Raw genomic sequence first — 57,163 nt, forward strand, 5'->3', positions numbered from 1 at the left:
CGGCACCGCGCCACTATCCGGCCGAGGCGGCGGCCGCACCGCGTCGGTATTCGACGACTGTGCCAACCGGGGATCGACCATGATCTGTCCCCCCAGCGACGACGTCAGCGCCGGATCGCGCACCGCGCCGTTGGTCAACTCGGCATCGAGGCTGTTGAGATCCTGCTGGTCAGTCGACGACCGTCCGCACGCGGCTAGCGCGAGCGGCAAAAGGATCAGGGCGGGGCGCAAGGGTAAAGTCATCACCGCCATCCTATGCGCGCCCGCTGATGAAGAAAGCGTTTTCCACACACCCTCGATCCTCCCCCGCCAAGGGGAGGTGGCTGGCGCTTGCCAGACGGAGGGGGAGGCACGCGCCAACGACTGTTTCGTATCCTCCCCCTCCGTCACCTTCGGTGCCACCTCCCCCTGGCGGGGGAGGATCGTAAGGGCCCGCCAAGTCTTGCCCGAACCGGCGCGACTCGCCATGTTCACCTTATGCTGAACATCGTCTCGATCCTCATCGGCCTTGTCACTTTGGTGCTTGGCCTCGTCGCGTTCATCCCGCTGCTCGGCTGGATGAACTGGCTCGTCATTCCGATCGGCATCGTCGGCGCAGCGGTCGGCGCGCTGTCGTCGAGCAACGGCGGTCGCAACCTCAACATCGTGCTGATCATCATCTTCGCGCTCCGCCTCAGCCTCGGCGGCGGGATCATCTGACGCAAGAAGGGCCCGGCGTTTCCACCGGGCCCTCCTGATTGCGAAGCGTACCAGCTGTTATGCGGCGAGCGTGTGCTCCAGCGTGATCTCGGCGTTGAGCACCTTCGACACCGGGCAGTTCGCCTTGGCATCAGCGGCGATTGCCTCGAACTCTTCCTTCGAGATGCCGTCGACCTTGGCGTTCAGCGTCAGTGCCGACTTGGTGATCTTGAACCCGTCGCCGTCCTTGTCGAGCGTCACCTTGGCGGACGTCTCGAGCGTGCCGGCCTCGTAGCCCTTGCCGGCGAGCGCGAAGCTCAGCGCCATCGTGAAGCACGATGCATGCGCGGCCGCGATTAGCTCCTCGGGGTTGGTGCCGGGCTCGTTCTCGAACCGCGTGTTGAAGCCGTACGGGCTGTCGGACAGCACGCCCGACTGGGTCGAGACATGGCCCTTGCCGCTCTTGCCGAGGCCTTCATACTTTGCCGAACCGCTGCGTGTGGTCATCGTTTTGATCCTTCATCGGACAAGAAAAAAGGCGCCGTGGTTTCCCACGACGCCCTTCCACAACGCGCAACTATCGAAATAGCGGCATTGATTTAGCCGATGAGTGTCAGCGGCAACGACGGTTGTTGTTGCTCGTGCCCTTGTCGATCGCGCGACCGGCGAGGCCACCGAGAACGGCGCCGCCCAGCGTGCCGACCGTGCGGTCGCCGCGCGTGTCGACCGTGCGGCCGAGCAGTGCGCCGCCGACGCCGCCGATGATCGTGCCGGTCGTGCCGTTGTTCTTCTTGCAATAGACGCGGCCGTCACGACCACGCCATTCGCGACGATCGCGCGCATCTGCGGCCGAAACCGGCACGAGGACGGTCGGCAGGACCATTGCGCTGAGGCCCATGGCCAGAACGAACTTACGCATCATGTAACTCCCTAGTGAATTGATCTGCTGGTATAACGAAGCCGCTATAGCGCCAGTTGCATGAACCAAAAACAACACCGCGTTCATGCTGGCGTTCATCTTCGCGGCCGGCATCGGGGCGTTGCTATCAACAGCCGGCGGGCATCATTCCGCGGTCCCGCTTTACGCTGGATGGCAGGCCGGTTACGCCGCCGCGATGTTGCCCGTGCCCTTGCCCGTCGAGATCCTCCCCGTCGCCGCGCCCTGGTTCGACTTGGCCGGGCTCGCGGTGTTCGCCGCGTCGGGTGCGCTCGCCGCGGCCAAGCGCGGCCAGACGTTCGTGACGCTGGTGTTCTTCGGGCTCATCACCGGTGTCGGCGGCGGCACGGTGCGCGACCTGCTGATCGGCGCACCAGTGTTCTGGGTGCATGACGCGCGCGCCGCGAGCGTGTGCCTGGGCGTGGCACTGCTGATCTGGGTGACGCCCGAGCGGTGGTGGAAGGACGAGGCGCTTGGCTGGTTCGACGCAGTCGGGCTCGCGGCGTACGCTGTGTACGGCGCGGCGAAGGCTTTGGGGTATGGCGTGCCACCCGTGCCCGCGGCGCTGATGGGGGTGATGACCGCGTGCGTCGGCGGTATCATCCGCGATGTGCTGGCGGGTGAGCCGTCGATCCTGATGCGGCCGGAGCTGTACGTGACCGCGGCGGCGCTGGCGGCGGCGAGTTATGTAGGGCTGGTGCTGCTGGGGGTGCCGCTTGCCTTGGCAGCGGTGATCGCCGCGAGTGCGGGGTTCACGCTGAGGGCGGCGGCAATCCGCTTTCATCTAGCGCTGCCTGCGTACGGTGGACGGCGCTAACTCATCAAGTTTGCCGCGCAATAACCTTGTGTCCCCGCGAAGGCGGGGACCCAGTCTGGGCTCCCGCCTTCGCGGGAGAACAAGGTAGAGCCGGCCAGCAGTTGGACTTGAACGGACAGCCCGATCTAGCTCGTTCTGATGCTGAGGCTGGTCTCCGTCGGTTGGCAAAGCACTACCCAATACCCCAAACCACCCCGGCGAAGGCCGGGGCCCAGTTGGGGGACATCGCTGATGTGCGTTGCGCTCCGTTACGCCAGCTTTCCCAACTGGGCCCCGGCCTCCGCCGGGGTGGTGGCCTCCGCCGCGGTGGCGTCGCTTTGACTACGGTCACGCCATCCAGAGGAAGCTCTACCCCCGCACAACCCCAACATCCGCAAACCGCTTCGGCTCCACCGGCGGCACCGCGGGCTCGTTCAACTCACACTGCCAATGCCCGACATCGATCCACTGCCCGTTCTTGTAGCCGACCTCGCGGTACACTCCCGCCCGGCGAAACCCGACCGCCTCATGCAGCTTGATCGACGAATCGTTCGGCAACGCAATCGCCCCGATCGCCTGCGTAAACCCCTGAGCCCGCAGCGTATCGATCAGCGCCTCGTACAACAGCCGCCCCGCACCCTGACGCTGCGCCGCATCCGCGACATACACCGTGGTTTCGCACGCGAACCGGTACGCCTCGCGCTTGTGGAACGCCGACGCATACGCATAAGCCAGCACGCCGCCCTCAGAGCCGATCGTCGCGACCAGCCACGGGTACAGCCCGTCCGACGCCGCCATCCGCGCGCGCATCTGCCGCGCATCGGGCGCTTCGGTCTCGAACGACACCGTCCCGACCAGCGCGTGCGGCGCATAGATCGCCGCGATCGACGCAGCGTCCTCGGGGACCGCCGCCCGGATGACGATCCCGCCTCCGTTGCCAGTTGCGGGGATCGCCATCAGAACCCGATCCGTGCCAGCAGCAGGTCGAGCAGCTTGGCATCGCCGATACCCGAAGTCGTCGGCCCCATCCCGCCGCACTCCAGGCAGCGTGCCTGAATCGAACCCGACGTCGCCAGCCGCTTCATGTCACCGACCGCCCGCGCAAGCATCTGGCGCCGGTCCGCCGCAACGTGCGCGAAGGCATCGCCGCCACCCGCATCATCGTCGCCATCATTGCCGAAATCCTGCGCGATCGTCGCGAGGAAGCCCGGCTTCTTCTCCAGATACTCGGCATGGATCTTCGCCGGATCGAGTTTGGCGCGCTTGGCGGCCTCGTCGATCGCGTCCTGCAACGTGCCGAACCGGTCGACCAGACCGATCTGGCGGGCAGTGCCGCCATCCCAGACGCGGCCCTGGCCGATCTCGTCGACCCGTGTCGGCGTCATCTTCCGCGATGCCGCCACGCGCGAGACGAACTGGCGATACCCGTTCTCGATCCCCGCCTGAGCGATCGCATCGAACATCGGCGTGGTGCCGCCGGTGATGTCGGGCTGGCCGGACAGCGGCGTGGTCTTCACGCCGTCGCTGGTCACGCCGATCTTGGCGAGCGCGTTCTCGAACGTCGGGATCACCCCGAAGATACCGATCGAGCCGGTGATCGTGCCGGGCTCGGCAAAGATCACGTCGGCCGGCGTCGACACCCAGTAACCGCCGCTCGCGGCCAGCCCGCCCATCGATACGACCACGGGCAGCTTCTGCCGCTTGGCTTCGAGGATCGCGAGCCGGATCTGCTCCGATGCCATCACCGACCCACCCGGCGAGTCGACGCGTACCACCAGGGCCTTCAGCGTCTTCTTGGCGAGTCCGTCGAGCACCGCCTTCTCGATCGTCTTGCCCGCCGCCTTGCCGGGGCCGCTCTCGCCGTCGACGATCTCGCCGGCGATGGTCAGCACGCCGATCGCGTCGCCCACGGTGGGGAGGGGGTTGGCCTTCACCCACGCGTCGTATTTGATCGCGGTGTAGTTGCCCGCCGGCTTGTTCGCGTCGCTGCCGGCGATCTCCGCCACGCGCCGCCCGAAGCTGGTCCGATCGCCGAGCTTGTCGACGATGCCCGCGCGCAGGTTTGCCTCGGCGATGTTGCCGTTCGATGCGAGAATGACCTTGTCCGGCGCGGTCATGAACTGCGCGAGCTGCGCCTTGGGGCGTGCTTTCGCGACGGCCTCACGCCACTGCGCGAACAGCGTGCCGTACAGCGCGGTACTCGCCGCCTTCGCGTCCTCGCTCTGGTCCGCCCTCGTGTAGGGCTCGACGAACGACTTGTAGCGGCCGACGCGGTAGACGTGTGCATTGACGCCGAGCTTGTCGATCAGGCCCTTGTAATAGAGCTGGTTGCCGCCCGGCCCCATGAAGATCGTGCCACCCAGCGGGTTCACCCAGATCTCGCTCGCGTTGGCCGCAAGGCGATAGCCGCCATCGGTGTACGCGGTCGCATAGGCGAGCACCGGTTTGCCGCTCGCACGCACCCGCGCCAGCGCATCGCCGACTTCGCCGAGTGCTGCGGGATACGCGCCGCCGAAGCTGTCGAGATCGAGCACGACCACCTTCACGCGCGCATCGGTCCGCGCGGTGTCGATCGAGCGCACCACGTCGCGCAGGCGGAACTGCCGCGTCCTGCTCTGCCCGGAAAGTGCTGCGAACGCGGCCTGTTCCTCGGGCTGCTCGACGATCGAGCCGTTCAGGTCGAGCACCAGCGCGCCGTCCTTGATCGCCGTGGTGCTCTGCCGCGCGTTGAGCGCCGCGAAGATCAGCCCGAAGAACAACAGCATCGCAATCAGGACGAGCGCGTCCTTGATCGCGACGAGGAGCTTCCACACGCCCCGCACGAGCCGCCATTTCCGCCGCGGCGGGCGGGCAGGATCGACATAGGAGGGGGCGTAGGACGGCGCAGCGGTATCGGTCATGGCAGGAGAGCTAGAGCAACGGGGCGCACAGGTAAATGCCCTGTATTACGGCGCCAACACAGGAGCGGTTCCAGTCCCTAGGTCTACCCCAACCACCACGCAGTCCCCCTCCCGCCTGCGGGAGGGGCTAGGGGAGGGAAGTCCCACAAGCACCCTCGCGAGAAACCCCTCCCCCGACCCCTCCCGCAAGCGGAAGGGGAGCAGAAAGACAGTTCCGCCTAAGTGTTCTCCTGCGAACGCAGGAGCCCAGGATACCAAGCGCCGCCCTCCGTCACCCTGGACTCCTGCGTACGCAGGAGAACGGCAGCGTGCTCAGCAGCACGACTATCGACCCTTCAGCCACGACGCCCGAAACTCACGCCCGCCCGAAAAAATTTCGCTCCCGGAACCTTTGACATGCCGCACCCCGAGGCACATATGCCGTCCGTTGGCACTCGATAACCTCGAGTGCCAGAAATCTGTCACAATCCAAAAGGACATGGACCCCATGAACTTTCGTCCGTTGCATGATCGCGTGCTGGTGAAGCGCCTCGAAGCCGAAGAGAAGACGGCTGGCGGCATCATCATCCCCGACACCGCCAAGGAAAAGCCGCAGGAAGGCGAAGTCGTCGCCATCGGTACCGGCACTCGCGCCGAGAACGGCACGATCACCCCGCTCGACGTCAAGACCGGCGACAAGATCCTGTTCGGCAAATGGTCGGGCACCGAGGTCAAGGTCGACGGCGAAGACCTGTTGATCATGAAGGAATCGGACATTCTCGGCATCGTCGGTTGACCCGACGGGCTCGGGATCGTCGGCGTCATGCTGACGTGAACGGGCCGAGAAAGGCTGGCCGCGAATTCCGCGCCAGCGTCTGCACTTCCTGTACTTCACTTTTTTGAAAGGGCAGCTGACATGGCTTCCAAGGACGTAAAATTCGGTCGTGACGCGCGTGAGCGCATCCTCCGCGGCGTCGACATTCTCGCCGACGCGGTCAAGGTGACCTTGGGCCCCAAGGGCCGCAACGTCGTCATCGACAAGAGCTTCGGCGCACCGCGCATCACCAAGGACGGCGTCACCGTCGCCAAGGAGATCGAGCTCAAGGACAAGTTCGAGAACATGGGTGCGCAGATGCTGCGCGAAGTGGCCTCGAAGACCAACGACATCGCCGGTGACGGCACCACCACCGCGACGGTTCTGGCGCAGGCGATCGTCCGCGAGGGCATGAAGTCGGTCGCAGCGGGCATGAACCCGATGGACCTGAAGCGCGGCATCGATCTCGCCGTCATCAAGGTCGTCGAGGACGTCAAGGCGCGTTCGAAGCCGGTTTCGGGTTCGAAGGAAGTGGCGCAGGTCGGCATCATCTCGGCCAACGGCGACCGTGAAGTCGGCGAGAAGATCGCCGAAGCCATGGAGAAGGTCGGCAAGGAAGGCGTGATCACCGTCGAGGAAGCGAAGGGTCTCGAATTCGAGCTCGACGTCGTCGAGGGCATGCAGTTCGACCGCGGCTATCTGTCGCCGTACTTCATCACCAACCCCGAGAAGATGACCGTCGAGCTTCAGGATCCCTACATCCTGATACACGAGAAGAAGCTGTCGAACCTGCAGGCGATGCTCCCGATCCTGGAAGCGGTCGTTCAGTCGGGTCGTCCGCTTCTGATCATCGCCGAGGACATCGAGGGTGAGGCTCTGGCCACGCTCGTCGTCAACAAGCTGCGCGGCGGCCTGAAGGTCGCAGCGGTCAAGGCACCGGGCTTCGGCGATCGTCGCAAGGCGATGCTTGAGGACATCGCGATCCTGACCAAGGGCGAGATGATCTCGGAAGACCTCGGCATCAAGCTCGAGACCGTCACGCTCGGCATGCTCGGCACCGCCAAGCGCGTCACGATCGACAAGGACAACACCGTCATCGTCGACGGTGCCGGCGATCACGACACGATCAAGGGCCGCACCGAAGCGATCCGCCAGCAGATCGAGAACACGACCAGCGACTACGACAAGGAGAAGCTCCAGGAGCGTCTCGCCAAGCTTGCTGGTGGCGTTGCCGTGATCAAGGTTGGTGGCTCGTCCGAGGTTGAGGTCAAGGAGCGCAAGGATCGCGTCGACGACGCGCTGCACGCAACCCGCGCAGCCGTCGAAGAAGGCATCGTCCCCGGCGGCGGTACGGCTCTGCTGTACGCAACCAAGGCGCTTGATGGCCTCGAGGGTGCGAACGACGACCAGACGCGCGGTATCGATATCGTCCGCAAGTCGCTGACGGCTCTGGTTCGCCAGATCGCGCAGAATGCGGGTCATGACGGTGCGGTGGTTTCGGGCAAGCTGCTCGACGGCAACGACACGTCGATCGGCTTCAACGCCGCGACCGACACGTACGAGAACCTGGTGGAAGCCGGCGTGATCGATCCGACCAAGGTCGTCCGCACCGCGCTGCAGAACGCAGCATCGGTCGCAGGCCTCCTGATCACGACCGAAGCGGCCGTGAGCGAAATGGCCGAAGACAAGCCCGCCATGCCCATGGGCGGCGGCGGCATGGGCGGCATGGGCGGCATGGACTTCTGATCCGCAGGGCGGCCGTAGCCAATCTGGCTACGGACTCGCCCAAGGACGGCCGGCGGGTCGACGGCGCAAGCCACCGATCCCGTCCGACGAAAGCAGCGGCTTCGCCGATGCTCGGTTCCAGCCAAACACCGACCAAAGCAAAGGGCCGGGGAGCAATCCCCGGCCCTTTGTTTGTCCGCCGACAAGTGGTAAAACACACCCATGCGGCACGATCCCCTCTACAAGAAGATCACGGTCGACGAGTTCCTCGCAATCGACTTCGGCACGGACCGCAAGTTCGAGCTGGTCGACGGCGTCATCCGCATGATGACCGGCGGCACCCCCGCGCATTCCCGCGTAGCCACTAACATCCTCGTATTCCTAGCCGGGAAGCTCCGCGGTACGGGATGCCGAGCGTACAACTCCGACATGGGTGTGCGGGTCAATGACACCGATCTGCGCTACCCCGACGTCAGCGTCTTTTGCGGGAATCCGGCAACTCGCGAACGCGAAGAACAGCGCGTATTCAACGATCCCCAAGTGATTTTTGAAGTTCTCTCCGGCTCGACCGCGAAGGTAGATCAAGGCGCAAAGCTCGCCGAATATCGCGAACTCGCATCGGTCGACACCATCGTCTTCGCCGACCCCGAAAACGAACTGACCCGCGTCGTCCAGCGCCTCGGACCAACGACCTGGCGCGACGACGTGTTCGCTCAGCCGCACGACGTGATCTTGCCGTCACTAAACCTGACGATCCCCCACACCGAAATCTTCGCGCGCGACTGAAGCCGCTACTTCGCTGCCGCAGCCCCCTCCGCGGCAATCTGGTCCAGCGCACGCCACACCACCGGCGCGATGTGGCTCAAGTCGAAGCTATGATACGCCTCGCCGTCGATCGGCACGACCAACGCCTTGCCACCAGCCGCCGCGCGCAACCGCTCCGCTGCGGCGAACGGCACGACCTCGTCCTTGCGGCCGTGCATCACCAGCACCGGCACCGTCACGCGACGAATAGCCGCAAAATTGTCGAACGCCGCTGCATACAGGCCACGCTCCAGGCCAGGCACGAACCGCTCGAAAGAGTCGAACGCGCCGAGTGTCACGACCCCGTCGAGGCATTTTCCAGCCGATGTATCCGCAGCCACGTGCAACGCCACTGCGGCGCCGAGTCCGTCACCAAACAGGAAGTGCTTGCCGTCTGGCACCAGCCGTTCCGCCAAATCCACGAACGCGCGGCCACCTTGGTACAGTCCGCGTTCGTCCGGAACACCCGGATTATCGCCATAGCCTCGATACGACGCGACGAGCACGCCGCGGCCGTCACGCGCGAAGGCCTGCGCTGCCTTCGCCGCGATGTCGCGATTGCCCGCACGTCTTGGGACATAGATCAGCACCGCGCCGCCCGGTGTTTCCGGCGGCCAGAACCAGCCCTGCAAATGAACTCCGTCAGCCGCGATTGCTTCGACCAGCCTCGGCGTCCGTCCGGTCCATGTCGGCGTCGTTGCGAGCGGGGCAGGCTGGTACAGCGAACGGCCAACCGGATTGACGCAACCGGCGAGCATCGTGGACAGTATCGCCGCCGCAATCAGTGGAAATCCGCCCCGCCTTAGGCGTTGCTTTTCCTCCACGCGAAGGCCCAGCCTGGCGTTTGCCGCAGCATCGATCATCGCACCCTCTCTATTTGCGCCGATACTAAGATCTGCTCGTCGATTGGGCTCCAGAAATTCTTTCCAATTCAGGGGTTTGTAATTCAGTTTCCTCCGCTCTCACGCGGAAGGTGCAACGGTCATGGGTTCGCGCTACCATCGCGCCATGACCGCAGGACGCATCGATCAGTTGACCGAAGCCCAACGCGCCTGTCTCCGGCTCGTACTGACCCATCACAACTCGAAGGAGATCGCGCTGATCGTCGGCGTATCGCCGTCCGCGATCGACAAGCGGATCGAGCGTGCGATCCAGATCTTGGGCGTCGGCACGCGGTTCGAGGCGGCCCGTCGGCTGCAGGACCACGAGCGCGGTGGGGCCGACGACGCCCTGCTCGTCCGCGACCGCCTTCCGTCCTACCCTGACGTCCGTGCCGAGCCAGCATCACCTTCCGAACCGACCGCCGCATACGAACGGCTACCATCCGAACCACTCGACGTTCCCCCCGGCCTCTCCAAGCCTGCAAGTAGTGATCAGAGCGAGCCGCGGGGGTTTGTTCGCCGCTTCCTCGGGTTATCCGGTGGCAGCGGATCGACGGGGGTGGCGCGCAACCGGTTTTCGATCGGCGACAGGATATTTCGACTGCTCGCACTCATGGGACTGATCGCCGTCACGTCGATGGCGGTCGTCAACATGGCGATGACGTTGACGACGCTGTTACGCTCGAACCGAGATCAGAGCGCTCCCGTACACGGCGCCGCAACGTCGGTGCCCAGGGGAGGAATTTCGATGTTGAGAGAACGCCGCCGCGCTGCCGACAGGGTAGCCAATGACTTTCTCGAAGCAGAGGCTGCGGTCGACAAGGCCGCGATGCTCACCGCTTCGTGCATGGCGACGCTGATGCAGCAACGCGTCGCTGCTAACCTGCCGCTCGGCACCGGCGCCGCGGCGTTGCAGATGGTTTCGCAGGCGTCGTTCGAGATGGTCGCCGTCCGGCAGCGCTTCATCGAAGCGCACCGTGCGTTGGTCGATGTCCGAACCGAGATCGGTCTCGGCCAGTTCTACGGCTACGGCGATACCGCGGAATGCCCGCCGAACGAGGGCGCACTGCGGCTTGCAACCGACTTCGACGCCCCGGTTCATCTGGCCGCGGTCGCCTGAACGACCGACTGACGGTCCTGCGGAGGTAAGAGTTGGATCGGGTCTGGGTTTTCTACGCGATACAGTTGACCGCATCCGGCTATGCGCTCTTCAGGGGCGGGGCGCCGGAGCGGTTGACGGGCCTGGCCCTGTTGCTGGCAGCGCTCTCCACCAGCGTCATTCAGCGCGACATTCCGGTATTGTTCGCCGGAATGGAGGTCGGTGTCATGGTCGTCGACCTGATCCTGCTCGTCGTGATGATCATGATCACGTTGCATGCCGATCGCTTCTGGCCAGCCTGGGTCACCGCGCTCCACGCATTGGGGACGGGGGCTCATCTGGCCAAGGCGGTCAGCCCCGATGTCATCCGGCTCGTCTATGCCGTCCTCTCTGCCGTCTGGAGCTATCCCATCGTTCTGCTTCTCGTGATCGGGACGGTCAGGCATTCGCGGCGGATCCAGGCGCAGGGCTGGGATCTCGACTGGAGCCGTCAGGACCGCACGATCCGATAAGCGAATTCGGAAGACGTTTATGACCTACGCACTTGCCATGGCGCCGATCAACATCGCCAAGCGCGCGACGCCGTTCGCCGTATCGGATACCGTTCTGGTCGATATGGCCCGGCGGCTGTACGAACTCCGCAAGGTCCGGGATGCGATGCTCGGCGACGCGCTGTTCTCGGAACCTGCCTGGGACATCCTGCTCGACCTGTTCATCTCGGAACACGAGCAGCGCCGGCTGAGCGTCTCGGCGGTCTGCATCGGCGCGCGGGCGCCATCGGCCACCGCGCTACGCTATCTGACGATGTTGCAGGATGCCGACCTGGTCGAACGCATTCGCGACGCGCGCGACGGCCGCCGATCGCACGTTCAGTTAACCGCGCTCGGTCGACTGCGCATGACGAACCTGCTGGGTCGCCTGATCGACGCGTAGCCGGGCAGGAAAACGCTCAGGGCAGGTCGCCTCAGAGAGACCGAACCTGCCCTTCGTCGGGCCCTAACGTGCCGCCGCCGGCTGGTGTGGCGTCACGATCTGTGCGGTGCGCCTAGTTGGTCGCGGTTGACTTTCTGTGTGATGCGCCCGGGCGGTCGCGGCTGACTTGACGTCGGGGCCTTCGCCTGGTGGCGCATCGGCCAGCGCGATCGAGCGAAATGATGATCCGGACGATGTTCGGCGCATACGGCTCGATCGCGACGAGGCTTCCGTTTTAGGTCGCGCGTTGCGAGCGGATCGGCCTTCGCCTGCATCATGAGTGCCGACGTCAGGCACGTGCCCGTCAACAAGAAGCGCGCGGCAGAAAGGAGGGGCGGCATAGGATCGCATCTTGCGTCAGCACCGGCTGCGCAGGCGCCGTGCTCATGCGCAACCATGCTCAGCTTGCAGTCGGAATGCGAGATATCGCGTGGTGGTATATCGGCTTGGAATGCGCGAACCGGACAGAGAGCAATGTGACCGGTTGGAAGGCGGCGATGTAGCTCGGGGGTAGGCTAGTTGCTGCCGATGGGGCATGGCGTCCCCGTCTAACGAGGTGAGCGAACATATGGACGACCGAGCGACGATGCCGCGGATTGCGGGGCCCGAGGATCATGTCGTCGTCGTCGGGGGCGGGTTCTCCGGCGCATTGTTTGCGGTCAACCTGATGCGGCATGAGGGGCCGCGCGTGACCTTGATCGAGCGGCGCGATCGGCAGCTTGCGCGGGGCGTCGCGTATAGTGCCGCGCATCCCGATCACTTGCTCAACGTCCGTGCGGGCAACATGAGTGCGCTGCCCGACGATCCCGATCACTTCGTCCGCTGGCTGGAGGCGCACGGCAAGGGCGACCGCAAGACCTTCGTGCCCCGCACGACCTATGGCGCGCATCTGCGCGAACTGCTCGATGCGGCGATCGCGGAATCGGATGGCCGGCTGGTGCATGTCGAGGGCGAGGTCTGCGCGATCGATCCGGTCGAACGCGACGGGGTGACGCTGACGATGGCGGATGGGCGCAAGATCGCGGCCGACACCGCGGTGCTCGCGCTCGGCAACCTGCCACCGCATACCCCGCCGGGGCTGAAGCCGGACATGCTGCCGACCGGTGTCTATTACGCGGACCCGTGGGCGGCCAATCTCGCCGAGGGACTGGGCGCGGACGACACCGTCGTGCTGGTCGGAACCGGGCTGACCGCGATCGACGCGGCGTTGCTGCTCGATGCGCAGGGGTTCGCCGGGCATATCCTGGCGACGTCGCGGCGCGGACTGTCGCCGCGGCGGCACGTCGATGGCGCGCCGGCGCACCGCGGCGTCTCGGACAAACCGCAGGGTGGGCTGACCGACCTCGTCCGCCATGTCCGCGCGCGAGCCGCCGAAGACGGCTGGCGCTGCGCAGTCGACGAGCTTCGCCCGGTCACGCAGATGCTGTGGGCCGCGGCGTCGCAGGAGGTGCGCGGGCGCTTCCTTCGCCATTTGCGGCCCTATTGGGACGTCCATCGCCACCGCCTGGCGCCTGCGGTTGCGGACCGTGTCGAGGCGCTCGTCGCGACCGGGCGGCTGAGCTTCGCAGCGGGAAAGATCGTATCTGCCGACGCCGACGGGACGCAGGCGAAGCTGACATGGCGGCCACGCGGCGAGACCGACCCGGTCGTCACGCGCGCCGCGCGGATCGTCAATTGCACCGGACCGCAGGGCGACCTGTTGCGGTCGGAAGAGCCGCTCGTGAAGCACCTGCTCGCGGCCGGTGCGATCCGCCCCGATCCGCTTCGGCTCGGCGTCGACGTCGATGCGCAGTCACGCACGATCCGTGCCGATGGGACGCCCGACGACCGGATCCACTGCATCGGGCCGATGACCCGCGGCGGATTGTGGGAAGTCGTCGCGGTACCCGATATCCGCGTCCAGAGCTGGGATCTCGCGCGCCGCCTGTCCAACGCGCAATGGGTTGGCGGCGAAGGTCTTTGACTGCGATCCGGCGCTTTTTCTCGGGTGATGCGGCGGGCGCCATCGTGCTGCTCGCGGCGGCGATAGCGGCGCTGATCGTCGCAAATTCGCCGTTCGCGCCAACCTACTTCGCGACACTGCACCACGCAGTCGGCGGGATGAGCGTCCATCACTGGATCGACGACGGCGCGATGGCGCTGTTCTTCCTGCTGATCGGGCTGGAGGTGAAGAGCGAGTTCGTCTCGGGGCATCTCTCGACCTGGGGCGAGCGGATCATGCCCGGTGCGGCGGCGCTCGCGGGCATGGCGGTGCCGGCGGGCCTCTATGTGCTCGTCAACATGGGTACGCCCGCCAATCTGCGTGGCTGGGCGATCCCGGCGGCAACCGACATCGCGTTCGCGCTCGGCATCCTGGCCCTGCTCGGGTCGCGCGTACCGACCTCGTTGAAGATACTGCTGACGGCGATCGCGGTGATCGACGACCTACTCGCGATTCTCGTCATCGCGGTGTTCTACACTGGTCATATCGCGCTGCTGCCGTTGCTTGCGGCGGGCTTGGGGCTGGGCGTGCTCGTCATCATGAACCTGTCGGGCGTGCGGTCGCTGGTGCCGTATCTGCTGATCGGCGTCGGCATCTGGTACGGTGTTCTGCTGTCGGGTGTGCATGCGACGCTCGCCGGTGTGGCGGTCGCGTTCACGATCCCGCTACGGACGGGAGACGGCCAGCCGCCGCTGAAACGTCTCGAACACGCACTCCAGCCCTGGTCGAGTTTCCTGATCGTGCCGGCGTTCGGGTTCGCCAACGCCGGCATCGCGTTCGGCGGGATGGTGGCGTCGGACGTGATCGCGCCGCTGCCGGTCGGGATCATGCTGGGACTGTTCCTCGGCAAACAGATCGGCATCTTCGCGACGATCCGCGGTCTCGTGACGTTCCGGCTAGCCGAGGCGCCCAGGAACGCGAGCTGGACGCAGGTGTACGGCATGGCGGTGCTGTGCGGGATCGGCTTCACGATGAGCCTGTTCATCGGTGGCCTCGCCTTCGCCGGCGCACCGCACGCGATGGACGCGGTGAAGGTCGGCGTGTTCGCGGGTTCGATCCTGTCGGGCGTCGCCGGCTGGCTGATCCTTCGCCGCACAGCACAGTGAGCCAGTGATGCTGATCGGCACTGAGCAGGCACTACCCCGGCGGAGGCCGGGGCCCAGTTGGGCAACGATGCTATCGACGGGTGCGCTTTGTTACAGCGACCTTTCCACCTGGGCCCCGGCCTCCGCCGGGGTGGTGCATCTTTGCCAGTACGGTAGCCGTCGATAATTCCGACAATACTACGCGAAACATATGCTCCGGCCGGCAATCGATCTCGAATTGCTACGTCACCGGAGCCTAATTGCCAGTCCTCGCGAACCGCCATCCTTCCGGCGGTACGCGCATGGGGACCGCAATGCACATTCTTCGTTTCGCCGCCGCCGCCGGACTTCTCGCCGGTATCGCCACGCCCGCGTTCGCACAGGACACCGCGCCGCCGTCTCCGGTAACCGTCTCCGGTTCGGTGACGCTCGCGACCGACTACCGCCTGCGCGGCGTGTCGCAGTCGGACAAGGACGGCGCGATCCAGGGCGGACTGACGATCGCGCACCAGAGCGGCGTGTATGTCGGCGCGTGGGGCTCGAACCTGTCGGGCTGGGGCAGTTTCGGCGGCTCGAACATGGAGCTCGACCTGATCGGCGGCTACAAGCACAAGCTCAGCCCCAGTGCGACGATCGATGTCGGGCTGACCTGGTACATGTATCCGGGCGGCGCATCGAAGACCGATTACGCCGAGCCCTATGTGAAGCTGAGCGGCACGACCGGTCCGGCGACGCTGACCGCGAGCGCCTTCTATGCGCCGAAGCAGCAGGCGCTCGGCAAATGGTATCGCACCGGCGCCGATGCCGCCGCGGGCGTCTACACCGACGCGGGCGACAAGAAGGACAATCTGTACCTTACCGGCGACGGCGCATTCGCGCTTCCCGGCACGCCGGTCACCGCCAAGGCGCATATCGGCCATAGCTGGGGCAATGACGGCCTCGGCCCCAACGCGACCAGCGCGGCGCCGACCGGCGACTATTGGGATTGGTCGCTCGGTGCGGACACTACGTATAAAAACCTGACGCTGAACGTGAGCTATGTCGACACCGACATCACGCGTCGCAGTGCCGCATATCTCCAGCCGAGCTTCAGCCACGGCCAGGACGGAACCGGATCGATCGCCGACGGCACGATCGTCGCCTCGCTCACCGCCGCCTTCTGAAGGATCGACCGATGCAGGATCTACTCTGGATAGCGTTCATGGTCGGACTGGTGGCGGCGACGCTCGCCTATGTCCGCCTGTGCGACAACGCCTGAGCCAATGAGGACACCATCATGACCCTCGACCTCTGGCTCGCCGCGATCGTCGCGCTCGGGCTGCTGTTTTACCTCGTGGCGGTGCTCATCCGTCCCGAACGCTTTTAGGAGCGCGTCGCCATGACATTCGAAGGATGGATTCTCATCCTGGGCTTCGTCGGCATCCTGCTGGCGTTGACCAAACCCGTCGGCATGTGGCTGTTCGCCTTGTACGAAGGCCGCCGCACGCCGATCCACGCGATCCTCGGCCCCGTCGAGACTGGCTTCTACAAGCTCAGCGGCATCGATCCGAAACAGGAGCAGGGCTGGCGCCGTTACGCGCTGCACATGATCATGTTCAACGCGATGCTGATGGCGCTGACCTACGCGGTGCTGCGTCTGCAGGGTGTCCTACCGGGCAATCCGCAGGGCTTGGCGGGGCTCAGCCCCCATCTCGCGTTCAACACCGCGATCAGCTTCACGACGAACACCAACTGGCAGAGCTACGGTGGCGAATCCACCGTGTCGAACTTCAGCCAGATGTTCGGCCTGACGATCCACAACTTCCTGTCGGCGGCTACCGGCATCGCGCTGGCGTTCGCGCTGTTCCGCGGGTTCGCGCGTAGGTCGAGTGCGACGATCGGCAATTTCTGGGCCGACATGACGCGCGTCACGCTGTACGTGCTCTTGCCGATCTGCGTCGTCGTGACGCTCTTCTACATCGCCAGCGGTGTCCCGCAGACGATGGCCGGCACGGTCGACATCACCACGCTCGAAGGGCTCAAGCAGACGCTGACGCTCGGGCCCGTGGCGAGCCAGGAAGCGATCAAGATGCTCGGCACCAATGGTGGCGGCTTCTTCAACGCGAACTCGGCGCATCCGTTCGAGAACCCGACCGCGCTCGTCAACCTCGTGCAGATGCTGTCGATCTTCCTGATCGGCTTCGGCCTGACCTGGACCTTCGGCAAGGCCGTCGGCAACACTAGGCAGGGCTGGGCGATCCTCTCGGCGATGCTCGTGCTGTTCCTCGCCGGCGTCACCGTCACCTATTGGCAGGAAGCCGCGGGTAACCCGATCCTCCACAACATCGGTGTCGCGGGCGGCAACATGGAAGGCAAGGAGGTCCGCTTCGGGATCGCCGCGTCGGCCCTGTTCTCGGTCATCACCACTGCAGCGTCGTGCGGTGCGGTCAACGGCATGCACGACAGCTTCACGGCGCTGGGCGGCATGATCCCGCTGCTCAACATCCAGCTCGGCGAAGTCGTAATCGGCGGCGTCGGTGCAGGCATCTACGGCTTCCTGCTGTTCGCCATACTCGCGGTGTTCGTCGCAGGCCTGATGGTCGGCCGCACGCCAGAATATGTCGGCAAGAAGATCGAGGCGCGCGAAGTGAAACTGGCGGTGCTGGCGATCGCCATACTGCCGCTCGTCATCCTCGGCTTCACAGCACTCAGCGCCGTGCTGCCGGACGGGCTTGCGGGGCCGCTCAACAAGGGTCCGCACGGGTTCAGCGAGATCCTCTACGCGTTCACCAGCGCGGTTGGGAACAACGGGTCGGCGTTCGCCGGGCTCACCGCCAACACGCCGTATTACAACGGCCTGCTGGGGGTCGCGATGTGGCTCGGGCGCTTCTTCATCATCGTGCCGATGCTCGCCATCGCCGGTGGTCTCGCGGCCAAGAAGTACACGCCGGAGAGTTCAGGCTCGTTCCCGACGACGGGCGCACTGTGGGTCGGCCTGCTGGTCGGGATCATCCTGATCGTCGGTGGCCTGACCTTCCTGCCGAGCCTCGCGCTCGGTCCCATCGCCGATCATCTCGCGATGATCAGCGGCAAAACCTTCTGACGGGACAAGCCAAAATGGCACGCACCCCTACCAAGTCGCTGTTCACGGCCGACTTGATCGTTCCCGCGATCGGCGACGCTTTCCGCAAGCTCGATCCGCGGCAGCTGATCCGCAACCCGGTGATGTTCGTCACCGCCGTCGTCGCCACGCTGCTGACGATCCTCGTCAATGTCGGCGGCGACGGGCTGTCGGTCGGCTTCAAGATCCAGCTGGTGATCTGGCTGTGGCTGACCGTGCTGTTCGGCACCTTCGCCGAAGCACTCGCCGAAGGCCGCGGCAAGGCGCAGGCCGCGTCGTTGCGCGCGACCAAGGCCGAACTGACCGCGCGCCGCATGAAGGGCGATCAGGTCGAGTCCGTCCCCGCCAGCATGCTCCGCGCGGGCGACATCGTCCTCGTCACGATAGGCGACCTGATCCCGGCCGACGGCGAAGTCGTCTGGGGCGTCGCCTCGGTCAACGAAGCCGCGATCACCGGCGAGAGCGCACCCGTGATCCGCGAAGCGGGCGGCGATCGCTCGGCGGTGACGGCGGGCACCCGCGTCATTTCCGACGAGATCAGGGTCAAGGTCACCGCCAATCCCGGCGAAGGCTTTCTCGACCGCATGATCGCACTCGTCGAGGGCGCCGAGCGGCAGAAGACACCGAACGAGATCGCGCTGACGCTGCTGCTCGTCGGCCTGACGATCATCTTCCTGATCGCGGTCGGCACGATCCCCGGTTTCGCGAGCTATGCGGGCGGCCGCGTGCCGGTCGCGATCCTCGCGGCGCTGCTGATCACGCTGATCCCGACCACGATCGCAGCCTTGCTGTCGGCGATCGGTATCGCGGGGATGGATCGTCTGGTGCGCTTCAACGTGCTGGCGAAGTCGGGTCGTGCGGTCGAGGCTGCGGGCGATATCGACGTGCTGCTGCTCGACAAGACCGGCACGATCACGATCGGCGATCGCCAGGCGAGCGAATTCCGCTCGGTCGGCGGCACGCGTGACGAGGATCTGGCTGAGGCGGCGTTGCTCGCCAGCCTCGCCGACGAAACGCCCGAGGGTCGCTCGATCGTCGTGCTGGCGCGCGAGAAGTTCGGCGTGACGACCAGCGAACTGCCGGGCGATGCGGAGGTCATCCCGTTCACCGCGCAGACGCGAATCTCGGGCGTGATCGTCGGCGGTTCGCTGATCCAGAAAGGCGCGGTCGACTCGATCTTGAAGGCCAATCCGGGGGCAGGGGCAACCGCCGCGGCCACCGAACTGCGCCGGATCACCGATGAGATCGCCCGTGCAGGCGGCACGCCGCTGGCGGTCGCTCGCGATGGGCGGTTGCTCGGTGCGATCTTCCTCAAGGACGTCGTGAAAGCCGGCATCCGCGAACGCTTCGGCGAGCTGCGCGCGATGGGCATCCGCACGGTGATGATCACCGGCGATAACCCGCTCACCGCCGCCGCGATCGCCGCCGAGGCGGGCGTCGACGACTTCCTCGCGCAGGCGACGCCCGAGGACAAGCTCGACCTGATCCGCAAGGAACAGCAGGGGGGCAGGCTGGTCGCGATGTGCGGCGACGGCACCAACGACGCGCCCGCGCTGGCGCAAGCCGACGTCGGCGTGGCAATGAACACCGGCACGCAGGCCGCGCGCGAGGCCGGCAACATGGTCGACCTCGACAGCGATCCGACCAAGCTGATCGAGATCGTCGGCCTCGGGAAGCAACTCCTGATGACCCGCGGTGCGCTGACGACCTTCTCGGTGGCGAACGACGTCGCGAAGTATTTCGCGATCATCCCGGCGATGTTCGTCGCGCTCTATCCGGGGCTTGGCGTGCTGAACGTGATGCGGCTGGGTTCGCCCGAAAGCGCGATCCTGTCGGCGATCATCTTCAACGCGATCATCATCCCGATGCTGGTGCCGCTCGCGCTCAAGGGCGTCGCGTACAAGCCGATGGCCGCGGGGCCGCTGCTCGCGCGCAACTTGGCGGTGTATGGTCTGGGGGGGCTGATCGCGCCGTTCGTGGGGATCAAGCTGATCGACCTTCTGGTCGGCGCCTTGGGGCTGGCATGATGGCCAAGCCTGACACGTCGTGCGTGCATGCACTCTTACACCAGCACCCAGCACCACCCCGGCGAAGGCCGGGGCCCAAGTGGGAAGGTCGCGGTAACGAAGCGCAACTCGAGTTGGCGACGTTTCCCAATTGGGCCCCGGCCTTCGCCGGGGTGGAGCTAGGGGGGAAGGTGCAAGGTGCGCCCTCAACCGCCCTCACCCCAAAGAATTGTTCAACCGCGAAGGCGGGTGCCCAGACTGGGTCCCCGCCTGCGCAGGGACACATGGAGACGACAGAATGACCTCCGATTTCACCTCCGCCCTCCGCCCGGCATTCGTCATGACGATCCTGTTCGCGCTGCTGCTCGGGATCGTCTACCCACTCGCCATGACCGGCATCGGACAAGCCATCTTCCCCAGCCAAGCGAACGGCAGCCTCGTCATGGCCAACGGCAAGGCGATCGGCTCGACCGTCGTCGGGCAGGCCTTCACCACCGATCGCTATTTCCAGACGCGCCCCTCCGCCGCCGGCAAGGGCTATGACGGCCTTGCATCGTCCGGCTCGAACTACGGCCCGACCAGCCAGGCGCTCGTCGATCGCACCAAGGCCGATGTCGCCAAGCGTCGCGCGGAAGGCGTGACCGGACCGCTCCCCGCCGATCTCGCCACCGCCTCTGGTTCGGGTCTCGATCCTGACCTGTCGCCGGCCTCGGCCTATGCGCAGATCAATCGCGTCGCGCGTACCCGCGGCCTGCCCACCGACAAGGTCCGCGCGCTGGTCACCGCCAACGTCGAGGGCCCGCTGCTCGGCATCCTTGGCGAACCGCGCGTCAACGTCTTCGCCCTCAACCGCGCCCTCGACGCAACGCGTTGAACGACGACACGCGGCCATCACCCGAGGCCCTTCTGCGACAGGCGTCGCAGGAGGGTCGCGGCCGTCTGAAGATCTTCCTCGGCGCCGCCCCCGGTGTCGGGAAAACCTACGAGATGCTCTCCGAAGGCGCGGAACGTCGCCGCGCAGGCGTCGATATCGTCATCGGCGTGGTCGAGACGCACGGCCGCGTCGAGACCGAAGCGCTCACGCGCGGCCACGAGATTGTCCCGCGCAAGGCGATCCCGTACGAAGGCCGCACGCTCGACGAGATGGACCTCGACGCCATCCTCGACCGCGCGCCGACGCTCGTCCTGGTCGACGAACTCGCCCACACCAACGCGCCCGGCAGCCGCCACCCGAAACGCTACCAGGACGTCGAGGAACTGCTCGCCGCGGGCATCGATGTCTATTCGACGATCAACATCCAGCACATAGAGAGCCTCAACGACGTCGTCGCGTCGTTCACGCGCGTCCGCGTCCGCGAGACCGTTCCCGACAGCATCGTCGAGGCGGCCGAGATCGAAGTCGTCGACATCCCGCCGGACGAACTGATCGAGCGGCTGAAGGCGGGCAAGGTCTACCTTCCCCACGAGGCGACGCGCGCGCTCGCGCACTTCTTCTCCAAGTCGAACCTGTCCGCCTTACGCGAACTCGCGCTCCGCCGCGCCGCGCAAGCCGTCGATGCGCAGATGCTCGAACACGTCCGCGCATTGGGCGTCGGCGGCACCTGGGCGGGCGGCGAGCGGATCGTCGTCGCGATCAGCGAGTTGCCCGGCGCGCTCGGGCTCGTCCGCGCCACCAAGCGGATCGCCGACGCGATGCACGCGCCGTGGACCGCAGTATATATCGAAACCCCCCGCGCGCAGACCTTCGGCGAGCCCGAGCACCGCCAGCTCGCCGCGGTTTTCAACCTGGCGACGCAACTCGGCGGCGACGTCGCGACCGTCCCCGCGACGTCGGTGGTCGACGGCCTCAAGACCTTCACGACCGAGGCGCGCGCGACGCAGCTCGTCGTCGGCAAGTCCACCCGTTCGCGCTGGTTCGAACTCCGCCACGGCTCGGTCGTCGACCAGATGGTCCGCGAGTCACCGGGAATCGCCGTCCACGTCTTGCCGATGGACCCGCCCACCGCGCCAGGGGGCACGCGCGTGCGGTCCGGCGGATGGGGCAGCAAGGCGGGCTACGCCTGGACGACGGCGATGGTCGCGGGTGTCACCGGCGTCGCCAGCGCGCTGTTCCACATTCTCAACCTCGGCAACGTCGCGCTGCTGTATCTGCTCCCGGTGATGGCCGCGGCGAGCCTGTTCGGCCTGCGTACCGGGTTGTTCGCCGGGATCGCCTCGTCGATCGCGTACAATTTCTTCTTCCTGCCGCCGACCGGCACGCTGACGATCAACAATCCCGAGAACGTGATCTCGATCCTCGTGCTGCTCGGCATCGCGTTCGTGACGAGCCAGCTCACGTCGCGCGTCCGTGCGCAGGCCGACATCGCCGCCGCCAGCGCACGCACCAACGCAGCACTCGCCGGATTCCTGCGTCAACTGACCTCGCTTAACGAGCCGGTCGCGCTCGCCCGCGCCATCTGCGAGGAGATCGGACGGCTGTTCGGCGTGCGGGCGGTGATCCTCGTCGCGGAGGACCCTGGCCTTGCGGTGCAGGCAGCGAACGGCGCGGATTACCGGCTCGAAACGATGGAGATGGCGGCCGCGCAATGGGCCTATGATACGGGCGCGCCGGCCGGTCGCGGGTCGAGTACGCTGGCGGCGTCGGAGTGGTTCTTCCAGCCGTTGCGCTCGGGCGAGCGGACGCTGGCGGTGCTCGGGCTCGCGCGTGAGGCTGGCGGCGATCCGGTGCGGTCGGACCAGTTGCCGTTGCTCATGAGCCTCGTCGATCAGGCCTCCCTCGTGCTCGAACGCGCGCGGCTGGAGGTCGAGATGCGCGATGTCGATGCGGTGCGCGAGCGCGATCGGTTGCGGCAGGCGTTGCTGTCGTCGGTCAGCCACGACCTGCGCACGCCGCTGACGTCGGTGATGGCGGCGGCGGCGGAACTGCACCGCGGCGTCACGCCCGAGCTGATCGACACGATCGAGACCGAGGCGGCGCGGCTCAATCGCTTCGTCGGCAACCTGCTCGACATGGCCCGCGTCGAGGCGGGGGCGCTTCGGTTGCGGCTCGAACCGACCGACCTTACCGACGCGGTGGCGGGCGCGGTGCACGACACGAAACGCGTGCTCGAAGGCCACGCGATCGAACTCGACGTTGCGCCGAACCTTCCTCTGGTCCGCGTTGACCCGCAACTATTGCATCATTGCCTGCTCAACCTGCTCGACAATGCCGGCCGCTATGCCGATCCGGGGACGCCGATCGTGGTACGCGCGGAACACCGCTTCGGGATGCTCCGGCTGTCGGTGATCGACCAGGGGCCGGGCTTGCCACCCGGCCGCGAGAAGGAGGTGTTCGAGACGTTCCGCCGCCTCGAAGGCTCCGACCGCGCGATCGGCGGCACCGGCCTCGGGCTTGCGATCGTCAAGGCATTCGCCGAAGCGATGGGGATGACCGTCGAAGCCAGCAACCGCGAAGACCTGACGGGCGCACGGTTCAGCCTGTGCTTCCCCGTGGCGCTGCTCGTCCGCGACACCGACGGAGCGAACATATGAGCACACAAAGGGTCCTGATAGTGGACGACGAACTGCATATCCGGCGGTTGTTGAAGAACACACTGGAACGGGCGGGATACGGTGTCGAGGAGGCGGTCGACGCGCGCGAGGCGCTGCGGATTGCGGGGAGGCGGCCGTTGACTGCGGTGCTGCTGGACCTGGGGTTGCCCGACCGCGACGGACTCGAACTGGTGCCGCTGCTGAAGAAGCTCGGCGATCCGATCATCCTCGTCGTCTCCGCGCGCGAGGCGACCGACCAGAAGGTGGCCGCGCTCGATCTCGGGGCCGAGGATTACGTGACGAAGCCGTTCGATACCGAAGAGCTGCTTGCGCGGTTGCGGGTCGCCTTGCGCGGTCGAGGGGAGGCGACGTCTCGGCCGACGGTCCTGCGCGCGCATGGGGTGGAGATCGATTTCGAACACCGTCTCGTCCGGCGCGGGAACGAGGAAGCGCATCTGACGCGGAAGGAGTTCGACGTGCTGTCGGCGCTCGCGGCGCATCCGGGGCGGGTCGTGACGCACCAGCGGATCCTGGAGGCGGCGTGGCCGACCGATCACGACCGGCGGATCGAGTATCTCCGTATCGTGGTGCGTAACCTCCGTCAGAAGCTGGAGGGGACCGGGGGCGTCGGCACGGTCATCGCGAACGAACTCGGGATCGGGTACCGACTCCTCGTTGACGCCTGAGTTGAGAAACTTGTTTGCCCGCGAAGGCGGGGATCGAGACTGGGCTCCCGCCTTCGCGGGAGAACAAGGAAGCAGTCGGTTCGCTGGTAAATGCACGCAGCCAACCGTCACTAGCGAAGGCCGGGGAATCCCCGCAGTAGGTCGCCCCTGCCGCGCGAGGTCCCGGCTTTCGCCGGGATGACGGGGTTGCGCACAATGTAAGCACTATGGCTCCCCCTCAAAACCAATCTCGAACGCATATGCCGCTGGCGATAGCTGAAGTGTCGCATGACCGACGCCCATCGCCTCCGCACCGATCTCAGTCTCCGGCCGAGTGGAATCCTGTTGCTCGCAATTGCCGTCATCGCGGTCCACACGCTCGCTCGCCTCCACCCGGAAACCGGCCCGTTTGTGTTCCTGCTCGGCATGACCGGCTTCGTTTGCGCGAGTGCCGGCGCGATGCTGTTGGTGGTCGGCGGCCACATCCACGACCCGGTCAGGATCAGCGCCCGCTGGCAACGCGCCGCGCGATAGGCGCGCCCGCCGCGGGACCTGTCGACGCGCGCGCCCGCCGTCACTATGCTACCGCATTGCAGCATGATGACGACAAGGGAGCGCTCTGCATGATCGGTCGACGCGAAGTAGTAACCGCGCTTGGTCTGTTGGGTGTCCTCCCACAGGCCGCCGCCGCGATGCGGGCAGCGCCCGGCAAGGCCGAGCCGTTCTCTTGGGACGTGCTCCAGCAGCGCGCCGCGACGCTCGCCACCAAGCCATACGCCGCCCCCGCCAAGGTCGCCGCCGCCGCCGCGATCGATTACGACAAGGTCGGCAGCATCCGCTTCCGCGCGGACAAGACGCTGGCGGGCGGTATCCGCCTGTTCCCGCTCGGCCGCTATGCGCCGATGCCGGTCGCGATAAACGTCGTCGAGGGCGGGCAAGCGCGCCGCATCGACTTCTCGCGCGACCTGTTCGAGGCCGAAGAGGGCCACGCCGCCGCGCTCGGCATCGCCGGGTTCCGCGCGATGGCACCGGGCGGGACCAGCGACTGGATGGCGTTCCAGGGCGCGTCCTATTTTCGGACCGCCGGCGCGCAGGACCAGTACGGCCTGTCCGCGCGCGGGCTCGCGATCAACACCGGGCTGCCGGGCCGCGAGGAATTCCCCGACTTCACCGAATTCTGGATCGAGCGAACCGGCGCGGACGCGTACACGATCTATGCGCTGATGGACGGCGCGAGCGTCACCGGCGCGTATCGCATCCAGTCGCGCCATGTTGCCGGCGCGGGCGTCGAGCAGCAGGTTTCGTCCGTGCTCAACGTCCGCCGCGACATCGAACGACTCGGCATCGCGCCGGCGACCAGCATGTTCTGGTACGGCGAAGGCAACCGCGCCGCGGCGGTCGACTGGCGTCCCGAGATCCACGATTCGGACGGTCTGGCGCTGCTCACCGGTGCCGGCGAACGCATCTGGCGTCCGCTCAACAACCCGCCGCACGATACGCTGGACAGTTTTGCGGACCAGGCGCCCAAGGGCTTCGGGCTGATCCAGCGCGACCGGAATTTCGATCACTATCAGGACGACGGCGCGTTCTACGATCGCCGGCCGAACCTGTGGGTCCAGCCGCAGGGCGACTGGGGCAAGGGCGCGGTAATGCTCTATGCGTTCCCGACCAACAGCGAGACGGTCGACAATGTCGTCTCGTTCTGGACCCCGGCCGCGCCTGCGAAGGCCGGGCAGCGGTTGCAGTTCGATTACTCGCTGTCGTGGAAATCGACCGATCCGACCGCCGTCGCCGCGACCGCGCACGTCGTCGATTGCTGGCAGGGCGTCGCCGGCCGACCGGGCGCCGAGCCGGTCAAGGGCGCGCGGAAACTCGTGATCGATTTCATCGGCGACGGTCTCGCTGGCCTCGATCGGCAGAGCGGGGTGACCGCCAAGATCGACGTCGTCCGCGGTAAGGTGCTCACCAACGCGGCCTACCCCGTCGTCGGCCAGAAGAACCGCTGGCGCGTCACCGCCGACGTGGCCCCCGATGCGCAAGGGCCCGCCGACGTCAGGCTGTTCCTCACGCGTGGCGGCCGCGCGCTCAGCGAAACCGTCCTGACCCCGATCTTCTGATGCCCGCGCTTCCCGCAATGATGCCGGGCGAAACGCCGATCGAGATGCCCCCGCAGCGTTTCGACGGCCCGCCGCCGCCCTGGTCCGCGCCCGAGCCCGGGCCGGGCATGGTCGTGTCCTCCGACGACATGCTCGCGCGTCGCATCCTCCTCGTGCTGATGACCGGGCTGCTGGCAACCGCGGCGTCATCGGCCGTGCAGGAATCGCTGCTCGCCGACGGATTGAGCTTCTGGGACGCGGCGTTGCTCGCGCTGTTCTTTCCGCTGTTCGCGTGGATCGCGTTCGGGTTCATGAACGCCGCGATCGGCTTCGTGCTGTTGATGACCGGCGGGCATCCGGGGTTCGTCCCGACGCCTCGTCAGTCCGAACCGCTTGAGGGCCGCACCGCGATCCTGATGCCGGTCCACAACGAGGACATCGACGCGGTGTTCGAGCGGATCGCCTGGATGGCGCGCGCGATCGCCGCCGGCGGTGTCGCCGACCGGTTCGATATCTTTATCCTGAGCGATTCTGGCGAAGCGGCGGAAGCGGCCGAGGTCGCGGCGTGGGAGCGTCTCGCGCCGGCTCTCGACTGTGCGCTCTATTACCGCCGCCGGACCGTGAACGTCGGCCGCAAGCCCGGCAACGTGGCGGAGTGGATCCGGCGGTTCGGCGGCGGCTATCGCTACATGCTGATGCTCGACGCGGACAGTTTGATGGGCGGCAACACGATCATCGGCATGGCGCAGGTCCTCGAACGGCGGCCCGCGGTGGCGCTCCTCCAGACCGTGCCGGCGGTGATCAACGGCGTGACGTTCTTCCAGCGCTGGATGCAGTTCGCCAGTCGGTTGTATGGTCCGATTTCCACCGCCGGGCTGGTCTGGTGGTCGGGCTCGGAGGCGACATTCTGGGGACATAATGCGCTGATCCGGATCGAGGCGTTCGCATCGAGTTGCGGGCTACCCGACCTGCCAGGGCGCGCGCCGTTCGGCGGCGTCATCATGAGCCACGACATGGTCGAGGCGGCGCTGCTCCGCAGGCGCGGCTGGCGCGTGCACATGCTGATGACCGAGGAGACGTTCGAGGAATATCCGCCGACGCTGATCGACGCGGCGGTGCGCGACCGGCGCTGGGCGCAGGGGAATATCCAGCATCTCAGCCTGCTGACGTCGTCGGGGTTCCACTGGGTCAGCCGGCTGCAATTGCTGATGGGCGCGTCGGCGTTCATCACCTCGCCGGTGTGGCTGCTGATGATCGCGACCAGCGTCGTGCAGGCGCTGATCGGCGAGCGCAACATCGTCGAGGCGCAGACCTCGCTGCAGGTGCTGTTCGTCACGCTGTTGCTGCTGTTCGGGCCGAAGCTGCTGAGCGTGATCTGGGCGATCTCGAACGCGGAGCGGCGCGCGGGGTTCGGCGGGCGGCGCGGGATCGTCAGGTCGGTGCTGATCGACGTACCGTTCTCGATGCTGTCAGCGCCGGTGATCGCGTTGACCCAGACGATGGATCTCGCCGGCATATTGATGGGGCGAAAGTCCGGCTGGGCGCCGCAGAACCGCGATGCGCACGAACTGTCGCTGGCGGACGTTATGCCGCGGTATCGCTGGCATGTCGGGGTGGGGGTGGCGTTGTTGCTCGTGACGCCGTTCGCGCCGGTCACCGCGGCGTGGCTCGCGCCGGTGACGCTCGGGTTGTTGCTCAGTCCGTTCCTGACGATGCTGACCGCGAGCGAAAAGGCGGGGCGGTGGGCCTTGTCGCACGGGATGTTCGTCGAGCCGGGCGAGCATGTTTCGGTGCTCTCGCGGCCTTCGTTACCCGCGCACACCAGCGAACTCCCGTCATCCTGACGAAAGTCAGGACCCAGGGTAACTGAGCGTCCTCCGTCTTGGATCTGGATCCTGACTTCGTCAGGATGACGGCGCGTTACGCCCTGTGCCCGCTCAGTTCGGCTCCCGCATCCACCGCGAACCGGCGGTTCCAGATCGTCGCCGACGCCGACACCGCGGTCACCACCAGGAACGCCAGCGTGAAGTCCGCCAGTGCCGGCCGCGTCGCACCCGTCCCGAGCATTCCGACATGCAGCGACGCTGCGCCGACGCAGATGCCGAGCGAGAGCATGAGCTGCTGGAACGTCGCGTAGAAGCTGGTCGCGCTGCTCATCCGTGACGAGGGAATCTCGTCATACGCGATCGTGTTGTACGCCGAGAACTGGAACGACATGAAGAACCCCGAGATCATCAGCACGCCGAAGATGGCCGGGATCGGCCAGTCCGGGCGAAACAGCCCGGCGACTGCGTAGCCCGAACTCGCGCAGAGGCCGCCGACGATCAGGCTGTTGCGGAACCCGAAGCGTCTGAGCACGCGCGGGGCCAGGCTCTTCATCATCAGCGAGCCGATCGCGCCGGCGATCGTGATCGCACCGCTCGCCGCGGCGGTCATTCCGAAGCCCAATTGGAGCATCATCGGCAGCAGGAACGGCTGCGCGCCTTGCGTGATGCGCGTCAGCGATCCGCCGATCACCGACAGCCGGAAGGTCGGGATCCGCATCAACGACAGGTCCAGGATCGGATCGCTGCGGTGCTTGGCATGGCGGATATAGAACCCGCCTGCGATCAGCCCGGCGACGATCAGCACGACCGCACGCGACAGTTCGCCGGTGCGGCTGGTCATCTCGAACCCGAACAACAGGCAGCCCAGCGACACGCCCGACAGGATGAAGCCAGGTATGTCGAAGCGCGCCGGCTTGTCCTCGCGGACCTCGCCGATGAAGCGCGTCACCAGGATCACGCCGAGCAGGCCGATCGGCACGTTGAGGTAAAAGATCCAGCGCCAGTCGAGATACGTCACGATCGCGCCGCCGACCGGTGGCCCCAGGATCGGGCCGATCAGCGCGGGCATGATCAGCCACGACATCGCCTGGACCATGTCCTCCTTGGCGACGCTGCGGAGCAGGACGAGGCGGCCGATCGGGATCATCATCGCGCCGCCGAGCCCTTGCAGGAAACGCGCGCCCATCATGAACGGCAGGCTGGTCGCCTGGCCGCACAGCATCGATCCGCCGACGAAAATGAGGATCGCCGCGCGGAAGATCGTGCGCGAGCCGAACCGGTCGGCGAGGCGCCCGCTCGCGGGAATGAAGATCGCGAGCGCCAGCAGGTACGAGGTCAGCGCCGAACTCATGCTGGTCGCGGGCACGCCGAAATCGCGCGCCATCGTCGGCAGCGCGGTCGCGAGCACGGTCGAGTCCATCTGCTCCATGAACAGCGCGCAGGCGATGATCAGCGCGGTAACGCGGTAGTTGCTCGGCGTATGCGGCAGCGCGTCCGGGTCCTTGGCGACGCGCGCGATAGTGTCGGCAGCGGGCATGATGCCGTCGCGAATTTCGCTGTTGATCGACGCCAGCCCACGGCGACGCAGCCTCATGCCTGCCACCCCCCGCCCAGCGCCTTGAAGACGTCGACCTGGCGATCGACCAGCAGCGCGTCGGATGCGGCGAGGTTGGCCTGCGCGGTGGTCAGCGCGGCCTGCGCGGTCAGCAGCGACAGGAAGTCGGTGCGGCCGAAGCGGTACAGCGTGCCGGCCTGATCCGCGGCGCGTGCGGCGCTCGCCTGCGCACGGCGTAATGACGCATTGCGATCGCCTTCGCGCGCATAGGCGGACAGTGCGGTCTCGGTCTGGCGGAGCGCTTCGAGCGTGGTCGAATCGAACTGCGCGAGCGCCTGGTCCGCGCTGGCGCCGGCCTGGGCAATCTGCGCGCGGATGACTGGGCGGTTGGGGAAGCTCCAGCTGATCAGCGGTCCAAGCCCGAGATGGAACGCATTGGTCGAGCCGAGCGACGACACCGGCCCGGTGAACCCGGCCGAGCCGCCTAGGCTGACCTGCGGATAGAGGTTGGCCGTAGCGACGCCGATCCGCGCGGTCGCGGCGGCAAGCGAGCGTTCGGCCTGGCGTATGTCGGGACGGCGCTGAATCAGCGCGCTGCCATCGCCGATCGGCAATGGCCGGTCTAGCGCGGGCGGCTTGGCACAAGTCTCGACGTCCCGCGGATAGTCCGCTGGCGCGCGGCCCATCAGCGTGGCGAGCCGGTACAGCGCGGCGGTGCGCGTCGCGACCTGCGACGGGATCAACGCCTCGCTCTGGTCGACCGCGGTCCGCGCGCGCGTCACGTCGAATGCGGTACCGCGGCCGCCGCGTTGCAGGCGTTGCGTGACGTTGAGCGTCTGGCGTTGCAGTGCGAGGATGCGGTTGTTCGCGGCGAGCACCATGTTGGCCGTGCAGGCGGTGGCATAGCTGCGCGCGGTTTCGGCGGCGACCGTCACGCGGACGTTGTCGCGCGCGGCGGCGACGGCCTCGGCATCGCCTTGGGCCGCCTCGATTGCGCGGCGGATGCGGCCCGACAGGTCGAGTGGGTAGGCGAGCGTGATGCCGAGGTTGTAGTCGAGCGTGCCGGGCAGGCTGCCGCCGGTCGTATAGGGGCGGTCGAGGGAGGTGCCGCCGCCGAGGACGGTCGACAGCGTGCGGCCAGCTGCGATTTCGGCGACGACTGCGTCGGCGCGGCGCAGGTTGGCGTCGGCGGCGCGGAGGTCGGTGTTGGCGGCGAGCGCTTCGGTGACGAACGAGTCGAGGCGGGCGTCGCCGTAGAGTTGCCACCAATGGTCGGGGAGGGGGGCGTTGGCGAACGCCTTCTCGTGGCCGCTGTCGAAAGTGCCTTGGGCGGAGGGGCGGTTGACGACTGCGGACTCGGGGAGGGCGTATTTCGGGCCGGCGGTGGTGCAGGCGGCGAGGGCTAGCGCGAATGCTGCCGCAACTGCTCCCCTCCCTGGAAGGGAGGGGTTGGGGGTGGGAAGGCCGGCTCGTGCCACAACGGTTCGGATTTGTGGAAGCCTACCCACCCCCGGCCCCTCCCTTTCAGGGAGGGGGGAAGAAGGGGCGTTTCTAAGCGACGTGAGATGGCGACCGAACATCATGCCGTCGTCCCCGGTGCGACGCGCGGCTGGACCGTTACCGTCGCGGTGCGGCCCACGATCAGCTGCGTTCCCTTCGGCACGCTGGTCAGCTTCACCCGCACCGGGATACGCTGCGCCAGCCGCACCCAGTTGAACGTCGGATTCACGTTCGGCAGCAGGTTCGTCGTGTTGGTCCGCTCGCTGTCGTTGATCCCCGCGGCGATGCTGTCGACGCGGCCGTGCAGCGCTTGTGGCTCGCCCATCAGGTGGACGATTACCGGATCGCCGAGATGGATGCTGCCGAGCTTGGTTTCCTCGAAATAGCCCTCGACGCGCAGCGAATCGGTGTCGACCAGCGCCATCGCCTGCGTTCCGGTTGCGATATAGTCGCCGGGGTGGAGATCGAGGTTGGTGACGATCCCGTGCACCGTCGCACGCACCGTCGTCCGCGCGAGGTTGAGCGCCGCGGTCGACCGCGCACTCTGCGCCTGTGCGAGAGCCGCCGACGCGGTGGCGACGCGCGCGACGTTCTGCTCGTGCGTTTCCTTGGCCACCAGGTCGCCAAGCGCCAGATCGCGCTGTGCTTCACGGCGAGCCTGCAATAGCGTCGCACGCGCGCTTGCGATCGACGCGTCGGACTGCGCCAGCGTCAGCTGAAAGCGGGGGCGATCGACCACGAACAGGATGTCGCCCGGCTTCACCGCCTGGTTGTCGTGCACCGCGACCTGCGTGACGAGACCCGCGACGTCGGGCGTCACGCGGACGATATCGGCGCGGATATGCCCGTCGCGCGTCCACGGATCGGTCTCGTACCGCTTCCACAGCCACAGCGCGACCAGCACCGCGAGCGCGACGATGATCAGCGTGACGGCCGAGCGACCCAGCGGGGCGAACAGCGACTTGAGGCGGGAAGAGGTCATGCGGAAGGTCCGGTCAGCAGGGCGAGCAGCCCGAGGATGAGGATGAACAGCGCGAGATCGACGAGCGGTCGATACGTCACCACGCGGTAGGCGCCGGCGAACGCGAGCAGCCGCGTGGCGATGCCGGTCAGGATGACGGCGGCGACGGCGAGCAGCAGGACGCTCGGCAGATAGACGCCGCCGATCGAGATTTCGCCGGTCATGCGGCTGCTCCATACGCTGGTGCCGACGGGAAAAGATTACGGCGTAGCGAGGTCAGCGCGAGCACGCCGGTACGGTGGCGATCGGGCGTGCTGGTCGCGAAACCTCTCATCGCGGCGTCGATTCCGGCGAGCAGGTCGGGTTCAGGTGGCGCGGGCTCATCCGGACGTAACGCACGGTAATGCGCGCCGATACCACGAAGGACCGGCGTGATCACCGCGGCCTCGTCGGGGGAGCCATCCATCCGCAACTGCTTGAGTTCGCCGACCGCGACGCCGACGCGCAGATCGGTCAAGGCGTCGAGCAGCGGCTTGCCCGGATCCTCGCCCTGCAACGCGAGGCGCGGGGCGAGCAGGCCGATGCGGTCGAGCATCCGGGCGATCCAGCCCGCCGCGTCGGGGCGGCTCATCGAGTCGCTGCGCGCCGCCAGTTCGCGCCAGCCTGCGCGGATCAGTCGCCGCGCGCTGGTATCCGCGCCGATGGTCTGGAACAGGCCGACGGTGACGACCGCGAACAGCGTGCCGATCAACTGCGCGATGCCGCCGTTGAGGAACGCGTCGAAGCTGCCGCCGAACCGGTCGTTCAGGCCGACCGTGTTCAGCGCTCCGAGCAAGCCGCCGAGCGTCATCAGCAAGGTCGCCGGTCGGGCGAGAAACATCCCTCCGATGAGCATAGGTGGTGCGAGCACGGCGGCGAGCGTCACGAAATCGGTCACGCGCGGCAGGATGGCGAAGGCGTAGATGGCGGATATGACCAGCCCGATGATCGTGCCGTAGAAGAACGCCAGGATCGATGGTGCGGGGTCGTCGCTGTTGCCGAACAGCGCGCAGCACACGCCCGCGATCAGCACCGCGCCCGCCCCGTCCGACCAGCCCGTACCGATCCAGAAGACGCAGCCGAGCAGGATGGTCGCGACGGTGCCCGCGGCGGCGCGGAGTGCGATACCCCGGTCGCGGTGGAGCGGTCGCTTGGCGATCCGGGCGAGCAGCCGTGCGACCGCAGGCGTGACCGGTGCGCGCGATGGCGAGCGCATCTGGTCGCGCAGGTCGCGCGCGTTACGGTGTGCGTCGACCAGTTCGCCGAGCCGCGCGAGCAGGCTGAGCCGCAACGCATCACGCCAGATGAGCGTATCGCCCACCACCGGTTCGAGGACGCGGGCGCGTTCGATCAGTGCGTCCGCTGTCGCGCCACGCTCCGTGACGGGCGGCGGATCGCGCAGCCATTCGCGGACGTCCTCGATCAGCGCGAGCGCTTCGGGGCGGGGCGCGTCGGCACCGCGCTTCAGTTCGACGATCCGGTCGTCGACCGCGCTCGCCAGGGGCAGCAGCATCGACAGTTCGGCCTGGAGTGTGCGCAGCGTCCGCGTACGCGGCAGCAGGCGCGCGGTGTCGAACGGCAGGTGGATGGACAATTGGTGAAGCTCGTTGATATCGAGCGCGAGGCGACGGCGATCGCGGTCGAGCGCGGCATCGGATGCCCCCGCCAGCGAATCCCGCGACCAGCGCTCGGCATCGGCCAGGATCGCGTCGATCCGCGCGAGCAGCGTCGCGGTCACGGTCTGCGGGAAGACGAAGCCGTGGATCAGGCTCCCGCACAGGATGCCGATCGTGATCTCCTGCACGCGCAACGCGGCGATCGTGAACACCGCACCCGGGGTCGTTACCGACGGAAAACCGATGATGCTGGCGGTGTAGCCCGCGAGCAGGAACAGATAGGCGCGCGGCGTCCGGTCGAGCAGCGAGATATACAGGCACAGCCCGAGCCACAGCGCCAGGCCGAGCGAGAGAAGCTCGGGCGCGTTGACCAGATTCGGTACCAGCACCACCGCGGCAGCCGCGCCCAGCACCGTACCGGCGACGCGGAACACCGCCTTCGACAGCACCGCACCCGCCAGCGGCTGCGCGACGATGTACGACGTCGTCACCGCCCAATAGGGACGCGTCAGCCCGATCCTGAGCGCGATGTAATAGGCCAGGAACGCCGCGATCAGGCACTTGACCGAGAAGAGCGCTTCCTTCCCGCCGAACCGGGTGAGGTTCATCGTGCCGGGCTCATCGCGCGTGATCCGCCGTAAACCGCGCGCCGAGCCGCTCCGCGACGTGCAACGCGGTGGCGAGATCGTCGTCGGACACGTCGTCGAGCATCCCCGCGCGCAGGCTGGCGAACTTCGCCTCGATCGTGGTGACGAGCGCGCGGCCGTGATCGGTCAGGCGAATCCGGCTGACGCGTGCGTCGGCAGGGTCGCGGCGACGCTCGACGAGGTTGGCGGCCGACATCTGGTCGATCGAGCGGACGAGCGACGCCTGCGTCACGTCGAGTTGCTGCGCGAGGTCGGTTTGGCGCACGTCGTCGCCGAGCCTTCCGACCTGGACGAGCGCCCAGCCGGTCGATGCGGAGACGTTCATGTCTCGCAATGCTCGATCGGCTGCCCGCCGCCACATCCTTGCAAGCGGTAGAAGGGTGCGGGCGTAGGACGACTCGAGAATGGCGCGGGGGGAAGTCATTAGCATGCTAAGTAATGGCGATTGCGTGTGCTGCAATGCGGAATCGGTTTGTGACGGAAATGTTAGGATTGGTACCAAACCTATTGGCACCTCCCCGGCGAAGGCCGGGGCCCAACTGGAGAGGTTGCGGTAACGGAAGGCCGAACTCCGTTATCAACGTTCCCCAATTGGGCCCCGGCCTCCGCCGGGGTGGCATCGGGTGGGGTAAACGTTCTTACTCGACCGCCAGGATTACATGGCTGGCCTTGATCAACGCCAGCGCGCGCGTACCGATCTGGAGGTCGAGCGCCTCGGCACTTTCCTTGGTCAACGTCGCGGTCAGCGTCTTGCCGAGCGTCAGTTCCAGCGTCACTTCGCTCGAGATCGCGCCGTCCTCGCGCGCGATAACGGTCCCCGCCAGCGTGTTGCGTGCCGACGTCCGCAAGCTCTCGTCGCCGCGCGCGAGGATCACGAAGCTCGACTTGATGAGCGCGAGCGCGGTCGCACCCGGCACAAGTCCCAGATCCTCGGCACTACCGCGCGTGATGGTCGCGACGATCTCCACACCGTCCGCCACCGCCAGCGTTACCTCGGCATCGATCGTCCCCGGCGTCACGCGCGACACGGTGCCGCGCAACACGTTGCGTGCGCTCGTCTTCATTCCGATTCCCCATAGCAAAGGCTTCAGCGACAGCCCGTTCGACACGCTAGCTTCGATCCGTGCCATCGCGCTGGCGAGTTCGGCTTCGGCGACCGCATAGCCGTCGAGTACCGCCACGCCCGCCTCGGTGATCGGGCTCGCGCCGCCGTCCTTGCCGCCGGCCGCAGGGAGCACGAGCGGGCGGTCGAACAGATTGTTCATCACCTGCACCGCGTCCCACGCCGCCTTGTAGCTGAGGCCGACGACCTTCGCCGCGCTGGTGATCGAGCCGCCGTCGCGGATCGCGCGAAGCAGTGCGATCCGGTCGGCGCCGACGCGGCCGGTCTGGTCCTTGGCGAGCAGGATCGTGGCGTGGAGAGCGGGGTCCGGCGGTAGCGTCATGGCCCCCTTCATACCTACTGTCGGATGCGGAAGGTAAGCCCGATCGTGCGCGGGTCGCTCGGCGTGGCGAGGATCAGGCCGGAATTGCCCGCCTGGATCGTCACGTTCTGGATGTAGTCCTTGTTCAGCAGGTTGCGTGAGAACACGGCGAGTTCCCAGCCGTCCTTCGAGCGGAAGCCGATGCTGCCGTTGACGATCGTGTAGCCTTGAATGACCGTGAACGCCGACCCCGAGGGATCGCCGAACTGCCGCGTGCGGGTGTTCGAGTCGACGTGGACGAAGCCGCTGCCGATGTCGGCGATCGGCTGGTTGTAGTCCGCGCCGAGCGTGTACGACCAGCGCGGCAGGCTCGACAGGCGCTGGCCGCTGAGATCGCAGAAGGCGGCAGTGTTGAAGATCCGCTCGATCGGGCAGGGGGCGGCCGGGTAGGAATTGAATTTGCCGTCCGCGTAGGCGACGCTACCGCGCAGCGAGAGGTTGCGCGTGACGAGCGCGGTCGCGTCCGCCTCGAACCCGCGGACGGTGACCTTCGGGATGTTGGCGAGGTAGGTACGCAAAGCGGCGGCGGCGCGCGTGTCGGTCACGTTCGACTGGAAATCGGTGACACGCGTGTAATAGCCGTCGACGTTGAAGATCAGGCGATTGTCGAACAGTTGTGTCTTGAGGCCGATCTCGTACGCGGTGTTCTTCTCGGGGCGGACGACGGCCGTGCCGATGGCGGGCTGGTTCTGGTCGTTGAGCGGTAGGCCGGACATGTTGATCCCGCCCGACTTCTCGCCACGCGCGTAGCTGGCATAAGCGAGGATGCCGTCGGTCGCCTGGTACGCGATGTTGCCGCGCCCCGTCAGTGCGCCGTCCTTGTCGCTGGCGGCGTAGTTCTGGCCGCGCAGGATCGACAGCTTGGCCGCGTTCAACGCCGCGTTCGTGGTCTGGAGGCCGCCGAAGGTGAAGGTGTCGTACGTCCCCTCCTTCTCCTCATAAGTATAACGAAGCCCGCCGGTCAGGGTGAGGCGATCGACCGGCTTCCAGTTCACTTCGCCGAACGCCGCATAGCTGTCCGAGCGGAAATCGGTGCGGCCGTCGGTGCCGTAGCCGTCGAGCAGGTTGCTCGGGACGGCGGTTGCGGCGGCGCCGGTGCCCGTTGTCGTGCCGATCAGATAGCGTGCGGCGGCGGGGCCGTAGATCGAGATAGGGCGGCCGATCACGCGCTGGCGGAAGAAGTAGAGTCCGCCGACGTAGCTCAGCTTATGGTCGCCGTTCGAGGCGAGGCGGAGTTCCTGGCTATACTGGTCCTGGCGCGAGGGGATGTGCTGTTCGGTCTGGATCGGGATGCCGGTATAATCGCGATCGTTGTCGGCATCCCAGTTCCAGAATCGCCAAGCGCTGACGGAGGTGAGCGTCGCACCACCGAGGTTCCAGTCGGCGATCACGCCGACGCCGCCCTCGTTGGTATCGACGCCGAGTGCCGCATCGATATCGGTCTTGCGGTCGTACGGATTGGTGCTGGGCGGTGCGTAGTTGAACTGTGCGGCGAGGCCGGTCGGGCCGCTGAACTGTCGCGTGGCGGTGCGGAACAGACGGCCGTCGGTGCCGCTACCCGGTCGTGTGGCGACGTTGTAATAGACCTGCGTGCAGCAGTTGCTCTGAAAGTTGGTGAAGTCGGCGCTGACCTTCACCTGGAACACCTCCGAGGGGCGGAACAGCAATTGGCCGCGGATCGCCTGGTTGCCGATGGTGTTCTGGTCGCGGCCGGTGACGACGTTGTCGATCACGCCGTCGCGGCGCGTGCTGACCACCGACACGCGACCGGCGAGCGTGTCGCCGACGATCGGGCCGGAGACGGCGCCCTTCACCTGGAAGAAGTTGTAGCTCGCATAGCTGATCTCGGCCTCGCCTTCGGTCGCGAAGGTCGGAGCTCGAGTGGTAATGTTGATCGCGCCGGCGGTGGAGTTCTTGCCGAACAGCGTGCCTTGGGGGCCACGGAGTACTTCGACCTGCTCGATGTCGCTGAAGTCGAACGCGGCGGTGGCGGGGCGGGCGTGATAGACTTGGTCGACATAATAGCCGACGCCGGGTTCGAGCCCGTCATTGGCCTGACTGACCGCGACGACGCTGCTGCCGAGCCCGCGGATCGTGAACGCGGTGTTGCGCGGGTTCGCCGAGCTGTAGTTCAGCGCGGGGACGAGCTGCGAGAGCTGCTGGGTGTTCACGGTGTAGGAGCGGTCGAGCAGCGCGCCCCCGACGACGGACAGCGAGCCCGGGATCTTCTGGGCGTTTTCCGCGCGACGGCGGGCGGTGACGATCACTTCCATCGAAGTGTCGGAGTCGCTTGGTTGTGCGACGCTGCCTTCGGTGCGAGCCTGTTCCGGATTGGCGGCGCTGGCTTGCGCGTTTGCCATCATCGGCAGGCACGTCGTGGCCAGCAGCACGGCACTCAGCCGCGCGAAATCATGTCCCCGCATTGTCGTCACCCCTTCGTTATGTAGTCGAGCTACATAACGGTAAGTTTTGAAACGGATAGAGGGTTTTGCGGACGCGCACGTACGCGCAACCGCACACCACCCCGGCGAAGGCCGGGGCCCAATTGGGGGACGACGCTTGGCGAGCTTCGCATGCCTCTACTGCGCCCTTTCCAATTGGGCCCCGGCCTTCGCCGGGGTGGAGGGCCGCGGCGTTATGCCAGGAGGGCGACGATCTCGGCGGCGATCTCGGTGGGCAAGCGCGACGCGCCGTCAGCCACCGTCGACACCGTAGCCCAGCGCCCCAGCAACCCAGCCTTGGCCATCGCCGCGTAATTCGTCCGCACCCGGTCCTGCAGCCCGGTATCCGCCTCGTACGCATCGAATGCGTCATCGGTGTAGGAGCGCTTGCGCTTCTTCATGATCAGCCCGCGCGCGATGTCGGCCGGCGTGTCGAGATACACCGACAGGTCTGGCTTCGGCAGCGCGAACGACCCGGTTTCCAGGTCGGCGATCCACGCCATCATCGCATCCGCCTCGTGTGGAGGAACCTGCGCAGCCTGATAGGCCATGTTCGAGGCGATATACCGGTCGAACACCACCACGTCGTTTGCCGCCATCGTCGCCAGCAGATGCTCGCGCGACTCCATCCGGTCGAGCGCATACAGCACCGCCGCTGCCTTGGGCGACGTGCCGCGCGGCAGGGTGCCCGCCAGCATCGCGCCGAGCGCCCAGCCGCCGACCGTCTCGGTATAGCGCGGGAACGATACGACGTCCGCAGTGCGGCCCGCGGCGCGCAACTGCTCGACCACCAACGCCGAGGCGGTGGCCTTGCCCGCGCCGTCGGCGCCTTCGATTGCCAGGAGGAAGCTCATGGAGCGGCCCTAGCAAGCCTTACCGGCTCACCAAAGCCCGCAAATCGATCAGCCCGCGCAGCAAGGATGTGCCGCCCGGCGATGCGATATAGCGCGGCGTCCAGTTCGGGCGAAACTTCTCCTTGTACGCGCGCAGGCCCGCGAACCCATAGAAGCGCTCGCCGTGGCGGAACAGGAACGCCGCCACCTTCGACCAGGTCGGCGACAGCCGCCGCGCCTCGATCCCCGACAGCGGCGCCATCCCGAGCGAGAAATTGCGATAGCCCTGCTCGTGCCCCCACAGCATCAGCCGCGTGAACAGGAAGTCCATGCCACCCTGCGGCATGTCCTCGGCGTGACGCATCAGGTCGACCGACAACTCCTGCCTGTTCGGCGTGCCCCAGACGTTGGCGAAAGCGACGATCCTGCCCTCGATCCGTACCACCGCGCAGTCGAACTTCGCCATGTATCCCGGCTCGAACCGACCGACGCTGAAGCTCTTTTCTGCATGATCCTTGTCGGCCAGCCACCAGTCGGAGATCGCTTGCAGTTCGGGAATGATCGCGGACATCGCAGCGGCTGGCACGACTTCGAACGCTGCGCCTGCGCGTTCGGCGACGCGGCTTGCCTTCCGCACGCTGCGCATCTCGGGCGTCTCCAGCGTGAAGCCGTCCAGTTCGACCGTCGCCTCCTCGCCGTATTTGACCAGCTTAAGGCCCATCTCGATCGCGATCGGGACGATGCGCAGGCCGATCTGGTACAGCAGCAGCCGCCCCTGTGCGGCGTCGGCGCGCGCGCGGATCGCCCATAACAGTTCGGACCATGCCTCGCTCGGTCCCACCGGGTCACCGAGCACGATCCAGCTCGCGCCCTTCACCTGATACATCAGGAACGCGTCGCCGCTGTCCGAGACCAGGAAGCGCTTGTCGCCGGTGAAGGCGAGCATAGCGTCGGTGCGGTCGGCATGCGCGAGCGCGGCGGTCGCGACGTCGTCGGGCAGCATGTCGTGGACCATCGGCACGGGCGCTGCCGCGAACAGCCGCCAGATCGCCGCGCCGATCAGCAACAGCCCGACCGCGAGGCTGGTGCGCAGGAAGCGCGAGGCGTTGGCGTTGGTTTCGAACTGCCACCACAGGTCGCTCGAATAGCCGACGCGGCGGTAGGCGAAGAAGCCGATCAGCACCGACAGGCCGATCGCGGCACCGACGCCGACCAGCCATTCGGGGGATAGCGGCTCCGCGGTCAGCCGCGTCCGCCGGTAGAACGCCGCGCGCGTCCATTGCAGCGCGGCGGCGGTGAGCAGCAGGATCGTCGCCTCCTCGTAGTCGAGGCCCTTGGCGATCGACAGCAGCGCGCCTGCGACGAGCAACGTCCGCGCCGCCCAGAATGCGCCGTCGAGCCGCCGGTACAGGCCAAGCGCGACAAGAAGGAGCATCACGCCCACGAGGCTCGCCGCGACATGCGCCATCTCGCTGAACGGCAGCGGCAGGATCGTCGCCAGCGTGTCCATGCGGCCGGGCGCGGCGGGCAGGGCGCCCGAGACAAGCAGCATCGCGCCACTCAGGAACACCAGCACGCCCAGCAGCAAGGGCGCTAGCGGCAGTGCGATTGCGAGCGGATCGGTGCTCCGGCCGCGCCACTGACGTCCCTCGTGGAACGCCATCAACACCGCAGCCAGAATCAGCGGCGCGACGTAATAGATGATGCGGTAGGCGAGCAGCGCGGCGAGGACCGTCGCATTGTCCTGGGGCATGGTCGCGATGATCACCGCCTCGAACACGCCGAGCCCGCCCGGCACATGGCTGATCAACGCAACGACAATCGCCACCGCATAACCCAGGAACAGCACCGGATAGAGCTCGGGCGAGGCGTTCGGCAGCAGTACGAACAACGCCGCACTCGCCGCGGCCAGGTCGACCGTCGAGACCAGCAGTAGTGCAATCGCTTGCCGCCAGTTCGGCAGGGGCAGTCGCCAACCGAGCAGCCCGATTGATCCGCCCTGGCGGTGACGCAGGACGATCCCCAGCATGACGAGCGGGATGACGATGCCGACGCTGCGCTCGAGCAGAGGCGGCATCGTCCACCTCACGATCGGCAGCGTCCCCGGATGGATCGCCATCGACAGGCACGCGACCGTGATCACGCCCGCCCAGAACGTCACGCCGGCTATCAGCACGACGCGGGCGACGGCGGCTTCGTTGAGGCCAGCCCGGCTGTAGACGCGGTAGCGCGCCGAGCCGCCGGTCAGCATGGCCAGCCCTAGATTGTGGCTGATCGTATAGCTGGTGAACGACGCGACTGCAGCGGTCCGCCACGGCAGTGGATGGCCGATCACTTTCAGGGCGATCGAATCGTAGAAGGTCAGCGCGATATAACTGACGACGGTCAGCCCGATCGCCACCGAGAGCTGCGACCAGCCGAGCGCGGAAAACGCGGCGCGGACTTCGGACAGGCGGATTTCGGCGGTCAGCTTGTGGATCGCAGCGAAGCCAAGCACCGCGACGATGAGTACCGCCAACGCGATTAGCGTGCCCCGGCGATGCGCGATCCAGTCGCGGGTCCGGATGATCAACGGACGAGTCGTCATCGGCTCAACCGCGGTGCCAGGTCTGCGTCTTGCACAGGAACCCGCCGATCAGGCAGCCTTTCACGTCGATCGTATTCGCGTCGACCAGCGTCAGCGTCGACCCAAAGGTGCGGCCCATGTCGGGGACGAAGATCTGGCCCGACCATTTCCTGCGGCCGCTCGGGCGATATTCGCGAAGCAAGGCAGTGCCGATCAGTTTCGGCGTGCCGCCATCGCGCGCGTCGGCCTGCGCCTCATCGCTGGCCCGCACCACCCAGCCGCACAGCCGGTCTCCGCAGGCGCCTGTCTTCACGGCCACGCTGTTCTTCGGATTGTGCCAGGTGCCTTCCACGGGGGAAGCAGGGGCCGGGCTGCCCACGGCCATCGCGAGCGCCATCATCACAGGAATCATCGGTCGATCCTCAATCCGCGAAAACGAACCGCGCCAGCACCTCGTAGAGCGCATCGGCGTCGCGGTGAAGCGGGTGTCCGCCCGGCACCCCGATCCGCGTCGCATTGGCCTGAGTCAGCAACGGGCACAGGCTGCCGACTTCCTCCACGCCCTGGACGCATAGCAAAGGTGCCCAGGTCAGCTGCCGCGCGGTCGGCATCGCGTCGACGGTCGGGGTCCAGAGATCGAACACCTCGCTCGGCGACGCGCGGAACTGGACGTTGTCCTCGGGCACGACCAGCGCGACCTTCGCGATCTTCGCGCGGAGTTCGGGGGCGAGGTCGACCAGCCCGACATGCAGCATGTCCGCGCCGAACGACTGGCCGATCAGCACCACCCGGTCGGTGTGGCCGAGCCGCAACGCGCGCTGTTCGGCGCGCGCGATCAGCGTCGTGATGTCCGCTGGCGTCCGCGTCGGACGTAGATAGGTCAGCGTGTTGACCGCGACTACCGGCACGCCGTCCGCCGCCAACCGCCGTGCGATCTGGGGCGCCATGCCGATCTTGTAGCCGAGATCGCCGGTGAGGAGGACGACGGCGAACGGCCGTTGCGGCTTGGTCGGATGGACATCGGTGAACAACGGCCCACCGAAATAGCCGAGCCAGCCCATGAAGCCGGCCGCAGCAATGGCAGCCAGGACCAGCGCGAGCAGGGATCGGTAGAGCCACGTCATCCGCAACCGATTGCACCGGGGCGGGTGATCGGCAGGTGGAGCGATAGTGAAGTTTTCTTCACGCACTGCTCCCCTCCCTGAAAGGGAGGGGCTGGGGGTGGGTTGGCGCGCTCGTGCCGTAACGGTCTGATATGCGGAAACCGACCCACCCCCGACCCCTCCCTTCCAGGGAGGGGGGAGGAACCATCTCGCCCCTTAAGCCGGATCGTGCGCGAGCCGTTCGTGATGCCGGATCACTTCGTCGATGATGAAGCGCAGGAATTTTTCGGAAAACTCGGGATCGAGCTGCGCTTCCGCCGCCAGATGCCGCAATCGGGCGATCTGGCGTTCCTCGCGACCCGGATCCGCGGGGGGCAGGCCGTGCGTCGCCTTGTGCCGGCCGACCGCCTGCGTGACCTTGAAGCGCTCGGCGAGCATGTGGATCAGCGCCGCATCGATATTGTCGATGCTCTGGCGGTATCCGTTGAGCAGGTCGTCAGCCATCCACGCACCCCTTTCGTTGGTTCGGCGCGCCTTTTGCGGGCGCGGATCGCGAACGGCAAGAGGCGGCAAGGGTTGCTTTGCAGGGGCATAGGCGTCAGAGGCTCGGGAAGATGAGCGCCACCGTCCACCGCCTCGACACCCTTGGTCCCACGCCCGAGTCACAGCCGTCGCTGGACCCGATGGTCAAACTCGTCTCCGGCGACATGGACAAGGTCAATGCGGTGATCCGCGGCCGGATGGAGTCGGAAATCCCGCTGATCCCCGAACTCGCCGGTCACCTGATCGCTGGCGGCGGCAAGCGGATGCGGCCGATGCTGACGCTCGCGAGCGCGCAACTGATCGACTATACCGGCGCGCAGCATCACCTGCTCGCCGCTGCGGTCGAGTTCATCCACACTGCGACGCTGCTCCACGACGACGTCGTTGACGGCTCGGACCTGCGCCGCGGCAAGCGCACCGCCAACATCATCTGGGGCAACCCCGCCAGCGTGCTGGTCGGCGATTTCCTGTTCAGCCGCAGCTTCGAACTGATGGTCGAGGCGGGCAGTCTCAAGGCGCTGAAGATCCTGTCGTCGACCAGTGCGGTCATCGCCGAGGGTGAGGTCAATCAGCTCACTGCCGCACGCCGCGTCGATCTCGGCGAGGAGCGCTATCTCGACATCATCGGTGCGAAGACCGCGGCGTTGTTCGCGGCCGCATGCCGGATTTCGGCAGTCGTCGCCGATCGCCCCGAGGCCGAGGAGGCTGCGCTCGACGCCTATGGCCGCAATCTCGGTATCGCGTTCCAGCTGGTCGACGACGCGATCGATTACGTCTCCGATGCTGATACGATGGGCAAGGATGCGGGCGACGATTTCCGCGAGGGCAAGATGACTCTGCCGGTGATCCTCGCCTATGCGCGTGGCTCGGACGAAGACCGCGCGTTCTGGAAGGATGCGGTCGAAGGTCGTCGTGACAGCGAGGCCGATCTGCAACACGCGATCCGCCTGATCCGCTCGACCCGCGCGATCGATGACACGTTCGCGCGCGCCCGGCATTACGGCCAGCGCGCGATCGACTCGATCGCCGGCTTCCCTAACGGCGCCGCCAAGGACGCCATGATCGAAGCCGTCGAGTTCGCGGTCGCCCGCGCATACTGATCGCGCTAGCGGATCGGTGATCCGGCATTCGGCAGCGTCGCCTCGCCAACCGGCGTCGACTTGCCGAACAAGGCGCGGTCCGCAGGGCCGAATGCGTACTTCCACAGGATGTAGAGATAGGTCGCGGCGATCGCGGGTTCGCCGATCGCGAGTTCGACCCATTCGTAGCGTTTGGGCAGCGCGGTGAACCCAGCCCCGACGACGATCGCGGCAAGCGCGGCCCAGATCAGCGGCCAGCGCCACGGTGAGACGCTTGTCCCGAGCAGATGGCCGAGCAGCTTCGATTTGATGATCGAGGTCAGACCCACCGACAGCATCAGCGCGATCGCCGGGCCGGCCGCCTGGTAATTGACCGGATAGCCTAGCGCTCGGATCGTGAAGATCAGTGCGAAGCTCAGGCCCACCTGGAACGCGAGCATCGCCGCGGAGATCATCAGATTGCGGTGGCGGGCGATGTAGACGAGCGCGGATTCGCTGACGGCGCCGGTCGAGGCGAGCACCTCGGCGGTCAGCAGGAACGCGAGCGCGGCTGTGCCGGCTACGAACTGCGGTCCGACCACGCCCATCACCGCTTCGCCGGGGATCGAGCCCATCAGCGCGAGCCCGCCTTGCGCGGCCATGATCCAGAAGGCGACCTGCCGCACCTGGTTGGCGATCGCCGCGCGGTCGTTGATCGCGAGGCTGTGGGTGATGACGGGGCCGAGGATCGGGTCGAAGCTGGTCTTCAATTTCTGCGGCAGGCTCGCGACCTGTTGCGCCATGTAATAGATGCCGACGACCTTGGGCTCGAACATCACGCCGAGGATGAAGCGGTCGACGTTGCGGCTGCCCCATTCGAGGATGTCGGCACCGGCGAGCGGCACGTTGGCGCGGGCGAGCGCGTAGAGTGGACGTAGCTGCGGCTTCCAGCCGCGCGGCACGCCGTAGCTGCGCAGGAACGGCACGAGGCTGGCGATCAGCGCGGCAGTCATCGACGCGACGTAGCTGAGGACGAGGCCGTCGCGGATCGTGAAATAGGAGAACGCCCAGGCGGCGATCGAGATCGTCCACGGCTCGACCACCGCGCGGGCAGTCACCGCTGCCTTGACGTTGAGGCGGTAGGCGAGCGCGGCGAGGCTGACGTCGGACCAGGCGACCGCGACGATGATCAGCGGCAGGAACCGGTCGAGCCCCGTGATCGCGCTGTTCGGATACATGATCTGCGGGAAGGTGCAGAGCACTGCGCTGGCGACAAGCGACGCGACGAACGCCACCGCCATCGCGTCCCAGACGACGTTGGCGTGCGGGCGGTCGCTGCTGCTGAGCGCTTGGGCGAGACCGCGCTTGAGGCCGAGCGTGGCAAGCAGTGCGGCGAGTTCGACTACCACGACCGCGATCGCGAACCGGCCGACGAGGTCAGGGCCGTAGATGCGGCCGGCGATGAACAGGAACGGGATCCGCGCGGCGAGGCGGAGGACGAAGCCGGCGATGTTGGTACGGCCGCCCTTGGCGAGCGTGTCGATATCCTGCGTGGCTTCGGTCACGCTGCTGCGCCATTCGTGGATCGCGCCGCGGCAAAGCCGCGTCGTCGGTCGGAGCAAAGGCTCCGCCGGCCGCGCTGGTGCGAGTTAGCCGGGCGTGGCCGGCTGCCGCCCTGCGCGTTCAATGTGCCGCTCCCCAGCTAAGGCCGGTGCCAATTTCGATGCCGAGTGGGACGTCGAGCGTTACCGCAGGGAGCGCCGCGTTCGCCATGACTTGCTCGATCACGGGCTTGGCTGCCTCCACGTCACCTTCCGGCAATTCGAACACGAGTTCGTCGTGGACCTGAAGGAGCATGCGGACGTTCGGCAGCCCCGCTTCGAGCAGCGCCGGCCCCATCCGCACCATCGCGCGCTTGATGATGTCCGCGCTCGTCCCCTGGATCGGCGCGTTGATCGCGGCGCGTTCGGCGCCTTGGCGTTCGTGCTGGATCTTCGAACGGATGCGCGGAAAGTGCGTTTTTCGGCCGAACAGCGTGGTGGTGAAGCCGCTCGCGCGAACGCTCTCCGTCGTCTCGACGATATAGTTCGAGATGCCGGGGAAGCGGTCGAAATAGCGGTCGATCATCGCTTGCGCCTCGTCCGCCGAAACGTCGAGGCGACCGGCGAGGCCCCAGCGTGAGATGCCGTAGAGGATCGCGAAGTTGATCGTCTTCGCGCGGCCGCGGGTGTCGCGGTTGACCTCGCCGAACAGTTCCTGTGCGGTCAGCGAGTGGATGTCGTCGCCGTTTGCGAAGGCCGCTTTCAGCGCGGGGACGTTGGCCATGTGCGCGGCCAGCCGCAGCTCGATCTGCGAGTAATCGGCCGCGAGAATGACGTTGCCGGGCTCCGCCACGAAAGCGTCGCGGATCTGGCGGCCGATCTCGGTGCGGATCGGGATGTTCTGGAGGTTTGGATCGGTCGACGACAGCCGGCCGGTCTGTGCGCCGGTCAGCGAATAGGACGTGTGGACGCGGCCCGTCGCCGGGTTGATCTGCGCCTGCAATGCGTCGGTGTAGGTCGATTTCAGCTTCGACAATTGCCGCCAGTCGAGCACTTTTCGCGCGATCACCGCGCCGGGCGAATCCTTGTCCGCCGCGATCCGCTCGAGTTCGTTGACGTCGGTCGAATAGACGCCGGACTTGCCTTTGCGGCCGCCCTTGATGCCCATCTTCTCGAACAGCACGTCGCCCAGTTGCTTGGGGCTGCCGATCGTGAACGGCGCGCCGGCGAGCGCGTGGATTTCGGTCTCCAGGCTCGCCATCTGGCCGGCGAACTCGGTCGAGAGTTTCGACAGTTTCGCGGCGTCTACCTTGATGCCGTGCATCTCCATCTGCGCGATGACGGGGACGAGTGGGCGGTCGACCATCTCGTAGACGCGGGTCGAGCCTTCCGCGGGGAGGCGGCGTTTGAAGCGGCGCCATAGGCGGAGCGTCACGTCGGCGTCCTCGGCGGCGTAGCGCGTGGCGGCCTTGAGGTCGATTTCGTTGAAGGTCCGCTGCGTCTTGCCGGTGCCGACGACGTCCTTGAACGCGATGCAACTATGCGAAAGATGCGTGGCGGCAAGTTCGTCCATGCCGTGACCGTGCAGCCCGGCGTCGAGATCGAAGCTCATGACGATCGTGTCGTCGAAGGGCGCGATCTGGACGCCGCCCGTCGACGCATAGGCGCGGCCGAGGACGATCATGTCGTATTTGAGGTTGTGGCCGATCTTCAGGATACTCGGATCCTCCAGCAACGGCTTCAACTTCGCCAACACCACCGCGCGGTCGAGCTGGACGGGATTCTCCGCGAGCAAATCCGTCCCGCCATGCGCGATAGGTACGTAGCAGGCGAGGTTCGGATGCAGCGCCATGCTCACCCCGACCAGGTCCGCGCGCGTCGCGTCGATGCCGGTGGTCTCGGTGTCGATGGCGATCCAGCCTTGATGGCGGGCGATCGTGATCCACCGATCGAGCGCGGCTTCGTCGACGACGGTTTCGTAGTCGTCGTGCTTACACGGCTCATCGTCGTCCATGTCCGCGACGACAGTCGATTCTTCGACCGGGGCCTCGGCGACCGCGGACAGCTTGGCGATCAGCGACTTGAAGCCGTGATGCTCCAGGAACGCACGCAGGGGCGCATCGGGGATGCCCTTGAGTTCGAGATCCTCCAGCGGCTCGGGCAGCGCGACATCGCATTTGAGCGTGACGAGCACCTTCGACAGCCGCGCCATCTCGGCATGCTCGATCAGGTTATCGCGGAGCTTGCCCTTCTTCATGCCGTCGGCAGCGGCGAGCACAGATTCGAGATCGCCATGTTCGAGGATCAGCTTCGCCGCCGTCTTGGGGCCGACGCCGGGGACGCCGGGGACGTTGTCAACGCTGTCGCCCATCAGCGCGAGCACGTCGCCGAGCTGCGCGGGCGAGACGCCGTGGAATTTCTCCGCGACATGCTCCGCGCCGAGGCGGCGGTTGTTCATCGTGTCGTACATGTCGAGACCGGGCTCGATCAGTTGCATCAGATCCTTGTCGGACGATACGATCGTGACTTCCCAGCCTTGGGCTAGTGCAGCCTTCGAATAGCAGGCGATGATGTCGTCCGCTTCGAGTCCCTCGGTCTCGATGCAAGGCAGCGAGAAGGCACGCGTGGCGTCGCGGATCATCGGGAACTGGGGGACGAGATCCTCGGGCGGCGGCGGACGCTGCGCCTTGTACTTGTCGTAGAGATCGTTGCGGAACGTCTTCGACGACTTGTCGAGGATGACCGCCATGTGGGTCGGGCCGTCGGCGGCGTGGACCTCGTCCGCGAGCTTCCACAGCATCGTCGTATAGCCATACACCGCGCCGACCGGCTCGCCATGTTTATTGGTGAGCGGCGGCAGCCGGTGATAGGCGCGGAAGATATAGCCGGAGCCGTCGACGAGATAGAGATGGGGCATCGCGCGCGGTCTAGCGGATGCGCGCGCCTCCACCAATGGGCGAAGCGTGGTTGTTGGGTATTAGGTGGGGAGAAAAGCGGTGGGGGGATGGGGGGCTTTACCGGTCCCGTGCGGAACACCACCCCGGCGAAGGCCGGGGACCAATTGGAAAGGTTGTCGTAACGGCGCGCTGCGGTTCGTATCGCCGTCCCCCAATTGGGCCCCGGCCTTCGCCGGGGTGGGGGCGGTGGTAGCGGAGGCGCCGCTTACTTAACCCCATCGCCGCCCTCCAAGTTGTTCTCCCGCGAAGGCGGGAGTCCAGTCTGGATCCCCGCCTTCGCGGGGAAACATGCTACCCTTACTTCTTGATCAGCCCGATCTCGACCAAGCGCTCGTACAGATAATCATGCGCCGTGATCGGGGTCGGATAGCGGTTTGCGTTGTCCGGCGTGATCGTGCCCGGCAGCGTCTCGATCAGGAAATCCGGTGCCGGATGCAGGAAGAACGGCATCGAATAGCGCGAGTGACCACGGCGCTCGGGTGGCGGGTTGACGACGCGGTGCGTGGTCGAAGGCAGCACGTTGTTGGTGAGACGCTGGAGCATGTCGCCGACGTTGACGACCATCGCACCCTCGGGCGGCTTGATCGACAGCCAGCGACCATTGGCGCGGTCCAGCAGTTCCAGGCCCGCTTCCTCGGCGCCGAGCAGCAGCGTGATGAGGTTGATGTCCTCATGCGCGCCGGCGCGGACGCCTTCGGCATCGGCGGGGATCGGCGGGTAATGCAGCAAACGAAGGATGCTGTTGCCGTCCTTCACCGCCGGGTCGAACCAGTCGGGCTTGAGCTTCAGGTGGCGCGCGATCGCGGACAGGAGTTTGTCGCCTGCGCGGTCGAACGCGGCAAAGAGTTCGAGGAAGACCGGCTTGAAACCCTCGGGGCGCGTTGGCCAGACGTTCGGCGCCATCGTGTCCGCATAGCGATGCCCCTCGGGCAGCTCGCGACCGACGTGCCAGAATTCCTTGAGGTCGACGACCTGGGCATCCTTGGCGATCTCGGTCTTGAACGGCGTGTAGCCGCGCGCGCCGCCGCCGCCGGGGATGTGATAGCCGCGCTTCTCGTCCTCGGGGAGGTCGAACAGGAGCTTGGTCTCGGCCCAGGCGCGCTCGATCAGGTCGGCGGGGATGCCGTGATCGGCGACGATCGCGAAGCCGTAGCGCTCGAACGATTCGCCGAACGCGGCGGCGAAACCGTCGGGGTCGGTGTCCTGCGTGGCGAGGCTGAGTGTCGGGACCTGGGCGGCGGGAGTGTCGAGCATGGGGTGCGTGTCCGGATTGGGGGACGCCCGATATAGGGGATTGGGGGTGCCGTGCCAAATGCTTGGGTTAGGGTTGGTCTGGATTTGGAATCTGTAATGATCCTCCCCCTGGCGGGAGAGGATCGTAGACTTATCCGCTGATGACGATCGTGCCGGTTGCCTTGTCCTTGCCGTCGGGGGCGAGTTCGAGGCGGAAGGGTTTGTTCTCGTCGGTCGTGCCGATCAGGTTCGCGCCTTCGCCGTGCACCTTGTAGCCGACCTTGCCCAAGCGCTGCGCGAACCAGTCACGGACGATTAGCGGAGGCGCCGAGCTGGTAAATGCAACGCGTAGGCCGCTGCCTGCATCGCTACCGTTGTTTTCGTTACCGACGATGTTCAGGTTCTTGATCGACGACCCTGGATACAGGCGGACGCCGTTAAGATCGAAATTGCTCGTATCGATCTTGATCTTCGGCAGCTTCACCGAGCCCTGGAAGCCGGGCACGTCGATCTTCATCTCGCCGGTCTCGCCATTGATCGCACCGAGCACGTTGCCGCCATCGGCGTTGATCGAGACCGATGCGCCCTCGTTCGTGCGATCGCAGGCGGACAGTGCGAGCACGCTGGTGAGACCGACAGCGGCGAGCAAATACGGGCGGATCATGGTCATCTCCGAAGTGTGTTGTTCTGACAATACAGATAGGGGTCGTCGGCGCACTGCGCAATCGTCGCGTAGCTGCGCCGGTTAGCGGGTTCCGCGCGACCGCCCGAGCGGCTACAGGCGCACGCATAATGCAGACCCAGGATCCCCAATCCGACGCGCCAGCGATGCGCGGCGCGCCGATCGGCTTCGTCGAGTTCGTCGCGCTCGTCGCCTCGCTGATGTCGCTGACCGCGCTCGGCATCGACTCGATGCTGCCAGCGCTGCCGGCGATCGGCAACTCGCTCGGTGTCGCGACCGAGAACGGGCGGCAGTTCGTCGTGACCGCGTTCGTGATCGGTTTCGGCGTCGCGCAGCTCGTCCACGGGCCGCTCGCGGATCGGTTCGGGCGGCGGACAGTGCTGCTCTGGTCGCTCGTCCTCTACATCATCGCCAACGTTGCGTGCGCGACCGCGGGGAGCTTTACTTTGTTGCTGGCCGCGCGCGCGTTTGGCGGCGCGGTGATCGCCGCGGCCCGTGTCGCGACGATCGCGCTGGTGCGGGACTGTTACCACGGGCGGGCGATGGCGCGGGTCATGTCGATCGCGTTCATGGTGTTCATGATCGTGCCGATCCTCGCGCCGACGTTCGGCTGGGCGGTGCTGCAGTTCGGCGACTGGCGCGCGATCTTCTGGACGGTCGCGGTGCTGACGCTGGGGGTGTTGATCTGGTTCTACCTGCGGATGCCTGAAACGCTGGCGCCGGAGAACGTCCTGCCGATCACGCCGGGGCGGATCCTCAGCGACTGGCGGCAAACGCTCGGCGATCGCAATTCGCTCGGCTACACGCTCGCGTCGACCGCGCTGCTCGGATCGCTGTACGGCTATCTCAATTCGATCCAGCAGATCATGGCGGACGTGTTCCACAAGCCGTCGCTGCTCGCGCTGATCTTTGCCACCACGTCGGTGACGATGGCGATCTGCAACCTGCTCAACTCGCGGATCGTGATGCGGCTGGGTACCCGCTTGATCAGCCATGGTGCGCTGTCGCTGATGATCCTGGTGTCGCTCGTCCATCTGTTCGCGATCGAGGTCGGGTTCGAGACGCTGGTCAGCTTTGCGGTCTTCCAGGCGCTGACGCTCGGTTGTTTCGGGCTGGCGACGTCGAACTTCTCGGCGATGGCGATGGAGAATATGGGGCGTATCGCCGGCACCGCGTCTAGCGTGCAGGGGTTCCTGAGCGTGACCATCGGCGCGGTGTTCGGCGCTTTGATCGGCCAGGCGTTCAACGGCACCACCGTGCCGCTGGTCGGTGGGTTCCTGCTCGCTGGGGTCGCTGCGCTTCTGTCGATCCTAGGGACCGAACGCGGGCGTTTGTTCCGGCCCGCTTCAACCACGCCCGTCCGCGCTTGAAGGAACCACCGCGCACGTCCACCGTTCGCATCTGGTAGGCCTGCATGATGCAGGCATCCTGACACGAGGGAGTGTGACCATGGGTGGACATCAGGTGCCGAGTGCCGGATCGGGCGACGACGGCTACGACGAAGAGGGCTATGACGAGAGCCAGCGCGCCGAGATCCTCGAGGCCACGCGCAACGGGCCGAGCGACGGCATCATCCTGACCGACCTCGAACCCGATCTGGGCGAAGACGACACGGACGACGAGTCGATCGACGAGACCAAGATGGATTCGGAAGAGGTCGGCGAGACGGACTCGTCCGTGACGATGGACGAAGCCGACATGGACGAGGACGACGTCCAGGACGAACTCGACGACGACACGATCGACGACGATGAAGACCTGAAAGACGCCGACGACGTCGCTCTGAAGCCCTGAACTATTCGCGACGCGCCTCTGACAGGCGCGTCGCCCTCAGCCGGCGGCGTTGGCGAGGATCGCGAGGTCGTCCGTGTTGAATGCAGCACCGGCGGCGTCGGTTGGTTGTTCCACCGTGTTACCCGAAGTCGCGTTTGTTGCGGCCGGTTCCGGTGCGTCGCTCGCGACGTCATAGGCCGTCCACACGATTCCCGCGGACCAGAAGAGCGCCGCCCAGCGGCTGCGGAACAGGCGTGAAAACCCCATCGATGCTGCATCGCACACTGGTTGTCACCAGCCGGTAAACAGACGGCGTTAACATCGGCCGCGGCCGCTTTTTGCCGCTTTTCCGCTGTATTCCTGCCTAGTCCGCCCCGCCCTAGCCATGGTTCGTTCATCCAAATGACAGGAACCGTTGCTGTAACGCAACACAGCGGAACAGTTCCCTGCCAGTTCTCTGAATGTGACGTTTTTTGTGCAACCATGTGCTCGCCGACCGGTTTGGCTTGCCTGGACCGAACCGACGCACCGTGCAGTCGGCGATCCACGCAACAACACGGTATAAGGTCAAACTCATGCGTAAGCTTTCCCTGGCAATCGCCCTCGCCGCCGCAACGGTCGCAGTTCCCGCCTTCGCGCAGGACATGTCGGCACCGGCACCCGTCGACAACAGCGCACAGCCCGGTGAAGCAGCAGCGCCCGACGGCTCGAAGGCATTCGGCATCGAGCCGTATTTCGGCGTGATGGGCGGCTGGGAGCAGTTCGACAACGAGCGCGGCCACGGCATTCCGCAGGCGATCAACGCTGATGGTTCGACCCGTCGCAGCTACAAGCCATCGGGCTCGCTGGTCCAGGGCGTGCTCGGCGTGAACGTGCCGCTCGGCCCCGTCTTCGTCGGCGCAGAAGGCAACGTGATCAAGGGCATCGATGGCAACATCGATTGGGAATACGGCGCAGCAGGCCGCTTCGGCTTCCGCGCTGGCGACAGCGGCCTGATCTACGGCAAGGTCGGCTACCAGTGGGTCAACTTCGACCATTTCTCGGGTCGTTCGAACGTCGTCGCAGACACCGGTCGTGACTATAGCGCGATCACCTACGGCATCGGCGCAGAGGTCGGTCCGCAGAACATCGGCCTGAAGGGCATCACCGGCAACGCAGGCTTCCGCATCCGCGCCGAGGTCAACACCTTCGGCGACGCGCAGAGCTTCCGTCCGATGCTCGGTATCATCACGCACTTCTAAGCCTTTGCCTCGCAAGAGGTTCAAGCTGGACGCGTAACGGGGGCGGGGAGTGGCTAGGGCTATTTCCCGCCCTTCGTGTGTCTGGAATCGTTGGGTTTTCGGGCCGAGATCGAGCGGTTCGAACGCTTGCGATCGCGGTGTCGCCGATGCGCGGAAGTGCACAAAGTTCACACGCTGGCGCGGTTGTGCACATCGCGCGACAGCGTCGTAATCGGTCGTCCGGATGCGGATGGGTGCCATGCTCACGCTGCATCTGATCACGGCTCGGCAATGTAGGACAGCAGCATCGCTCGTGCCCACGCCGCGTTCCCGGGATGTTGGACGCCCCCATGAAGTTGCTCCGGCACGACGCCGATGCCGCAACGCATACCGGCTATCGCACCCGAGATGTGCATCCGGTCGATGTTCACGATGCGTTCGCCTTATTTCCGACTCCGCCCGTCGCAACCTTCGCCGCCGCGAGGTGACATCGTCGCGCGCGCGCGTACGCGCGAGGGACGATGGAGTATGTGTTTGATTTCATGCGGTTGCTAAGTGGCGATCGCGCTGGCGCCACGCGCCGCGGTGGGTCCGGTCGACGCCCGGCGCCCGGAGTCCTGCTGCAACTCCGCCTGGTATTCTACGGCGTGCTGCTCGGGCTGATGGTGCCGGTGATCCGCCAGATCGACTGGGCGGCTCTGGTGCCGCCGGGCTTGAAGGTCGAATGGCCCAGCGGGTTCGGCATCGCCTGGCCCGCCGGTCATCTGCGCGTGCCCGGCGGCTGGAGCAAGGCTGCGGACGCTGCCGCAGCGGACGCGTCGTCCTCGGCAAACGCTGCTGCCTCCGCCGCTTCCACCACCACCGGGGCGCTGGCCACGGCGGCAGGCGTTGCGAGTGCGGCATCGACCGCCGCTGCCGCCGCCTCCGCGCTGTCGGGCGGCAAGGCAGTATCCGCGCGATTCACGATATGCGGCCATGCCAAGCGGATCGACTGCATGGTCGACGGCGACACCTTCTGGATGGCGGGCACCAAGATCCGCATCGCCGACATCGACACGCCCGAAACTCATCCGCCCCGTTGCGCGTCCGAAGCCCGCGCCGGCAAGGCCGCCACGCTGAAGATGCAGGCGCTGCTCAACGCCGGCCCCTTCACGCTGGTCCCGATCAAGCGCGACGTCGATCGCTATGGCCGCAAACTGCGCATCGTCGAGCGTGACGGGAAATCGCTCGGCGAGGCGCTGGTACGGACCGGGCTCGCGCGGCGTTACGGTGGGGGCAAGCGCGCGCCTTGGTGTCGAACCGGCTGGTTCTGACGGGACGGCGCAGCGTCCTCCCGGCGATCATCCTCGTTTGGGTTGCCGACCTCGCCTTCCAGGAACCGTGGTTTCGATATCTCCGTCCATCACGGTGCGGACGACCCGTCTAGTCGAAGTGCTTGCGCTCGATCGTGATCCGCGGATCCTTGCAGAACCCGCAGTCCTTGCCGACGAAGCGCGCGGCGGCAGTCCGGTCGTTCTTCAGCCGCCAGTCCAGCCAGGCGGTCACGACCTCCGCCGCGATGCCGCCATGCGGTTGCATATAGGTGCCGCCATGACCCACCGGTATGTTGACCAGCGCCGCGGGGATATGGTCGATCCGCTGGAAATCGTCGGTGCCGTTCGCGACCGCGATGTCGGTCGGGCCGCCGAGGACATAGAGGATCGAGCCGTGCAACGTCTTCAGCAACGCCTTGTCGGACACCACGCCGCCGATCGGGTTCGCGCCCTCGGGGAAGAAGCCGCTGTTCATGATCACCGCGGTCGTCACGCGCGGGTCCTGCGCCGCCGATAATGCCTGCAAGCCGCCGCAACTCCAGCCGGACGCCGCGATTTCGGTGGTGGCGATTCTGCCCTTGAACGGACTGCCGGCGCGGGCATTCTCGCGCTGTGCCCAGTCGATCGCGTCGGTCAGCGCGCGCGTCGGCGTTGCCGAGGTCAGCTTCGTGCCGGGTGCCGGGCCGGGGGCGGGGCTCGTCGCAGCGTCGGACTTCGGCTTGGGGATCGTGCCCGAGGCGATGACGAGATAGCCGTGCGAGGCGATCTCCAGCAGGTGGTTGCGCGAACTCGTGCCGTCCGCGCTGCAGCCGCCATTGCCGAAGACGTAGATACCAAGCTTGGCCCGACCCAGCGCACCAAGATTCGCCGGGCGGTAGACGACATGGTCGGGCAACTCCGGTCGTTCCTCGAAGATCGCGGGGTAGGCGCCGGACCCGCGTTCCCGCGGCGCTGGTTGCGCCACCGCGCCGTCAGCGGTCTGCGCGATCGCGGGCGAACCCAGCATGATGCCGGCAATCAGAAGGGCGAGAGCGCGCATGCTGGATCTCCGTATTGGTAAGCGTGGAGCGTCAGAACGAAAAGCGGACGCCGACACGGTAGATGCGCCCGACGATGTCGTACAAGGCCGGGTTGGCGCTCTGCGGCGACGCGGCCGGATCGTGATCGAAGACGTTGTCGACCTTGAAGTACCCGGACACCTGTTTGGTGATGTTGTACGTTCCGCCGACGTCGAGATAGAAGGCGCCGGGCATGAAGTTGCGGTCGATGGTCGGCGCAGTCGTGGTCGATTTGGGGCAGGTTCCGGGCGCACAGACGACGTACTGGTTGCCGTAATTGCCGTCGCTGAACCAGCGTTCCTGCACCGTCAGGCTGAAGCGGTCGTTGCTGAACGCCTGGACCGCAAGCAGCTTCCAGCGCGGGGTGGCGCCGAGGTTGACGCCGGCGCCGTCGGTCGGAATCGTCCCCGGCAGGCCGGTATCCGTGACGAACTTCCGGATGTGCGTCGCCAGGCCGCGGAGCGTGAACGTCCCGTCCACACCGAGCGGGCGCCGCCACCGATAGCTTGCCTCGATATCGAAGCCGTCGGTCTTGATCGAGGCGAGGTTGAACGCCTGCGTGTTGATGAAATTGGGGCCGGCGGTGTTGTTGAGATTATACGCGCTGCATGTTTCGGGCAGGATGTTGCGGAAGCACAGGTCGACGATCTGCGCGGCGCCGAGGCTGGAGATCACGTCGGTGACCTTGATGTTATAGTAATCGACCGAAGCGCTGAACCCGGGCAGCCAGGACGGGTTGGCGTATACCGCGCCGACCTCGGTATTGCGCGCGATCTCGGGCGTGAGCGCCGGGTTGCCGATCGCGTTCTGGATCGCCACGACGTTGACGTTGCGCGCAGGGTCGAGGAAGTTGGGCAGCGTCGTCGTCACCGGTGCGGCGAACAGCTCGGACAGATTGGGTGCGCGAACGTCGCGCGAGGTGACGCCGCGCAGGCGAAGTCCGTTGAGCGGCGTGTCCCATGTCCCGCCGATCTTCCACGTCCAGACCCGGCCTGACGTGCTGTAGTCGGTGATGCGGGCCGCGCCGTTGATGTTGGCCCTGCCCATCATGTCCGACTTGAACAGCGGGACGTCGAGCTCGAGGAACGCTTCCTTGACGTCGTAGGCGCCGGTGCCGTTCTTGTAGTTGCCGGCATACCAGTTGTTGCCCGCGGTTAGCAGCGTC

At 66.5% G+C, this 57,163-nt stretch carries 52 protein-coding genes (2 of these 52 cut by a window edge); 25 read left to right on the forward strand and 27 right to left on the reverse strand.

Going from position 1 to position 57,163, the window contains the following annotated elements; translation table 11 throughout:
* Positions 1–243, reverse strand: partial view of a hypothetical protein gene (locus C8J42_RS15400; RefSeq protein WP_243644491.1) — the 5' portion only. It extends 489 nt beyond the left edge of the window; 243 of the gene's 732 nt are visible here — the first part of the coding sequence; its start codon is at positions 241–243; its stop codon lies off the left edge, out of view.
* Between the two features lie 234 nt (positions 244–477).
* Between C8J42_RS15400 and C8J42_RS15405 the strand changes: the two genes are divergently transcribed.
* Positions 478–699 carry a hypothetical protein gene (locus C8J42_RS15405; RefSeq protein WP_093398685.1) on the forward strand — a complete coding sequence of 74 codons (222 nt, stop codon included), beginning with the start codon at positions 478–480 and terminating at the stop codon, positions 697–699.
* A gap of 57 nt (positions 700–756) precedes the next feature.
* On the opposite strand, the gene C8J42_RS15410 is transcribed toward C8J42_RS15405, so the two are convergent.
* Both C8J42_RS15410 and C8J42_RS15415 read right to left on the reverse strand, forming a co-directional pair.
* Positions 757–1,185, reverse strand: a complete 429-nt coding sequence (locus C8J42_RS15410; RefSeq protein WP_133020776.1) for an OsmC family protein — start codon at positions 1,183–1,185, stop codon at positions 757–759.
* Positions 1,186–1,291: 106 nt separating this feature from the next.
* Positions 1,292–1,597 (reverse strand): glycine zipper 2TM domain-containing protein, encoded by a 306-nt coding sequence (locus C8J42_RS15415; RefSeq protein ID WP_056489725.1) that lies wholly within the window; start codon positions 1,595–1,597, stop codon positions 1,292–1,294.
* Between the two features lie 196 nt (positions 1,598–1,793).
* Between C8J42_RS15415 and C8J42_RS15420 the strand changes: the two genes are divergently transcribed.
* Positions 1,794–2,432, forward strand: a complete 639-nt coding sequence (locus C8J42_RS15420) for a trimeric intracellular cation channel family protein (RefSeq protein ID WP_056066054.1) — start codon at positions 1,794–1,796, stop codon at positions 2,430–2,432.
* A 348-nt stretch (positions 2,433–2,780) separates the two neighbouring features.
* Here C8J42_RS15420 and C8J42_RS15425 read toward each other — a convergent pair whose 3' ends face one another.
* Both C8J42_RS15425 and sppA read right to left on the reverse strand, forming a co-directional pair.
* Positions 2,781–3,368, reverse strand: coding sequence for a GNAT family N-acetyltransferase (locus C8J42_RS15425; protein ID WP_133020777.1), 588 nt, complete (start codon positions 3,366–3,368; stop codon positions 2,781–2,783).
* Complete coding sequence (sppA, locus tag C8J42_RS15430; RefSeq protein WP_133020778.1) at positions 3,368–5,311, reverse strand: signal peptide peptidase SppA; 1,944 nt, start codon at positions 5,309–5,311, stop codon at positions 3,368–3,370. The genes C8J42_RS15425 and sppA overlap by 1 nt, the downstream gene beginning before the upstream one ends.
* Before the next feature lie 487 nt (positions 5,312–5,798).
* On the opposite strand from sppA, the gene groES reads away from it, so the two are divergent.
* From groES to C8J42_RS15445, 3 genes are all read left to right on the forward strand, one after another.
* Positions 5,799–6,086, forward strand: a complete 288-nt coding sequence (gene groES, locus C8J42_RS15435; RefSeq protein WP_056052039.1) for a co-chaperone GroES — start codon at positions 5,799–5,801, stop codon at positions 6,084–6,086.
* 120 nt (positions 6,087–6,206) lie between these two features.
* On the forward strand, positions 6,207–7,850 hold the full coding sequence (groL, locus tag C8J42_RS15440) for a chaperonin GroEL (protein WP_056065680.1): 1,644 nt from the start codon (positions 6,207–6,209) through the stop codon (positions 7,848–7,850).
* Between the two features lie 201 nt (positions 7,851–8,051).
* The gene (locus C8J42_RS15445; protein WP_133020779.1) at positions 8,052–8,615 is read left to right on the forward strand and encodes a Uma2 family endonuclease; all 564 of its coding nucleotides are present in this window, start codon (positions 8,052–8,054) and stop codon (positions 8,613–8,615) included.
* Positions 8,616–8,620: 5 nt separating this feature from the next.
* Here C8J42_RS15445 and C8J42_RS15450 read toward each other — a convergent pair whose 3' ends face one another.
* Positions 8,621–9,391 (reverse strand): alpha/beta hydrolase, encoded by a 771-nt coding sequence (locus C8J42_RS15450; RefSeq protein WP_133020780.1) that lies wholly within the window; start codon positions 9,389–9,391, stop codon positions 8,621–8,623.
* A gap of 250 nt (positions 9,392–9,641) precedes the next feature.
* Between C8J42_RS15450 and C8J42_RS15455 the strand changes: the two genes are divergently transcribed.
* The 15 genes from C8J42_RS15455 (at position 9,642) to mdoH (ending at position 27,893) form a co-directional block, all read left to right on the forward strand.
* Positions 9,642–10,634, forward strand: coding sequence for a sigma factor-like helix-turn-helix DNA-binding protein (locus C8J42_RS15455; RefSeq protein ID WP_133020781.1), 993 nt, complete (start codon positions 9,642–9,644; stop codon positions 10,632–10,634).
* Positions 10,635–10,666: 32 nt separating this feature from the next.
* Positions 10,667–11,125: a hypothetical protein gene (locus tag C8J42_RS15460; RefSeq protein WP_165895511.1), complete on the forward strand. Its 459-nt coding sequence runs from the start codon at positions 10,667–10,669 to the stop codon at positions 11,123–11,125.
* 19 nt (positions 11,126–11,144) lie between these two features.
* Positions 11,145–11,546 (forward strand): winged helix DNA-binding protein, encoded by a 402-nt coding sequence (locus C8J42_RS15465; RefSeq protein WP_133020783.1) that lies wholly within the window; start codon positions 11,145–11,147, stop codon positions 11,544–11,546.
* A gap of 607 nt (positions 11,547–12,153) precedes the next feature.
* Positions 12,154–13,548 (forward strand): FAD/NAD(P)-binding protein, encoded by a 1,395-nt coding sequence (locus C8J42_RS15470; protein WP_133020784.1) that lies wholly within the window; start codon positions 12,154–12,156, stop codon positions 13,546–13,548.
* Positions 13,545–14,672 carry a Na+/H+ antiporter NhaA gene (gene nhaA / locus C8J42_RS15475; protein WP_243644493.1) on the forward strand — a complete coding sequence of 376 codons (1,128 nt, stop codon included), beginning with the start codon at positions 13,545–13,547 and terminating at the stop codon, positions 14,670–14,672. The genes C8J42_RS15470 and nhaA overlap by 4 nt, the downstream gene beginning before the upstream one ends.
* A gap of 293 nt (positions 14,673–14,965) precedes the next feature.
* Positions 14,966–15,814: a TorF family putative porin gene (locus tag C8J42_RS15480; protein ID WP_133020786.1), complete on the forward strand. Its 849-nt coding sequence runs from the start codon at positions 14,966–14,968 to the stop codon at positions 15,812–15,814.
* 113 nt (positions 15,815–15,927) lie between these two features.
* On the forward strand, positions 15,928–16,017 hold the full coding sequence (kdpF, locus tag C8J42_RS15485) for a K(+)-transporting ATPase subunit F (RefSeq protein ID WP_055875324.1): 90 nt from the start codon (positions 15,928–15,930) through the stop codon (positions 16,015–16,017).
* A 12-nt stretch (positions 16,018–16,029) separates the two neighbouring features.
* Positions 16,030–17,733, forward strand: a complete 1,704-nt coding sequence (gene kdpA, locus C8J42_RS15490) for a potassium-transporting ATPase subunit KdpA (protein ID WP_133020787.1) — start codon at positions 16,030–16,032, stop codon at positions 17,731–17,733.
* A 14-nt stretch (positions 17,734–17,747) separates the two neighbouring features.
* Complete coding sequence (kdpB, locus tag C8J42_RS15495) at positions 17,748–19,778, forward strand: potassium-transporting ATPase subunit KdpB (protein ID WP_133020788.1); 2,031 nt, start codon at positions 17,748–17,750, stop codon at positions 19,776–19,778.
* Between the two features lie 277 nt (positions 19,779–20,055).
* Positions 20,056–20,631, forward strand: a complete 576-nt coding sequence (kdpC, locus tag C8J42_RS15500; RefSeq protein WP_133020789.1) for a potassium-transporting ATPase subunit KdpC — start codon at positions 20,056–20,058, stop codon at positions 20,629–20,631.
* The gene (locus tag C8J42_RS15505) at positions 20,628–23,288 is read left to right on the forward strand and encodes a sensor histidine kinase KdpD (RefSeq protein ID WP_133020790.1); all 2,661 of its coding nucleotides are present in this window, start codon (positions 20,628–20,630) and stop codon (positions 23,286–23,288) included. The genes kdpC and C8J42_RS15505 overlap by 4 nt, the downstream gene beginning before the upstream one ends.
* The gene (locus C8J42_RS15510; protein ID WP_133020791.1) at positions 23,285–23,974 is read left to right on the forward strand and encodes a response regulator transcription factor; all 690 of its coding nucleotides are present in this window, start codon (positions 23,285–23,287) and stop codon (positions 23,972–23,974) included. The genes C8J42_RS15505 and C8J42_RS15510 overlap by 4 nt, the downstream gene beginning before the upstream one ends.
* 267 nt (positions 23,975–24,241) lie before the next feature.
* Positions 24,242–24,487, forward strand: a complete 246-nt coding sequence (locus C8J42_RS15515; protein ID WP_133020792.1) for a hypothetical protein — start codon at positions 24,242–24,244, stop codon at positions 24,485–24,487.
* Positions 24,488–24,576: 89 nt separating this feature from the next.
* Positions 24,577–26,070, forward strand: a complete 1,494-nt coding sequence (locus tag C8J42_RS15520) for a glucan biosynthesis protein (RefSeq protein ID WP_133020793.1) — start codon at positions 24,577–24,579, stop codon at positions 26,068–26,070.
* Positions 26,070–27,893 (forward strand): glucans biosynthesis glucosyltransferase MdoH, encoded by a 1,824-nt coding sequence (gene mdoH / locus C8J42_RS15525; RefSeq protein WP_243644495.1) that lies wholly within the window; start codon positions 26,070–26,072, stop codon positions 27,891–27,893. The genes C8J42_RS15520 and mdoH overlap by 1 nt, the downstream gene beginning before the upstream one ends.
* Before the next feature lie 76 nt (positions 27,894–27,969).
* Here the strand turns inward: mdoH and C8J42_RS15530 are convergent, their stop codons facing one another.
* From C8J42_RS15530 to C8J42_RS15590, 13 genes are all read right to left on the reverse strand, one after another.
* Positions 27,970–29,469, reverse strand: a complete 1,500-nt coding sequence (locus C8J42_RS15530) for a DHA2 family efflux MFS transporter permease subunit (RefSeq protein WP_133020794.1) — start codon at positions 29,467–29,469, stop codon at positions 27,970–27,972.
* A complete protein-coding gene (locus C8J42_RS15535; RefSeq protein WP_243644497.1) occupies positions 29,466–30,908 on the reverse strand; it encodes a TolC family protein in 1,443 nt (480 codons plus the stop codon). The genes C8J42_RS15530 and C8J42_RS15535 overlap by 4 nt, the downstream gene beginning before the upstream one ends.
* Positions 30,909–31,009: 101 nt before the next feature.
* Positions 31,010–31,912, reverse strand: a complete 903-nt coding sequence (locus C8J42_RS15540; RefSeq protein ID WP_133020795.1) for an efflux RND transporter periplasmic adaptor subunit — start codon at positions 31,910–31,912, stop codon at positions 31,010–31,012.
* A complete protein-coding gene (locus C8J42_RS15545; RefSeq protein WP_133020796.1) occupies positions 31,909–32,115 on the reverse strand; it encodes a DUF1656 domain-containing protein in 207 nt (68 codons plus the stop codon). The genes C8J42_RS15540 and C8J42_RS15545 overlap by 4 nt, the downstream gene beginning before the upstream one ends.
* Positions 32,112–34,154 carry an FUSC family protein gene (locus C8J42_RS15550; RefSeq protein ID WP_133020797.1) on the reverse strand — a complete coding sequence of 681 codons (2,043 nt, stop codon included), beginning with the start codon at positions 34,152–34,154 and terminating at the stop codon, positions 32,112–32,114. Before C8J42_RS15550 ends, C8J42_RS15545 begins: the two co-directional genes overlap by 4 nt.
* Before the next feature lie 10 nt (positions 34,155–34,164).
* On the reverse strand, positions 34,165–34,518 hold the full coding sequence (locus tag C8J42_RS15555) for a MarR family winged helix-turn-helix transcriptional regulator (RefSeq protein ID WP_243644499.1): 354 nt from the start codon (positions 34,516–34,518) through the stop codon (positions 34,165–34,167).
* A gap of 313 nt (positions 34,519–34,831) precedes the next feature.
* Positions 34,832–35,638: a TOBE domain-containing protein gene (locus C8J42_RS15560; RefSeq protein ID WP_133020799.1), complete on the reverse strand. Its 807-nt coding sequence runs from the start codon at positions 35,636–35,638 to the stop codon at positions 34,832–34,834.
* Positions 35,639–35,652: 14 nt separating this feature from the next.
* On the reverse strand, positions 35,653–38,100 hold the full coding sequence (locus tag C8J42_RS15565; RefSeq protein WP_133020800.1) for a TonB-dependent receptor: 2,448 nt from the start codon (positions 38,098–38,100) through the stop codon (positions 35,653–35,655).
* Positions 38,101–38,312: 212 nt separating this feature from the next.
* Positions 38,313–38,972: a dTMP kinase gene (locus tag C8J42_RS15570; protein ID WP_133020801.1), complete on the reverse strand. Its 660-nt coding sequence runs from the start codon at positions 38,970–38,972 to the stop codon at positions 38,313–38,315.
* Between the two features lie 19 nt (positions 38,973–38,991).
* Positions 38,992–41,538, reverse strand: coding sequence for a bifunctional lysylphosphatidylglycerol flippase/synthetase MprF (mprF, locus tag C8J42_RS15575; RefSeq protein WP_133020802.1), 2,547 nt, complete (start codon positions 41,536–41,538; stop codon positions 38,992–38,994).
* A gap of 4 nt (positions 41,539–41,542) precedes the next feature.
* Positions 41,543–41,929, reverse strand: coding sequence for a DUF2147 domain-containing protein (locus C8J42_RS15580; RefSeq protein WP_120301320.1), 387 nt, complete (start codon positions 41,927–41,929; stop codon positions 41,543–41,545).
* Between the two features lie 10 nt (positions 41,930–41,939).
* Positions 41,940–42,707 carry a virulence factor gene (locus C8J42_RS15585; RefSeq protein ID WP_243644501.1) on the reverse strand — a complete coding sequence of 256 codons (768 nt, stop codon included), beginning with the start codon at positions 42,705–42,707 and terminating at the stop codon, positions 41,940–41,942.
* Positions 42,708–42,836: 129 nt separating this feature from the next.
* On the reverse strand, positions 42,837–43,124 hold the full coding sequence (locus C8J42_RS15590) for a chorismate mutase (protein ID WP_133020803.1): 288 nt from the start codon (positions 43,122–43,124) through the stop codon (positions 42,837–42,839).
* Positions 43,125–43,234: 110 nt separating this feature from the next.
* Here C8J42_RS15590 and C8J42_RS15595 point away from each other — a divergent pair, with 110 nt between their 5' ends.
* On the forward strand, positions 43,235–44,263 hold the full coding sequence (locus tag C8J42_RS15595) for a polyprenyl synthetase family protein (protein WP_133020804.1): 1,029 nt from the start codon (positions 43,235–43,237) through the stop codon (positions 44,261–44,263).
* Between the two features lie 5 nt (positions 44,264–44,268).
* On the opposite strand, the gene C8J42_RS15600 is transcribed toward C8J42_RS15595, so the two are convergent.
* The 4 genes from C8J42_RS15600 to C8J42_RS15615 form a co-directional block, all read right to left on the reverse strand.
* Positions 44,269–45,786: an oligosaccharide flippase family protein gene (locus tag C8J42_RS15600; protein ID WP_133020805.1), complete on the reverse strand. Its 1,518-nt coding sequence runs from the start codon at positions 45,784–45,786 to the stop codon at positions 44,269–44,271.
* A gap of 118 nt (positions 45,787–45,904) precedes the next feature.
* Positions 45,905–48,679 (reverse strand): DNA polymerase I, encoded by a 2,775-nt coding sequence (gene polA / locus C8J42_RS15605; RefSeq protein ID WP_133020806.1) that lies wholly within the window; start codon positions 48,677–48,679, stop codon positions 45,905–45,907.
* 337 nt (positions 48,680–49,016) lie between these two features.
* Entirely contained in the window at positions 49,017–49,973 is a 957-nt protein-coding gene (locus tag C8J42_RS15610; RefSeq protein WP_133020807.1) for a 2-oxoglutarate and iron-dependent oxygenase domain-containing protein, read from the reverse strand.
* A gap of 130 nt (positions 49,974–50,103) precedes the next feature.
* Positions 50,104–50,616: a hypothetical protein gene (locus C8J42_RS15615; protein ID WP_133020808.1), complete on the reverse strand. Its 513-nt coding sequence runs from the start codon at positions 50,614–50,616 to the stop codon at positions 50,104–50,106.
* A 128-nt stretch (positions 50,617–50,744) separates the two neighbouring features.
* Between C8J42_RS15615 and C8J42_RS15620 the strand changes: the two genes are divergently transcribed.
* Positions 50,745–52,004 (forward strand): multidrug effflux MFS transporter, encoded by a 1,260-nt coding sequence (locus C8J42_RS15620; RefSeq protein WP_133020809.1) that lies wholly within the window; start codon positions 50,745–50,747, stop codon positions 52,002–52,004.
* A 79-nt stretch (positions 52,005–52,083) separates the two neighbouring features.
* The gene (locus C8J42_RS15625) at positions 52,084–52,428 is read left to right on the forward strand and encodes a hypothetical protein (protein WP_056065779.1); all 345 of its coding nucleotides are present in this window, start codon (positions 52,084–52,086) and stop codon (positions 52,426–52,428) included.
* Between the two features lie 36 nt (positions 52,429–52,464).
* Here C8J42_RS15625 and C8J42_RS15630 read toward each other — a convergent pair whose 3' ends face one another.
* Positions 52,465–52,674 (reverse strand): hypothetical protein, encoded by a 210-nt coding sequence (locus C8J42_RS15630; protein WP_133020810.1) that lies wholly within the window; start codon positions 52,672–52,674, stop codon positions 52,465–52,467.
* Between the two features lie 308 nt (positions 52,675–52,982).
* On the opposite strand from C8J42_RS15630, the gene C8J42_RS15635 reads away from it, so the two are divergent.
* The gene (locus C8J42_RS15635) at positions 52,983–53,648 is read left to right on the forward strand and encodes a hypothetical protein (protein ID WP_056065788.1); all 666 of its coding nucleotides are present in this window, start codon (positions 52,983–52,985) and stop codon (positions 53,646–53,648) included.
* A 257-nt stretch (positions 53,649–53,905) separates the two neighbouring features.
* Here C8J42_RS15635 and C8J42_RS20195 read toward each other — a convergent pair whose 3' ends face one another.
* Positions 53,906–54,058, reverse strand: a complete 153-nt coding sequence (locus C8J42_RS20195) for a hypothetical protein (protein WP_165895258.1) — start codon at positions 54,056–54,058, stop codon at positions 53,906–53,908.
* A gap of 111 nt (positions 54,059–54,169) precedes the next feature.
* Between C8J42_RS20195 and C8J42_RS20500 the strand changes: the two genes are divergently transcribed.
* Positions 54,170–54,940, forward strand: coding sequence for a thermonuclease family protein (locus tag C8J42_RS20500; protein ID WP_243644503.1), 771 nt, complete (start codon positions 54,170–54,172; stop codon positions 54,938–54,940).
* Between the two features lie 109 nt (positions 54,941–55,049).
* On the opposite strand, the gene C8J42_RS15645 is transcribed toward C8J42_RS20500, so the two are convergent.
* Positions 55,050–55,979: a hypothetical protein gene (locus tag C8J42_RS15645; protein WP_243644506.1), complete on the reverse strand. Its 930-nt coding sequence runs from the start codon at positions 55,977–55,979 to the stop codon at positions 55,050–55,052.
* A 31-nt stretch (positions 55,980–56,010) separates the two neighbouring features.
* Positions 56,011–57,163, reverse strand: partial view of a TonB-dependent receptor gene (locus C8J42_RS15650; protein ID WP_133020811.1) — the end only. It continues 1,859 nt past the right edge of the window; 1,153 of the gene's 3,012 nt are visible here — the last part of the coding sequence; its start codon lies beyond the right edge, outside the window; its stop codon occupies positions 56,011–56,013.

The organism is Sphingomonas sp. PP-CE-1A-559, from assembly GCF_004340965.1.
Classification (GTDB): Bacteria; Pseudomonadota; Alphaproteobacteria; order Sphingomonadales; family Sphingomonadaceae; genus Sphingomonas.

What these genes read in the sequence shown, in the direction of transcription:
- C8J42_RS15405 (WP_093398685.1), top strand. Translation starts at nt 478, where the DNA reads ATGCTGAACATCGTCTCGATCCTCATCGGCCTTGTCACTTTGGTGCTT.
- C8J42_RS15410 (WP_133020776.1), bottom strand. Translation starts at nt 1,185, where the DNA reads ATGACCACACGCAGCGGTTCGGCAAAGTATGAAGGCCTCGGCAAGAGC.
- C8J42_RS15415 (WP_056489725.1), bottom strand. Translation starts at nt 1,597, where the DNA reads ATGCGTAAGTTCGTTCTGGCCATGGGCCTCAGCGCAATGGTCCTGCCG.
- C8J42_RS15420 (WP_056066054.1), top strand. Translation starts at nt 1,794, where the DNA reads ATGTTGCCCGTGCCCTTGCCCGTCGAGATCCTCCCCGTCGCCGCGCCC.
- C8J42_RS15425 (WP_133020777.1), bottom strand. Translation starts at nt 3,368, where the DNA reads ATGGCGATCCCCGCAACTGGCAACGGAGGCGGGATCGTCATCCGGGCG.
- sppA (WP_133020778.1), bottom strand. Translation starts at nt 5,311, where the DNA reads ATGACCGATACCGCTGCGCCGTCCTACGCCCCCTCCTATGTCGATCCT.
- groES (WP_056052039.1), top strand. Translation starts at nt 5,799, where the DNA reads ATGAACTTTCGTCCGTTGCATGATCGCGTGCTGGTGAAGCGCCTCGAA.
- groL (WP_056065680.1), top strand. Translation starts at nt 6,207, where the DNA reads ATGGCTTCCAAGGACGTAAAATTCGGTCGTGACGCGCGTGAGCGCATC.
- C8J42_RS15445 (WP_133020779.1), top strand. Translation starts at nt 8,052, where the DNA reads ATGCGGCACGATCCCCTCTACAAGAAGATCACGGTCGACGAGTTCCTC.
- C8J42_RS15450 (WP_133020780.1), bottom strand. Translation starts at nt 9,391, where the DNA reads ATGCTCGCCGGTTGCGTCAATCCGGTTGGCCGTTCGCTGTACCAGCCT.
- C8J42_RS15455 (WP_133020781.1), top strand. Translation starts at nt 9,642, where the DNA reads ATGACCGCAGGACGCATCGATCAGTTGACCGAAGCCCAACGCGCCTGT.
- C8J42_RS15465 (WP_133020783.1), top strand. Translation starts at nt 11,145, where the DNA reads ATGACCTACGCACTTGCCATGGCGCCGATCAACATCGCCAAGCGCGCG.
- C8J42_RS15470 (WP_133020784.1), top strand. Translation starts at nt 12,154, where the DNA reads ATGGACGACCGAGCGACGATGCCGCGGATTGCGGGGCCCGAGGATCAT.
- C8J42_RS15480 (WP_133020786.1), top strand. Translation starts at nt 14,966, where the DNA reads ATGCACATTCTTCGTTTCGCCGCCGCCGCCGGACTTCTCGCCGGTATC.
- kdpF (WP_055875324.1), top strand. Translation starts at nt 15,928, where the DNA reads ATGACCCTCGACCTCTGGCTCGCCGCGATCGTCGCGCTCGGGCTGCTG.
- kdpA (WP_133020787.1), top strand. Translation starts at nt 16,030, where the DNA reads ATGACATTCGAAGGATGGATTCTCATCCTGGGCTTCGTCGGCATCCTG.
- kdpB (WP_133020788.1), top strand. Translation starts at nt 17,748, where the DNA reads ATGGCACGCACCCCTACCAAGTCGCTGTTCACGGCCGACTTGATCGTT.
- kdpC (WP_133020789.1), top strand. Translation starts at nt 20,056, where the DNA reads ATGACCTCCGATTTCACCTCCGCCCTCCGCCCGGCATTCGTCATGACG.
- C8J42_RS15510 (WP_133020791.1), top strand. Translation starts at nt 23,285, where the DNA reads ATGAGCACACAAAGGGTCCTGATAGTGGACGACGAACTGCATATCCGG.
- C8J42_RS15515 (WP_133020792.1), top strand. Translation starts at nt 24,242, where the DNA reads ATGACCGACGCCCATCGCCTCCGCACCGATCTCAGTCTCCGGCCGAGT.
- C8J42_RS15520 (WP_133020793.1), top strand. Translation starts at nt 24,577, where the DNA reads ATGATCGGTCGACGCGAAGTAGTAACCGCGCTTGGTCTGTTGGGTGTC.
- mdoH (WP_243644495.1), top strand. Translation starts at nt 26,070, where the DNA reads ATGCCCGCGCTTCCCGCAATGATGCCGGGCGAAACGCCGATCGAGATG.
- C8J42_RS15530 (WP_133020794.1), bottom strand. Translation starts at nt 29,469, where the DNA reads ATGAGGCTGCGTCGCCGTGGGCTGGCGTCGATCAACAGCGAAATTCGC.
- C8J42_RS15540 (WP_133020795.1), bottom strand. Translation starts at nt 31,912, where the DNA reads ATGACCTCTTCCCGCCTCAAGTCGCTGTTCGCCCCGCTGGGTCGCTCG.
- C8J42_RS15545 (WP_133020796.1), bottom strand. Translation starts at nt 32,115, where the DNA reads ATGACCGGCGAAATCTCGATCGGCGGCGTCTATCTGCCGAGCGTCCTG.
- C8J42_RS15550 (WP_133020797.1), bottom strand. Translation starts at nt 34,154, where the DNA reads ATGAACCTCACCCGGTTCGGCGGGAAGGAAGCGCTCTTCTCGGTCAAG.
- C8J42_RS15555 (WP_243644499.1), bottom strand. Translation starts at nt 34,518, where the DNA reads ATGAACGTCTCCGCATCGACCGGCTGGGCGCTCGTCCAGGTCGGAAGG.
- C8J42_RS15560 (WP_133020799.1), bottom strand. Translation starts at nt 35,638, where the DNA reads ATGACGCTACCGCCGGACCCCGCTCTCCACGCCACGATCCTGCTCGCC.
- C8J42_RS15565 (WP_133020800.1), bottom strand. Translation starts at nt 38,100, where the DNA reads ATGCGGGGACATGATTTCGCGCGGCTGAGTGCCGTGCTGCTGGCCACG.
- C8J42_RS15570 (WP_133020801.1), bottom strand. Translation starts at nt 38,972, where the DNA reads ATGAGCTTCCTCCTGGCAATCGAAGGCGCCGACGGCGCGGGCAAGGCC.
- mprF (WP_133020802.1), bottom strand. Translation starts at nt 41,538, where the DNA reads ATGACGACTCGTCCGTTGATCATCCGGACCCGCGACTGGATCGCGCAT.
- C8J42_RS15580 (WP_120301320.1), bottom strand. Translation starts at nt 41,929, where the DNA reads ATGATTCCTGTGATGATGGCGCTCGCGATGGCCGTGGGCAGCCCGGCC.
- C8J42_RS15590 (WP_133020803.1), bottom strand. Translation starts at nt 43,124, where the DNA reads ATGGCTGACGACCTGCTCAACGGATACCGCCAGAGCATCGACAATATC.
- C8J42_RS15595 (WP_133020804.1), top strand. Translation starts at nt 43,235, where the DNA reads ATGAGCGCCACCGTCCACCGCCTCGACACCCTTGGTCCCACGCCCGAG.
- polA (WP_133020806.1), bottom strand. Translation starts at nt 48,679, where the DNA reads ATGCCCCATCTCTATCTCGTCGACGGCTCCGGCTATATCTTCCGCGCC.
- C8J42_RS15610 (WP_133020807.1), bottom strand. Translation starts at nt 49,973, where the DNA reads ATGCTCGACACTCCCGCCGCCCAGGTCCCGACACTCAGCCTCGCCACG.
- C8J42_RS15615 (WP_133020808.1), bottom strand. Translation starts at nt 50,616, where the DNA reads ATGATCCGCCCGTATTTGCTCGCCGCTGTCGGTCTCACCAGCGTGCTC.
- C8J42_RS15620 (WP_133020809.1), top strand. Translation starts at nt 50,745, where the DNA reads ATGCAGACCCAGGATCCCCAATCCGACGCGCCAGCGATGCGCGGCGCG.
- C8J42_RS15625 (WP_056065779.1), top strand. Translation starts at nt 52,084, where the DNA reads ATGGGTGGACATCAGGTGCCGAGTGCCGGATCGGGCGACGACGGCTAC.
- C8J42_RS15630 (WP_133020810.1), bottom strand. Translation starts at nt 52,674, where the DNA reads ATGGGGTTTTCACGCCTGTTCCGCAGCCGCTGGGCGGCGCTCTTCTGG.
- C8J42_RS15635 (WP_056065788.1), top strand. Translation starts at nt 52,983, where the DNA reads ATGCGTAAGCTTTCCCTGGCAATCGCCCTCGCCGCCGCAACGGTCGCA.
- C8J42_RS20500 (WP_243644503.1), top strand. Translation starts at nt 54,170, where the DNA reads ATGCGGTTGCTAAGTGGCGATCGCGCTGGCGCCACGCGCCGCGGTGGG.
- C8J42_RS15645 (WP_243644506.1), bottom strand. Translation starts at nt 55,979, where the DNA reads ATGCGCGCTCTCGCCCTTCTGATTGCCGGCATCATGCTGGGTTCGCCC.